55 protein-coding genes, 1 tRNA gene and 1 pseudogene (1 of these 57 running past the window's edge) are annotated in these 57,671 nt (G+C 37.2%); 25 read left to right on the forward strand and 32 right to left on the reverse strand.

Features of this window, described 5'->3' with window-relative positions; genetic code table 11:
* Positions 1 to 70: 70 nt before the first annotated feature.
* The 4 genes from J7R13_RS05545 to J7R13_RS05560 all read right to left on the reverse strand — a co-directional run bounded on the left by J7R13_RS05545 (position 71) and on the right by J7R13_RS05560 (position 2,216).
* Positions 71 to 397, reverse strand: coding sequence for a hypothetical protein (locus J7R13_RS05545; RefSeq protein WP_208437829.1), 327 nt, complete (start codon positions 395 to 397; stop codon positions 71 to 73).
* A gap of 182 nt (positions 398 to 579) precedes the next feature.
* Positions 580 to 966, reverse strand: a complete 387-nt coding sequence (locus J7R13_RS05550; RefSeq protein ID WP_208437830.1) for a hypothetical protein — start codon at positions 964 to 966, stop codon at positions 580 to 582.
* Complete coding sequence (locus J7R13_RS05555) at positions 950 to 2,080, reverse strand: YdaU family protein (RefSeq protein ID WP_208437831.1); 1,131 nt, start codon at positions 2,078 to 2,080, stop codon at positions 950 to 952. Before J7R13_RS05555 ends, J7R13_RS05550 begins: the two co-directional genes overlap by 17 nt.
* The gene (locus J7R13_RS05560; RefSeq protein ID WP_208437832.1) at positions 2,073 to 2,216 is read right to left on the reverse strand and encodes a hypothetical protein; all 144 of its coding nucleotides are present in this window, start codon (positions 2,214 to 2,216) and stop codon (positions 2,073 to 2,075) included. The genes J7R13_RS05555 and J7R13_RS05560 overlap by 8 nt, the downstream gene beginning before the upstream one ends.
* Positions 2,217 to 2,284: 68 nt before the next feature.
* Between J7R13_RS05560 and J7R13_RS05565 the strand changes: the two genes are divergently transcribed.
* On the forward strand, positions 2,285 to 2,881 hold the full coding sequence (locus J7R13_RS05565; protein ID WP_208431485.1) for a hypothetical protein: 597 nt from the start codon (positions 2,285 to 2,287) through the stop codon (positions 2,879 to 2,881).
* A gap of 90 nt (positions 2,882 to 2,971) precedes the next feature.
* Here J7R13_RS05565 and J7R13_RS05570 read toward each other — a convergent pair whose 3' ends face one another.
* Together J7R13_RS05570 and J7R13_RS05575 are read right to left on the reverse strand one after the other, a co-directional pair.
* A complete protein-coding gene (locus J7R13_RS05570) occupies positions 2,972 to 3,319 on the reverse strand; it encodes a hypothetical protein (RefSeq protein ID WP_246786288.1) in 348 nt (115 codons plus the stop codon).
* 124 nt (positions 3,320 to 3,443) lie between these two features.
* Positions 3,444 to 3,788 (reverse strand): hypothetical protein, encoded by a 345-nt coding sequence (locus tag J7R13_RS05575; RefSeq protein ID WP_246786289.1) that lies wholly within the window; start codon positions 3,786 to 3,788, stop codon positions 3,444 to 3,446.
* A 95-nt stretch (positions 3,789 to 3,883) separates the two neighbouring features.
* Here J7R13_RS05575 and J7R13_RS05580 point away from each other — a divergent pair, with 95 nt between their 5' ends.
* The 8 genes from J7R13_RS05580 to J7R13_RS05615 all read left to right on the forward strand — a co-directional run bounded on the left by J7R13_RS05580 (position 3,884) and on the right by J7R13_RS05615 (position 9,169).
* A complete protein-coding gene (locus J7R13_RS05580) occupies positions 3,884 to 4,198 on the forward strand; it encodes a helix-turn-helix domain-containing protein (protein ID WP_208437833.1) in 315 nt (104 codons plus the stop codon).
* A gap of 190 nt (positions 4,199 to 4,388) precedes the next feature.
* Positions 4,389 to 4,763, forward strand: a complete 375-nt coding sequence (locus tag J7R13_RS05585) for a hypothetical protein (RefSeq protein WP_208437834.1) — start codon at positions 4,389 to 4,391, stop codon at positions 4,761 to 4,763.
* 65 nt (positions 4,764 to 4,828) lie between these two features.
* Positions 4,829 to 5,578, forward strand: a complete 750-nt coding sequence (locus J7R13_RS05590) for an antA/AntB antirepressor family protein (protein ID WP_208437835.1) — start codon at positions 4,829 to 4,831, stop codon at positions 5,576 to 5,578.
* A gap of 103 nt (positions 5,579 to 5,681) precedes the next feature.
* Complete coding sequence (locus J7R13_RS05595; protein ID WP_208437836.1) at positions 5,682 to 6,476, forward strand: ERF family protein; 795 nt, start codon at positions 5,682 to 5,684, stop codon at positions 6,474 to 6,476.
* A gap of 1 nt (position 6,477) precedes the next feature.
* Positions 6,478 to 7,101, forward strand: a complete 624-nt coding sequence (locus J7R13_RS05600) for a lambda exonuclease family protein (protein ID WP_208437837.1) — start codon at positions 6,478 to 6,480, stop codon at positions 7,099 to 7,101.
* 110 nt (positions 7,102 to 7,211) lie between these two features.
* Positions 7,212 to 7,757 (forward strand): LbetaH domain-containing protein, encoded by a 546-nt coding sequence (locus tag J7R13_RS05605; RefSeq protein WP_208437838.1) that lies wholly within the window; start codon positions 7,212 to 7,214, stop codon positions 7,755 to 7,757.
* A gap of 123 nt (positions 7,758 to 7,880) precedes the next feature.
* Positions 7,881 to 8,129 (forward strand): hypothetical protein, encoded by a 249-nt coding sequence (locus tag J7R13_RS05610; RefSeq protein WP_015857131.1) that lies wholly within the window; start codon positions 7,881 to 7,883, stop codon positions 8,127 to 8,129.
* A gap of 2 nt (positions 8,130 to 8,131) precedes the next feature.
* The gene (locus tag J7R13_RS05615; RefSeq protein ID WP_208437839.1) at positions 8,132 to 9,169 is read left to right on the forward strand and encodes a tyrosine-type recombinase/integrase; all 1,038 of its coding nucleotides are present in this window, start codon (positions 8,132 to 8,134) and stop codon (positions 9,167 to 9,169) included.
* 56 nt (positions 9,170 to 9,225) lie between these two features.
* On the opposite strand, the gene J7R13_RS05620 is transcribed toward J7R13_RS05615, so the two are convergent.
* The 3 genes and pseudogenes from J7R13_RS05620 to J7R13_RS05630 all read right to left on the reverse strand — a co-directional run bounded on the left by J7R13_RS05620 (position 9,226) and on the right by J7R13_RS05630 (position 10,091).
* Positions 9,226 to 9,525 (reverse strand): HigA family addiction module antitoxin, encoded by a 300-nt coding sequence (locus J7R13_RS05620; RefSeq protein ID WP_208437840.1) that lies wholly within the window; start codon positions 9,523 to 9,525, stop codon positions 9,226 to 9,228.
* An 18-nt stretch (positions 9,526 to 9,543) separates the two neighbouring features.
* Positions 9,544 to 9,824, reverse strand: a pseudogene (locus J7R13_RS09885) (type II toxin-antitoxin system RelE/ParE family toxin).
* A 192-nt stretch (positions 9,825 to 10,016) separates the two neighbouring features.
* A tRNA-Gln gene (locus tag J7R13_RS05630) sits at positions 10,017 to 10,091 on the reverse strand.
* 976 nt (positions 10,092 to 11,067) lie between these two features.
* On the opposite strand from J7R13_RS05630, the gene J7R13_RS05635 reads away from it, so the two are divergent.
* Positions 11,068 to 11,670: a superoxide dismutase gene (locus tag J7R13_RS05635; protein ID WP_208437841.1), complete on the forward strand. Its 603-nt coding sequence runs from the start codon at positions 11,068 to 11,070 to the stop codon at positions 11,668 to 11,670.
* A 70-nt stretch (positions 11,671 to 11,740) separates the two neighbouring features.
* On the opposite strand, the gene J7R13_RS05640 is transcribed toward J7R13_RS05635, so the two are convergent.
* The gene (locus J7R13_RS05640; protein ID WP_208437842.1) at positions 11,741 to 13,837 is read right to left on the reverse strand and encodes a S9 family peptidase; all 2,097 of its coding nucleotides are present in this window, start codon (positions 13,835 to 13,837) and stop codon (positions 11,741 to 11,743) included.
* A gap of 888 nt (positions 13,838 to 14,725) precedes the next feature.
* Here J7R13_RS05640 and J7R13_RS05645 point away from each other — a divergent pair.
* A complete protein-coding gene (locus J7R13_RS05645) occupies positions 14,726 to 15,163 on the forward strand; it encodes a Ros/MucR family transcriptional regulator (protein ID WP_004860891.1) in 438 nt (145 codons plus the stop codon).
* 104 nt (positions 15,164 to 15,267) lie between these two features.
* Here J7R13_RS05645 and J7R13_RS05650 read toward each other — a convergent pair whose 3' ends face one another.
* Positions 15,268 to 15,678, reverse strand: coding sequence for a SufE family protein (locus J7R13_RS05650; protein ID WP_208437843.1), 411 nt, complete (start codon positions 15,676 to 15,678; stop codon positions 15,268 to 15,270).
* 105 nt (positions 15,679 to 15,783) lie between these two features.
* Positions 15,784 to 16,161 carry a DUF5330 domain-containing protein gene (locus tag J7R13_RS05655; protein ID WP_208437844.1) on the reverse strand — a complete coding sequence of 126 codons (378 nt, stop codon included), beginning with the start codon at positions 16,159 to 16,161 and terminating at the stop codon, positions 15,784 to 15,786.
* 950 nt (positions 16,162 to 17,111) lie between these two features.
* Here J7R13_RS05655 and J7R13_RS05660 point away from each other — a divergent pair.
* The gene (locus J7R13_RS05660) at positions 17,112 to 17,957 is read left to right on the forward strand and encodes a peptidoglycan-binding domain-containing protein (RefSeq protein WP_208437845.1); all 846 of its coding nucleotides are present in this window, start codon (positions 17,112 to 17,114) and stop codon (positions 17,955 to 17,957) included.
* 340 nt (positions 17,958 to 18,297) lie between these two features.
* On the opposite strand, the gene ppdK is transcribed toward J7R13_RS05660, so the two are convergent.
* The 3 genes from ppdK to J7R13_RS05675 all read right to left on the reverse strand — a co-directional run bounded on the left by ppdK (position 18,298) and on the right by J7R13_RS05675 (position 22,374).
* Positions 18,298 to 20,964, reverse strand: coding sequence for a pyruvate, phosphate dikinase (gene ppdK, locus J7R13_RS05665; protein WP_208437846.1), 2,667 nt, complete (start codon positions 20,962 to 20,964; stop codon positions 18,298 to 18,300).
* A gap of 176 nt (positions 20,965 to 21,140) precedes the next feature.
* Positions 21,141 to 21,797, reverse strand: coding sequence for a DsbA family protein (locus tag J7R13_RS05670; protein WP_208437925.1), 657 nt, complete (start codon positions 21,795 to 21,797; stop codon positions 21,141 to 21,143).
* A gap of 76 nt (positions 21,798 to 21,873) precedes the next feature.
* Positions 21,874 to 22,374 (reverse strand): DUF721 domain-containing protein, encoded by a 501-nt coding sequence (locus tag J7R13_RS05675; RefSeq protein WP_208437847.1) that lies wholly within the window; start codon positions 22,372 to 22,374, stop codon positions 21,874 to 21,876.
* 211 nt (positions 22,375 to 22,585) lie between these two features.
* Here J7R13_RS05675 and mutY point away from each other — a divergent pair, with 211 nt between their 5' ends.
* Positions 22,586 to 23,644 carry an A/G-specific adenine glycosylase gene (gene mutY, locus J7R13_RS05680; RefSeq protein WP_208437848.1) on the forward strand — a complete coding sequence of 353 codons (1,059 nt, stop codon included), beginning with the start codon at positions 22,586 to 22,588 and terminating at the stop codon, positions 23,642 to 23,644.
* 279 nt (positions 23,645 to 23,923) lie between these two features.
* Here mutY and J7R13_RS05685 read toward each other — a convergent pair whose 3' ends face one another.
* Complete coding sequence (locus J7R13_RS05685; protein ID WP_208437849.1) at positions 23,924 to 25,060, reverse strand: site-specific DNA-methyltransferase; 1,137 nt, start codon at positions 25,058 to 25,060, stop codon at positions 23,924 to 23,926.
* 350 nt (positions 25,061 to 25,410) lie between these two features.
* On the opposite strand from J7R13_RS05685, the gene J7R13_RS05690 reads away from it, so the two are divergent.
* The 7 genes from J7R13_RS05690 (at position 25,411) to J7R13_RS05720 (ending at position 35,774) form a co-directional block, all read left to right on the forward strand.
* Positions 25,411 to 26,106, forward strand: a complete 696-nt coding sequence (locus J7R13_RS05690) for an HAD family hydrolase (RefSeq protein WP_208437850.1) — start codon at positions 25,411 to 25,413, stop codon at positions 26,104 to 26,106.
* Positions 26,107 to 27,579: 1,473 nt separating this feature from the next.
* Positions 27,580 to 27,927, forward strand: coding sequence for a hypothetical protein (locus tag J7R13_RS05695; RefSeq protein WP_208437851.1), 348 nt, complete (start codon positions 27,580 to 27,582; stop codon positions 27,925 to 27,927).
* Positions 27,928 to 28,100: 173 nt separating this feature from the next.
* Complete coding sequence (locus tag J7R13_RS05700) at positions 28,101 to 28,460, forward strand: hypothetical protein (protein WP_208437852.1); 360 nt, start codon at positions 28,101 to 28,103, stop codon at positions 28,458 to 28,460.
* Between the two features lie 206 nt (positions 28,461 to 28,666).
* Entirely contained in the window at positions 28,667 to 29,038 is a 372-nt protein-coding gene (locus tag J7R13_RS05705) for a hypothetical protein (protein ID WP_208437853.1), read from the forward strand.
* A 639-nt stretch (positions 29,039 to 29,677) separates the two neighbouring features.
* Entirely contained in the window at positions 29,678 to 31,075 is a 1,398-nt protein-coding gene (gene thrC, locus J7R13_RS05710; protein ID WP_208437854.1) for a threonine synthase, read from the forward strand.
* 84 nt (positions 31,076 to 31,159) lie between these two features.
* Complete coding sequence (locus J7R13_RS05715) at positions 31,160 to 32,434, forward strand: M16 family metallopeptidase (protein ID WP_208437855.1); 1,275 nt, start codon at positions 31,160 to 31,162, stop codon at positions 32,432 to 32,434.
* A gap of 454 nt (positions 32,435 to 32,888) precedes the next feature.
* Positions 32,889 to 35,774, forward strand: a complete 2,886-nt coding sequence (locus J7R13_RS05720; RefSeq protein WP_208437856.1) for an EAL domain-containing protein — start codon at positions 32,889 to 32,891, stop codon at positions 35,772 to 35,774.
* Between the two features lie 44 nt (positions 35,775 to 35,818).
* Here J7R13_RS05720 and J7R13_RS05725 read toward each other — a convergent pair whose 3' ends face one another.
* Positions 35,819 to 36,403 (reverse strand): YqgE/AlgH family protein, encoded by a 585-nt coding sequence (locus J7R13_RS05725; RefSeq protein WP_208437857.1) that lies wholly within the window; start codon positions 36,401 to 36,403, stop codon positions 35,819 to 35,821.
* A gap of 71 nt (positions 36,404 to 36,474) precedes the next feature.
* On the opposite strand from J7R13_RS05725, the gene J7R13_RS05730 reads away from it, so the two are divergent.
* Positions 36,475 to 37,332 (forward strand): protein-disulfide reductase DsbD domain-containing protein, encoded by an 858-nt coding sequence (locus J7R13_RS05730; protein ID WP_208437858.1) that lies wholly within the window; start codon positions 36,475 to 36,477, stop codon positions 37,330 to 37,332.
* A 45-nt stretch (positions 37,333 to 37,377) separates the two neighbouring features.
* Here J7R13_RS05730 and rnhA read toward each other — a convergent pair whose 3' ends face one another.
* The 4 genes from rnhA to cyoE form a co-directional block, all read right to left on the reverse strand.
* Positions 37,378 to 37,845, reverse strand: a complete 468-nt coding sequence (gene rnhA, locus J7R13_RS05735; protein ID WP_208437859.1) for a ribonuclease HI — start codon at positions 37,843 to 37,845, stop codon at positions 37,378 to 37,380.
* A 5-nt stretch (positions 37,846 to 37,850) separates the two neighbouring features.
* A complete protein-coding gene (locus tag J7R13_RS05740) occupies positions 37,851 to 38,810 on the reverse strand; it encodes a homoserine kinase (protein WP_208437860.1) in 960 nt (319 codons plus the stop codon).
* Positions 38,810 to 39,865 (reverse strand): 4-hydroxy-3-methylbut-2-enyl diphosphate reductase, encoded by a 1,056-nt coding sequence (gene ispH, locus J7R13_RS05745; protein WP_208437861.1) that lies wholly within the window; start codon positions 39,863 to 39,865, stop codon positions 38,810 to 38,812. The genes J7R13_RS05740 and ispH overlap by 1 nt, the downstream gene beginning before the upstream one ends.
* A 188-nt stretch (positions 39,866 to 40,053) precedes the next feature.
* Positions 40,054 to 40,989, reverse strand: coding sequence for a heme o synthase (gene cyoE, locus J7R13_RS05750; protein WP_208437862.1), 936 nt, complete (start codon positions 40,987 to 40,989; stop codon positions 40,054 to 40,056).
* Positions 40,990 to 41,370: 381 nt separating this feature from the next.
* Here cyoE and J7R13_RS05755 point away from each other — a divergent pair, with 381 nt between their 5' ends.
* Together J7R13_RS05755 and tldD are read left to right on the forward strand one after the other, a co-directional pair.
* On the forward strand, positions 41,371 to 41,928 hold the full coding sequence (locus J7R13_RS05755) for an invasion associated locus B family protein (protein ID WP_208437863.1): 558 nt from the start codon (positions 41,371 to 41,373) through the stop codon (positions 41,926 to 41,928).
* A 106-nt stretch (positions 41,929 to 42,034) separates the two neighbouring features.
* Positions 42,035 to 43,453: a metalloprotease TldD gene (gene tldD / locus J7R13_RS05760; RefSeq protein ID WP_208437864.1), complete on the forward strand. Its 1,419-nt coding sequence runs from the start codon at positions 42,035 to 42,037 to the stop codon at positions 43,451 to 43,453.
* Positions 43,454 to 43,518: 65 nt separating this feature from the next.
* Here the strand turns inward: tldD and J7R13_RS05765 are convergent, their stop codons facing one another.
* The 8 genes from J7R13_RS05765 to J7R13_RS05800 form a co-directional block, all read right to left on the reverse strand.
* Complete coding sequence (locus J7R13_RS05765; protein ID WP_208437865.1) at positions 43,519 to 44,772, reverse strand: class I SAM-dependent RNA methyltransferase; 1,254 nt, start codon at positions 44,770 to 44,772, stop codon at positions 43,519 to 43,521.
* Positions 44,765 to 45,514, reverse strand: a complete 750-nt coding sequence (locus J7R13_RS05770) for a TlyA family RNA methyltransferase (RefSeq protein ID WP_208437866.1) — start codon at positions 45,512 to 45,514, stop codon at positions 44,765 to 44,767. Before J7R13_RS05770 ends, J7R13_RS05765 begins: the two co-directional genes overlap by 8 nt.
* A gap of 1 nt (position 45,515) precedes the next feature.
* On the reverse strand, positions 45,516 to 47,438 hold the full coding sequence (gene dxs / locus J7R13_RS05775; protein ID WP_208437867.1) for a 1-deoxy-D-xylulose-5-phosphate synthase: 1,923 nt from the start codon (positions 47,436 to 47,438) through the stop codon (positions 45,516 to 45,518).
* A gap of 231 nt (positions 47,439 to 47,669) precedes the next feature.
* A complete protein-coding gene (locus J7R13_RS05780; protein WP_004860815.1) occupies positions 47,670 to 47,924 on the reverse strand; it encodes an exodeoxyribonuclease VII small subunit in 255 nt (84 codons plus the stop codon).
* A 7-nt stretch (positions 47,925 to 47,931) separates the two neighbouring features.
* Entirely contained in the window at positions 47,932 to 49,038 is a 1,107-nt protein-coding gene (gene ribB, locus J7R13_RS05785; protein ID WP_208437868.1) for a 3,4-dihydroxy-2-butanone-4-phosphate synthase, read from the reverse strand.
* A 10-nt stretch (positions 49,039 to 49,048) separates the two neighbouring features.
* Positions 49,049 to 50,143 carry a chorismate synthase gene (gene aroC / locus J7R13_RS05790; RefSeq protein WP_208437869.1) on the reverse strand — a complete coding sequence of 365 codons (1,095 nt, stop codon included), beginning with the start codon at positions 50,141 to 50,143 and terminating at the stop codon, positions 49,049 to 49,051.
* A 116-nt stretch (positions 50,144 to 50,259) separates the two neighbouring features.
* Positions 50,260 to 51,078 carry an enoyl-ACP reductase FabI gene (gene fabI, locus J7R13_RS05795; protein ID WP_208437870.1) on the reverse strand — a complete coding sequence of 273 codons (819 nt, stop codon included), beginning with the start codon at positions 51,076 to 51,078 and terminating at the stop codon, positions 50,260 to 50,262.
* A gap of 121 nt (positions 51,079 to 51,199) precedes the next feature.
* Positions 51,200 to 52,102 (reverse strand): DnaJ C-terminal domain-containing protein, encoded by a 903-nt coding sequence (locus J7R13_RS05800; RefSeq protein ID WP_208437871.1) that lies wholly within the window; start codon positions 52,100 to 52,102, stop codon positions 51,200 to 51,202.
* 323 nt (positions 52,103 to 52,425) lie between these two features.
* Here J7R13_RS05800 and pdxH point away from each other — a divergent pair, with 323 nt between their 5' ends.
* Entirely contained in the window at positions 52,426 to 53,049 is a 624-nt protein-coding gene (pdxH, locus tag J7R13_RS05805; protein ID WP_078691751.1) for a pyridoxamine 5'-phosphate oxidase, read from the forward strand.
* A 605-nt stretch (positions 53,050 to 53,654) separates the two neighbouring features.
* On the opposite strand, the gene ubiA is transcribed toward pdxH, so the two are convergent.
* Entirely contained in the window at positions 53,655 to 54,659 is a 1,005-nt protein-coding gene (gene ubiA, locus J7R13_RS05810) for a 4-hydroxybenzoate octaprenyltransferase (RefSeq protein WP_208437872.1), read from the reverse strand.
* A gap of 91 nt (positions 54,660 to 54,750) precedes the next feature.
* On the opposite strand from ubiA, the gene purD reads away from it, so the two are divergent.
* Positions 54,751 to 56,025: a phosphoribosylamine--glycine ligase gene (gene purD / locus J7R13_RS05815; RefSeq protein WP_208437873.1), complete on the forward strand. Its 1,275-nt coding sequence runs from the start codon at positions 54,751 to 54,753 to the stop codon at positions 56,023 to 56,025.
* Positions 56,026 to 56,208: 183 nt separating this feature from the next.
* On the opposite strand, the gene J7R13_RS05820 is transcribed toward purD, so the two are convergent.
* Together J7R13_RS05820 and J7R13_RS05825 are read right to left on the reverse strand one after the other, a co-directional pair.
* Positions 56,209 to 56,742: a DUF6101 family protein gene (locus J7R13_RS05820; protein ID WP_208437874.1), complete on the reverse strand. Its 534-nt coding sequence runs from the start codon at positions 56,740 to 56,742 to the stop codon at positions 56,209 to 56,211.
* A 149-nt stretch (positions 56,743 to 56,891) separates the two neighbouring features.
* Positions 56,892 to 57,671: the 3' portion of an FAD-binding oxidoreductase gene (locus tag J7R13_RS05825; RefSeq protein ID WP_208437875.1), read on the reverse strand. The gene runs 630 nt beyond the window's last position; 780 of the gene's 1,410 nt are visible here — the last part of the coding sequence; its start codon lies beyond the right edge, outside the window; its stop codon occupies positions 56,892 to 56,894.

Below are 57,671 nucleotides of genomic sequence, written 5' to 3' on the forward strand. Positions count from 1 at the left end.
GCTTAACGCCATTTTACGTGACGCCATGCTTCGTTCAATGCGTTGACTTCTTTCCTGCTACAAAGAAGTATCAAGCAGCTTCTGATAGTTTTTTTATTTCTTTGTTTATTTCCTCTATGAGGGGCTCAATATTCAGAACGCTTTTAGGAACATTACCACCATAAACCCACGCCTTCACTTGCGCTTTGGTACTAAAATCGGCATTCTCAGGTGTTTTGTAATACTGACCACCATCAAACTTTTCACACTCTCTTGTGCCATCAGGATATTCGTAGAGGTTGTAAAAATACTCGGCTGCTCCGTCTCCCCAAGGGACATAACCAACAGCTGTTGCAACAAACTTTTTTTGCATTGGCTGTTTACGGTTTTTTAAGAACAGATCTTTTAATATTCTCATGCTTTTAGTCCATAATTTTACCAACTGGTTTATTTGACTCAAATTTGACCGTACAGAGCTGTTTTAATTCCTAACGTTAAGTTTATCATAAAATCTTTAAATCACTCTCTACGGTGCCATTTTATCGATTTAAACGCATGTCTAATCGTAAAATGATCAGCACTTTTCACTATTTTGCTGTTTTAAGCCGCTTTAGAATTGCTGCTGTTATGTTGCTCTTCACTAGGCTTGCCTATTCTCATGAATGAAATGCGCTTGCCTCCTAAAGCCAAATTACGGGTATTTTCAACTGCTATAAAAACTTTCTCAGCAACACCATAAAGCCTGCTTTCTAAATCGCGACAATACTGCGCCAGATCAGCACATGAGGGGACAAATGTTGTTGACATGCCTTTTGCTTCACCACGTATAAGATTTTTAACAGCTTGCAATAAAGACCAGAGTGAAATGCCATTAAGAGCAGCGATATAAGCCTTTGCACGCGCTTCTACATTCGAAACTTTTTGCATTGTCAAACCACCTTCAAGCACATCAAGAGCCTCTGCTATGTCTTCAACAGACGCTTTCAAGGTAAGTAAGTTTTGAACAGTCTGATAAGCTTCTAAAGCTTGTTTCTCTAGGGTTTTTGTCAATTGAATGCCATTTCTCAAGGTCCATGGGAACTCCAGAGTTACACATCGCTCTATCTGTTGCACGGTATCTTGTAGAGGCGTCACTAAGCTGTGTTGCACCGATAAGATTACGGATTGTCTCTCCGGTACCACCGCGAGTTCTTTGATCTTTTGAAAAGTTTCCATTGTTTCCACCATTGTTGTTCGTGTTTTTTGTTTTTTCTAAACCCTCGATAGCCTTGCGTACCCAGTTACGCCATGTTGCTTGCCAATCGATTTTGGTTGCATCCTTTCCGGATTTGGCAGTCCAGTAATCTCGGAATTTTGCCATCTCGACTTTCACACGCTCTGGAGGCAAGCCCTCTTCGATTGCAAAATCGTAATCGGGTTCAAAATCCGCAGGCAATCGACAACCGCGATTAGCTTGCGCTCGTTTTGCTTTTTGGGAAATGTTCTCTTGCTCGTGAATGGGAGGTTGGTTGTCTGATGAGGTTTCGATTTGCTCTGATGTGCTCTCAACAGCAGCAACCTCTGTTGGCTCGTCAACCTGTTCGTTTGTTTCTAAACTTTCAGAACCAATTTCTTTTTTTGCTAATACGATAGTATTAGTTTTTTTATATATATTCTTATTCTTATTCTTTATAGCTTGATTTTGCTTAGCATTTGCTTCATTTTGCTTGTCATTTGCTTCAGCAAAATTACTAACATGTTGTTTTGTATTATTTTTTGCTTGTGCACCTTTTTTACCAGCTTCACTACGAACTTGCGATATGTGCTCTTTTTTATCAGCAAAATCGTTCAGCTCTTCTTCAACGCGCGTATTCCACAATCCATTATCTGTCTCAACAAGTTTATTATTTCTCATGAGATATTCGACAATAGCTGCAAATTTTTTCTGCGAACAATGACAAACACGTGCAAGCGTTTGAAAATCTGTTTTAAGTGGTTCTTTTTTTTCATACATGTAAACGAGAAGGGTTATATAAACCCCCCGTTGTTCAGATGTCATTCCATTTGTACCACTTATCCAGTCATACAAATGGAATCTTATCCATGGCATACCATTAGACATGCGCATCCCCTTCTTTTATTAAATATAAAATTGCTAAAGCATCTGCTTCGTTGTCGTCTTTAGGAACGTGTCCTTTGGAACATATCGCCCAGTCTGTCTTGGTACCTAGATCAAGACAGAGAATCGTGTTAGTCATTTGCTATTCCATTAAAAATTATTTTTACAAAGCCGTTCAACGGTAATTATTTTCGAAATGGGGGGGAAATGCCTCAAGTAGTGTCTAAATTGTTTTCTATTTCTTCTGTTCTTATTAATTTCGCACATACAATTTTTTCAATTTACACTAAGTACAAAGAACAGGAAGAACGAAAACTAGGACCCAAATTAGAACTGAAATCTATTTCCCAACCAAGAGGTGATAGTGTTATTCCATCAAAGAAAGGAGGATTTTATATAATCACAGCATCGTTGGTTCATTTACAAGTAACTTTCTATAACCCTACAAAACAGATGATTAGACTGAATCATATATGGATAGATAAAAAGAGCCCCTTTCAATTTGTTCATGTCTCATATCCTAAATCCAACCTAGAATTGCAAAAACAAACAGAAGACATCTTCATTAAAACACAAGAAAACCACGTCAACTTGATAACCCCTAAACTCAACCCAATCCAAAATGAATGGTATGATCTATTTAGTATTGGGAGTAAAAGCGAACTAACATTTTTACTCATTTTTGCAATGCGCAATCCATCTGAAATACAGCCTATAAATATCATTGTAGAACATACTTCTCCAAATTATCCGACCAAAACACTCAAACCTAATTTTTATCTTGGTTCCTTTTGTGATGACTAATACTCTAATTTCACGGAACTAAAAGTAATCAAATTCACTTACTTTCTTTCTCTTATGAGCGGATAGTTTCTCTATCTTATCTCGTTGCATTCAATGTATAGACCGATTATATTTCTGAAAATTATCTATAAGATACTTTTTGAAACCATATGCGTCACTATATGCCCTGATGGACAATGAAGGTCCTAAAGTACTTTGAACTATCAAATTATCATTTGCATCAAGAGAAAAATTCCAATCAGAATCATGAAAAATAATTTTGCTGCCATCTGGAAAATCCATTTCTTTTATTGAATCTTTCAAAATGTGAAAAGTGTAATATGGTCTTTGCAACACCTTTGTAGAGCTTTGCATTTTTTTATGAGAGACATAAAAACAAAAAATCGTGATTACATTGACTATAAAAAACACAATCATCGCTGCCAAACCGTAATCCATTTCCATTCCATACCTCACTTATTTTCCTTCCTCTATCTATTGTTGTACCAGTGAAAAAATACAATTATATTCAAAACGATAACCGATATGGACAGTAATGATATTGCTAAACCGTAATCCATTTTTATTTCCTTTCTTCATATTGAAGCTGTTTTTGTTCGCACGACTTTTCACTCAAACTGAAACCATTGACAAAAGAAGGCGTTGAGAGTGTTGCTTTTTCTACCTCCAACAAATGTTGCAAACGCTCAGGATAGAAAAAATCCTCTGGACGTAAGTCAATGTTGTGCCGTTGAGCATAAGTGAGTAGTTGTGCCTGATAAGTTGAAGGAAACAACCCACCGGCACCGCCTTTTTTCTTGGAGTAGGTTATACGATAAACAGCGCCTTTACATTTATGTAAAATGCGTGCAACCTTTGTGACACCCCCTAAATATTTTATAAGCGTATATGCTGGCTCTTGTTTCATAATAGTATAATTTCATAAATTATGAATTTTATCAATAGTAAAAATTCAGAATTTATTGAATTGATTTTTCACTCAATCTGAAAGAATTTAATTATATGGAACGTGAACAGTTAAGATTATGGCTTAATGAGCAATTAGTAAAAAAAGGACACGGCAGCAAAAAAATGCTGGCTAAGCATTTAGGTGTGTTGCCTTCCACTCTTACCAGCATATTAAATAACTCAGGCACAAACCGCTCGATAAAGGCAGATGAATTAATAAAAATTATTAATTTTATTGGCGAGGTCCCACCTTTTTTAATCGAGGGGTCTGGACAATTTGTTAGTCTTTTTTATCAAGCAAAGCCTGAAGTTCAGCAAGCTGTTTTAACGATTCTTCAGAATTCTGGCCAATCAGACAAAAAACAATAGCAGCTATCACCTTTTTATCCCCATAATTCCAAAGTTTTTTTAGCGTTTCTTCATCCACTATTAGCCTCCATATGCAAAATATTTCATATTTTATGAAATTTATTATTGACATATTTCATTAAAAATGAAATATATATATTCCATAAACTACACACAAACAATTGCCAAGAGGCGTTAGGGAGGGGAAATTATGGAAAAGCCAATTCTTATTAATTCCAATGAAATTTTATTAGTTGTCTACGGTGATGATCAACACATTGGAGAGTCAGGTCCACTTGATGAAAGCCAAGTTCTAGGGATTGTTGATGAGGCAGATGATACCGTAAAAATCTTTCGTGTAAATCCTTCTGAGAAAAGTTGCGAAGACATCTCTGAAGAAATTGCAGAAGCATATATAAAAGAAAACTTCGAGTTTCTCGATGAGAACAGCAAAGTCCAGTCTTATGTATATGAAAGTGATGCCTATCATAGGCTTTTAGACGATATCGCAGAAGCAAAATATAACGATGAGGTCTACGGTACTTATGAAGAGCAGCATCGTTTGCGCCTTCGTGACGTGATTTAAATTCTAAGGGCGTTTTTAAAAAGCGCCCCCTTTAATTCATCAATCCCATCAATATGAGGTTCGTAATGGAAAAGCCTATTGCTATCCAACAAAATACAATCAAACACGAAACCGTTCAAACGGTCAACGCACGTGAGTTACATGAATTTTTGGAAGTTAATTCCAATTTTAGAGATTGGATTAAAAATCGTATTAAAGAATATAATTTCCAAGAAAATCAAGATTTTATAATTTTCGCTAAAATTTTAGCGAAATCCTTAAGAGGGCGCCCAAGCATGGAATACCACCTTACCTTAGACATGGCAAAAGAACTTTCCATGTTAGAGCGTAATGAAAAAGGTAAACAAGCCCGTCAATATTTCATTGAATGCGAGCGGCGTATAAAACAATTCCCTCAATTAAATCTTGCAAACGCCTTAGAAGACCCTCTCTTTGTGAAAAAACTGCTTTTAGAAAGTGTCACACAATTAGAGACCTTAAAAAGTGAAGTGAGTACTCTTAAACCAAAGGCAATGGCTCTTGAAAGCTTACAACGCCATGACGGACTCTTTGGTCTTACAGAAGCTGCTAAAATACTCGAGTTACAACCAAAACAGTTCATTCTCTTCTTACAGCAAAAAGGTTGGGTTTACAGACGAGCAGCAGGTGGAAATTTGCTCCCTTACCAAGACAAAATCCAAAAGAAACTTATGGATTGTCCAACCATCACACTTCAAACCGCAAGTGGAATAGAAAAAGTCATTCCTTGCGCAAAAATCACAGCAAAAGGAATTGGTGTGCTATCTCAAGAGCTTCAAAGGCAAAGCATGCATTAAAACGATATTAGCATTCCTTTTTAGACCCAAAAAATAATAACCCTTTCAAAACAAGCGTGATTCACGCCACGGGGGAATTGCGCTCAAATAGGAGGAAATCAAGATGAGTGAACAAAATAATAATCTAATAGAAATTGAAGAAACACATCATTTAGCCGTCAAGCAAACTGCTATGGAACGCATTTTAAACAGAGCCTTAGAAAATGACGTCGATATGGATCGTCTCGAGCGTCTCATTGCCTTACGAGAAAAAGAAATAGAACGACAAAACTACGAAAGATTTGCCAGTGATCTTTCGAATATGCAAATAGAATATCAAAAAATACAAAAAAACTCTACAAACACCCATACAAACAGCCAATATGCAACCCTTGACCAATACATTGATGCTGTAAAGAAGACTCTTGCAAAACACCGCTTTGCTTTGTTTTCTCGTATCAAAGAACAGAGTTCAGACAATATAATTATAGAAATGACTTTGACGCATCCATCTGGGAATAAAATCTCAACAGAAGGAAAGTTCCCTTATGACACTAAAGGATGCAAATCAAATATACAATCGGTTGGTTCTGCCATCACATACGCACGCAGATATCTGTTAGGTATGCTTCTTAATGTCGTGAGTGAAGATGATGATACGGATGGGAACACACCTATTAAAAAGGCTTTTCCACAACAGATCAATGAAATCAGAAGACTCATCGTACAAACCCAAGCAAAAGAAGACAAAATACTTGCTTATGTCAACGTCAAAAAGCTCGACGATATGTCTGAAGGACAAGCACAAACGGTGTTACATCTTTTGAAAGATAAACAAAACAAGCAAAAGGTAGAAACAGATTCTACTATACAAGATGCCGATATAGCAACGCCACACGAACAGGGAACGGCGGTGTGAGATGGAACAAAGAACAGCAGAATGGTTTCAAGCACGCTTGGGTAAAGTCACCGCTTCTAATGTTTACAACGTAATCAGTAAGACAGCTAAAGGATTGCCTACAAACAAATATGAAGACTACAAAATCAAACTCATTACAGAGCGCCTAATAGAAGGAATAAGCCAATCTTATACAACACCAGCTATGCAATGGGGTATTGAACATGAGGATGATGCCTTGAAAGAATATGCATTCATTTATGACACAGAGGTCACAAGGTGCGGGTTTATCCAACACCCAAAAATGAAAATGGCGGGTGCAAGTCCTGATGGGTTCATTGGTGATGACGGTTTAGTTGAAGTTAAATGTCCACAATCAACCACGCATTTGCGCTTCTTTATGGATGGCAAAATCAAACCTGAATATATCGCACAAATGCAATTCCAAATGGCATGTACAGGACGCAAATGGTGTCATTTCATGAGCTATAATCCAAACTTTGTAGGCAGATCTACTGGTTTGAGAATGAAAATCAAACGTGTCAACCGTGATGAGAAACACATTGAAGAGATTAATAAAGCGGTCGAAATCTTTTTAGGGGAAATAGAACAAGAGATGCAAAAGATTTTGGCAAAAGCCGCTTAAACCTATGGGGGTGCTCTCTCCTCCCAGCACCCCCGCCCTTTCCTAACAACTTTTAAGTAATGCATGATTCACGCTACGGGTGGATTGTGCGCAAATCAAGGAAATAAACCATGGAAAAGAAATATGAACTGACAGATGAAACAATCGAAGTTGGGCGCAAAACGCTCCGCCGCATTCGTGCATTGAGAGATTTGGGGGACGTCAAGCAAGGTGATCTTGGCGGCTATATCGAGAAAGAAGACAACCTATCGCATCATGGTAATTGCTGGATTGGGGGTTATGCCAAGGTTTATGATGATGCTAAGGTTTACGAAAATGCACAAGTTTACGGTTATGCACATGTTTACGACAATTCTCGTATTTATGGCAAAGCAGAAGTTTTCGATGAACCATGCATTTACGGTCATGCAGAAGTTTACGGTGATGCATATATTTGCGGTGAACCGCACGTTTTTGATAATGCAGAAGTTTATGGCAATGCACAAGTTTACGGTGAGGTATATATTTACGATAGGGCGCGTGTTTATGGCAATGCGCATGTTTACGGTGATGCGCGTGTTTACGGTCATGCAAAAATTTACGGTGAAGCATGTGTATGTTGGGACAACTGGATTGATGACGATAAAAGAATCTCAACTAGAGAAAAAACCAGATGAGAAAATACGAACGACTAGTCTTATAGTATCTCTATAAGCCGTTTCTAACTCCACAAACAACTTTTAAACACCAGCGTGATTCACGCCACGGGTGAATTACATCTAAAATGAAGGGGAATAAACATGCCACACCGCCCACCTACTATCACGCAACCAGCTATTGCTCGTGCTTTAAGAGAAGCTAAAAAACAAGGATGCGAATTAATAGAAATCAAACCTACAGGGGAATTATTGATTCATATCAATAAAACCATAACACCAACAACGACAGATAATACTTATAGCATTGATGATTTTCCACCGCTTGAAAATGAACAAGAAGACTACGAGACCAGCAAAAGCTGCCCCTCTGTCGACGGTATAAAGTTTTAGCCATGCCAAAACGCCGTCCACCGCATCTTGTTCGTGAACGTACACGCCATGGTAAAGTTATATGGTATGTACGTATTGGTCATGGACCACGGTTTCGGATTGAAGGAACCTATGGAACGCAAGAGTTTGTTGACAATTATACGCTGGCTATTAAACAAGCGCAAAATGGCTCCTCCAAAACAAAGAGGCGTACCAGACTCACAGAAGGGTCTTTCGATTGGTTGTTGCATCGGTATTTACAAAGCATGCAATGGCATAATCAATCAGAATCTACTAAAAAAGTTAAATATCGAATTCTGAATAATGTTTCTAAACATATCGGTGATCGTGCATATAAAAGCATAAACAAACAACACATTCTTGACGCAGTAGAAAGAAGACGAGAGACTCCCGCAGCAGCAAGACATTTTTTAACGGCTTTAAATGGTCTTTTCAATTGGGCAGTTGATAACGATCTTTTAAATAGAAATCCTGCTTTTAATATAAAGCCGCCAAAATCCTTTAACGCAGAAGGGTTCATACCATGGTTAGAAGAAGATATTGATAAATATTATTACCGTTGGTCACATGGTACACATGAACGTGTATGGATTGACGTTCTTCTTTATACAGGCTTGCGCCGTGGTGATGCCGTTCGTATCGGCTGGAAAGATGTCAAAGATAATATCATTTATCTCAAAACAGAAAAGAGCCAATTTAAAACAGATGTTTTTCTTCCTATTTTACCAGAACTAGAGGAAACCCTTAAAATTGGTCCCATAGGTAATGAAACATTTATTTGCGGTAAAGAAGGTAAAAAACTGACCAAAGAAAGTTTTGGTAATCTGTTTCGTAAAGCTTGTAATGCAGCAGGTATTAAAAAATCAGCGCACGGATTGCGAAAATTAGCAGCAACACGTGCAGCAAATGCAGGCGCGACAGTTTCGCAAATGAAAGCGCTTTTTGGCTGGACAGAAGATAACATGGCATCCCTTTATACCAAAACAGCTGATAGAAAACGCCTTGCAATAGAAGCAATCAAAAAACTTCAAAAAAGTTAGGGGCATGGTTGACAGTAAGAAAACAAACCAAAGCCCCGTAAAAATTATGAACGCAATCAAAGCGGTGTTTGAGGTGCATCAGAAACCAGAGGAGAAATAGGTGGTTGTGTCTGTTGCATTGCTTGCCATAAATTATAATTCGTTTGCATATCCAGCCAAAATTTTGCTTTACTAAAACCAGCTAATTCTAATTTCACTGCAAGTTCGGTACTCATAGAGGCATGTCCGTTAATCACTCTTGATAGAGAAGCTCTTGTCATATGGAGATGATCAGCTAACTTTTGTATTGTTATCCCCATTTCTTCTAAGAAAGCTACTTTTAGAACTTCGCCCGGATGTGCGGGGTTATGCATCATTTGTTTTCGTTCCTTTCATCAATGGTAATCTTGATAATCAACAAGCTCCACATCTGTTCCTATAAAGCGAAAAGTAACACGCCAATTTCCATTCACCCATATAGAATAGTATCCTGTAAGTTCACCTTTAAGAGGATGCATTTTAAAGGCAGGCGCTCTCAACATTTCAGGCATCGTAGCGCTTGTTAAAGCTGTCAAGATAACGCGTAATTTTTTACGTGATCTGGTCGAATAGCTTTTGTGGAACCTGTTGTATAAAATAACTTTAAGCCCTTATGTTTAAAACTCACAATTGCCATTACCGCCCCTTATCGTATATCGTCACTATACGATCAACAAAAATAAGAGTCAAGCACCCTGCTAGCAAATCCAGTTATCTAGATAATGAGTATAAGCTATAAAAAGTTAGGGATAAGTGGAAAATAAGTTAAAAGAATCAACGGAATCAAAATTCCCGAACTTTTATATAACCTATTGATTTAATTAAATATTGGCTGGGGTACCTGGATTCGAACCAGGGAATGCCGGTACCAAAAACCGGTGCCTTACCGCTTGGCTATACCCCAAAAGAAAAATATGCTCACAGCCGTTTTTGCACCTTATAACGATTCCTGTGAATGTGCGCAATATCTGAAAATCAAAGCTTTTACTTTTTTATCATAAATTTTTGAAATCTTGTTAATACTGCACTGATGCAAAATTTCTCACAGATAACTTGTACTTGTTCATAACGCTAACACAAACAACAGCTATTTAACTATCCGTTATTTTGCATTTTTCCGTATTTGGCTATTTTATTCATTCATTTAATGGTAGATAAATACAAATTTTGTTCTGTATCGATATATTTAATAGATTATCACGGGTTGCATTTTTTCTGATTTACTCAAACTCGAAACTCTTTACCTGAAACAGGCGAACAAAAGAGCTTTATGTGTTGATGATTTTTCATTCTTCAGTTTAAAAACAAGCTCTCTTCACTTATATACAGATTGGATAGATAATGCATATAATGAGCCTCTGGTGAAAAATCCCATTTTGATCAATATGTGCTAAACTTCCAATTATAATTGGACTTATAACATGTTTTTAAAGTCAAGGCAAAAATCCATAGTATCTGCAAAAAATAACCGCTAGAATTTCGTTGCAGATACTGTGATAAAAACTGGGAAACACTCATCTGCATAAGCCCGAAAAGACTTAGCAAAAATTGAAAGGATTTTGTGAGATATTTAAAGAAATATTTTAGGTAACAAAAACAAAGACTCACAGCTGTTTAAATTTACTTTTCATTCTTTAAAAAAGATAATTGTATTTTTTGTTAGTCTACATATGTAGAAAATTCTTCAAAAGCAGTAGTTATATAACCTAATGATATTTTAATTTCTTAAGCGCACACATCCCCAAAAAGCACCTTCACGAAGAGATAATCATAAAAATTTATTAATACAAATAGGTATTCAACATTTGCTTTTATATGCTGTAAATGGCAAATTAGGTTTGTGGAGTGAGCTTAACAATTAGAATCGAGGAGATTTTTAAATGGCTTTTGAATTGGCCCCGTTGCCTTATGATTATGATGCCCTTTCACCTTACATGTCACGTGAAACGCTTGAATATCATCATGATAAGCATCACCTCGCTTATCTTACCAATACCAATAATTTTGTAAAAGATTTAGGCTTAGAAAATGAAAACCTTGAAACTATTGTAAAAAAAAGTTTTGGAAGCAATATTGGTTTGTTTAATAACGCAGCACAATACTATAATCATAACCATTTCTGGCTTTGGATGAAAAAAGGTGGTGGTGGTCAAAAACTTCCTGAAAAATTAGCAAAAGCTATTGAAGCTGATCTAGGTGGTTATGATAAATTCCGTGCTGATTTTATTGCTACTGCCGTCGCACAATTTGGTTCTGGATGGGCATGGGTTGCTGTTAAAGATGGCAAACTTGAAATTATGAAAACGCCTAATGGTGAAAATCCTTTAGTGCACGATGCTCAGCCTATTTTGGGTGTCGATGTGTGGGAGCATTCCTATTACATTGATTATCGCAATGCACGCCCAAAATATCTCGAATCTTTTGTAGATCATTTAATTAATTGGGACTATGTTTTGAAACTTTATGAAGATTGTGGATTTTAAGCTTAGCTCTTTATTAAAGGCTCCACAATCTCATGAATGATTGGAGCCTTTCAAAAAAAATAAAGATGTTTTAATGAGGAGCTGTTTTTTTTGCTACTTTTAGGATGTACGCATAGATATATGCAGCTTCTTCTAACTTTGAAAAACGTCCGGCTGCACCTGCATGACCTGAGTCCATATTAATGCGCAATAAAATTACATTATCGTCTGTTTTTAGGTCTCGTAATTTTGCCACCCATTTCGCAGGCTCCCAGTAAGTTACACGAGGATCTGTTAATCCTGCGATCACAAGCAGAGGGGGATATTTTTGAGCTTTGACGTTATCATAGGGTGAATAAGAGGCGATAAGATTATAATCTTCTTCTGATTCAAGAGGATTCCCCCATTCCGGCCATTCTGGAGGCGTTAATGGTAATGAAGCATCTAACATGGTAGTTAAAACATCCACAAAAGGCACATTTGCTACGATTCCAGCAAAATCCTGCGGAGCTATATTGGCAATAACTCCCATCAACATCCCTCCTGCTGAGCCACCATGAGCAATGAGTCGGTCATGGGACGTGAATTTATTGTTTACAAGGTAGCGCCCACAAGCAATAAAATCCGTAAATGTATTGTATTTAAAGAGGTGTTTTCCTTTCTCATACCATTCAACTCCCTTTTCTTTCCCTCCACGAATATGAGCAATGGCATAAATAAAACCTCTGTTAACCAAAGAAAGTGCATTGCTATTAAAACTGGCTGGAATGGAGATTCCATAGGCGCCATAACCGTAAAGCAAACAAGGTGCACTACCATCAAGAACAGTAGTTTTGTGATAAAAAAGCGAAATAGGGATTTTCTCGCCATCGTCTGCACTAGCTGTAATACGTCGTGTTACATACTCATCTTTATTATGCCCAGAGGGAATTATTTGCGTTTTTAAAAGCATTCGTTTGCGACTTTTCATCTTATAGTCAAACACTTGATCAGGGGTTGTCATAGATGAATAGGAAAAGCGAATGGTTTGGCTGTTATATTCTGCAGCACCTTGTAGACCTAAAGAATAAGCATCTTCTGTAAAAGCAATGGAATGAATCTGTTTAGTGATACGCTCCATTACTTTTATACGAGGAAGCCCCTCAAAATGTTCGAGCCAGATAAGAAAATCTTGATATGCATCATGGGATAATATCAAACGTCCAAGCTGATGCGGTACAAGTTCAGACCAATTTTCTGATTGTGGAGATGTGTAAGGCGCTACCATAATCTTGAAATCTTTTGCGTTATCTAGATTGGTCAGAATATAAAAAACATCACCACCTTCTGTAAGTGAATACTCAATACCTTTTTGTCGTTTCCGTACACATTGAGGAACACTGAGAGGCACTGCAGCAGGGATCAACCAAATCTCTGACGTTTCATGATCATGAATATTGATATAAACTACATCATTAAGTTTAGAACCGCTTACGTGTAAAAAAAATCCTGGATTATCTTCACGAAAAATAAGCTTATCTTGCGATTGATCGGTGTTTAATCGGTGATAATAAAGTTCAGAAGGCCGGTGGTTTTCATCCATCTTAGTATAAAAAAAACCTTCAGAATTAGCATCCCACACAATCTGTCCGGACATATCAGTAATGGTGTCTATACAGTCAGATAATGTTTCCAAATTACGAATTTTAGCTTTGTAGAATTCTGATCCTTTGTCATCGTAGGTCCATACAACATGTGTATGATCAGGAGATTCTTGAACTGAACCAAAATTGAAATATTCTTTGCCTTCAGCCAAAGCATCACCATTAAGGTAAATGTTTTTTTCTCCGCCATTCCTTGGTGTACGAAAATAATGTGGTTGTTGACCTCCTGTAACATAAGAGAAACCGTAAGCAAAAGGGCCATGCTTTATAGGAACGGAACTATCATTCTCTTGGATGCGGCTTTTCATTTCGGCAAAAAGCAAATCTTGTAATGGCTTTGTATCAGCCATTTGATCAGCCTGATAAGCATTTTCCTTTTCAAGATGATGTCTAATGTTTTCGTTAAGACAGTTAGGATTCTTAAAAACCTCTTGCCAATTAGATGCACGTAGCCAATGATAAGGATCATCACGACAAATACCGTGATATATTTCTTTATGAATGGTTTTGGATGCTTTAGGTGGAATTACAAAAGAGCGAGTCATACACGATCCTATATAAAAGATATTAATGGTTTTGTTTATATGTTAGAATCACATCACTTATACAAGTCCGTCAATCTGGAATTTTCGCTCACTTAAAAAATATAGCTGCAATAGTTTCCACAATGACATCCTGCACTTTTATTTATCGCATATCATAGGTATTGCCTTCTATACGTGTAATGCTGCTTTTGTAAAATAGGCCAAGAAAATAAGGCGATTTTGTAGCAAAATTGAATTTTTCTTCAAACAGTAGAAATGGTCTTTGGATATATACAATAAAATTTATTTTATGAATATATATATAACATTGCTATTACGGAATGTAAATTAAAAGAATTTAATGTTCCATGATGATACGTTGTTATTTATTAATCAACAATATTATATGTATATTACATATAATATGATTTTTTATTCTATAAAATGCATTTTTTTTAATTTAAGAAATATCTATTATAATTTTTATATTTAATAATACGCTATCATGGTACAAAGTTAAAATGAATAATAAATTATGAAATAAAAATATTAATTTATATATAATATTTTTATATTTAATAGTTTTATTTATATATTCTATACAAAATAAATAACTTTATGCTATATTAGATTTTACATTTGTGATATATTTTATTTTGTGCATGATCTTTTATAGAATAAGACCATATTCCAACAGGTAATAAATTAGCTTTTCTTATTGAATATTATGACTAAAAAGAGGTGTTTATTTGATTTTTTTGTGTTTTTGCAATTTTATAGAATAATTGAATTGACAAAAAAGATTTTTGTACAATATGAAACCTACGTGCATGCGATCTCTTTGTATCATGAGTATATATGCCGTATCTCGATTTTAAATTACTCAATTTTAAATTAAAGGAAACAAGAATGGAACATCGTCCAGTCTTAGAGACTGAAAGCAATTTAGTTATTACATTGGTTGCTGATATTGTTGCTGCCTACGTGAGTAATAATTCTATCCGACCGACTGAAGTGCCAAGTTTAATTGCTGATGTTCATGCCGCTTTTCGTAAAGCGGGGAATGTAGAATTAACAGAAGTCGAAGTTGAAAAGCAAAGGCCAGCCGTTAACCCAAAACGTTCAATCTTTCCGGATTATCTCATCTGCCTTGAAGATGGGAAAAAGTTTAAATCTTTGAAGCGTCATCTCATGACGCATTATGGAATGTTGCCAGAAGAATATCGTGAAAAGTGGCAATTGGACAGTTCTTATCCTATGGTGGCACCTAATTATGCAAAAGCGCGCTCAGCTTTGGCAAAAGAAATGGGCCTTGGGCGCAAAAGCAAACGAAAGAAAACCAAGTAATTGCATTTTTCAAAAAAGTGAATACCTCTGGTACGTAAAAGTGCTTTTTAGTGGGTGTATTGTTTGTGAAGGTTTTGTACAGTTTTTGCTACGAGAAGTTAGTTTTATACATAACTCTCGTTACGAATCCGTTCGATCATTGATTTAAGGCCATTCGATCGTTGTGGTGTAAGATTCTCTTTTAAACCCAGTGTTTCAAAGAGTCCTTCAGCATCCGCATTGCGAATTTCAGAGGCTTTTTTGCCTGAATAGAAGGCAAGAAGAATATAGATAAGTCCACGCACAATATGGGCATCAGAATCACCTTGAAACGTTAACGTTGGATTTTCTGCATTATTACGTGAAGATAAGAGCCATACTTGGCTAACACATCCAGGCACTTTGTGAGAATCGTTTCGAGCACTTTCGGGAAAAGGCGGTAATTCGTGGCCAAGTTCAATCACATAACGATAACGGTCTTCCCAATTATCCAAAAGAGAAAAGTTTTCTATAATATCATTGATCGTTTCTGCCATAATCTCAGTCCTGTTTTGATGATTATGTTGAATGCTATTGGTTAAAAGATAAGCTCTTGTGCTTCTTAGCATAATACCAATGGCAAACATTAAAAAATTGTTATTTTAAGGTGATGTTGTATGTTTCTGTTTTTGTGTGGAATCCTGTATCCCTACGTTGGGAGTGACATCTGGAGGGGCTGCCATATTCTTGTTCTCTAATATTCGTCCCAAATATTCGTAAGCTGCTCTTGCACCATAACGTGCGCGTTCGCCAAGTGAACTTAAAAAGGATTTTCCAACTTTGCAAGCTTCTATATTACGGTCGCAGAATGCTCCTAGATCATTTAAAGCTTCCTTAAAAGCAATAATCATATCACTCGTTGTTGCCTCACTATTTGTTTGGGTAGAGGAATGATGATTACTCGGCTTTGCTACAAAAAATGAAATGATGACAAAAACAAAAAACAAAAATAATAATAATTTAATCAAAAAACGTATCATGGGCAGCCAATGTACCGCAGTTGTAAATGAAACAAGACAGTAATTTATACTCTTCTTCTTTATAAAAAATTTACAAAATGCGTATTTCATAAAACTGAATATTTATTTATCACATTTACATCCTACATGTTGAAGTTGTATAAAAACGATATACATTATTTTTCCATTAAAAAATTAATGTCAAAATTACACAGTAAAAAAATAAGAGCGTTGAATATACGTGAGTTTGCACTCTCATTACATATAATGAGAGTGGATCTGTTACGACAGAAAAAATATAGGTAATAAATATGGTAATGCGTGAGGATTAGAATATTGTACAATACATAGTGTAATTTTATATTTTGAAAGAAGCACAGTTATAAAAATATAAGGATTAAGCAGCTAGATTATTCTCTTGCAGATATTAAAAAAACACTTCTGTTAACATTTATGAAATTTATTGAATATTAATAGAGTGGATTTATACTGAAACATATATGATGTTGGTAAACAATTATGCTCACTACACCATTGTAAAGGAATGCAATCCTCTGTATATGTGAGGTATCTGGAAGAAATATACACTTCTCTTAACTATGCAGTGTGATAAGTAAATGTGTTTCAACTTGATTTCAAATACTACCAAATATATGTGCGAAAAAATGAGGAAATGACGTAGCATTTTCCGTTTAAATGATGATATGTGGTGATGTGACTTATAAATGTAAAATGGTCTCATATGATTGGAAGTTCTTTTTATACATACCCAAAATGCTATAGAATATAAAACTAAGAAAACTGCACGAGAGCTATTGCTTATCTATCGGCTCATACGTGTATATGACAAACTTATTTACTTTAACGATTTTTAAGGAGAGAGCGATAATATAGATGCATCTCCCTCTCACTGGAAGCGAGTATCGTTTCTGTTTAGGAAACAATCGCAATTGGAATAAAAAATAAAAATAATGATAAAAAAACCAAAGACACGCAGAACAAAAGCCGTGCAAAAACGTAAACACTATAGTAGTCTTGTTGTAACATTTTTTCTTATAAGTAGTTGTTTTCTTTTTTGGATAGCAAAAATACTTTATTATTATACACGAAAAAATACTTTATTTTTCGTAGGATCTTTTCTTTTTATAATTAGTTTTGGATTTGTTTCATTTAATGCTTTATTTTCACAAATGATAATTCATAAAAATATCTTTACTAAAATGAAGTTCACATCTGCTCTACATATAGAGCAAAATTCTCCCTTGTCCGAAAAAGAAGCAAAACTTCGCGCAGTTTCTCGAGCTACTTCTATACCTTTTTCAAACAATTTACGTAAAAACTCATCTTCGTATTCTCCATCAGAACATATACTAAAAATGCAAAAAAAGCTCGCAAAATTAGGACTTTATGATGGTCCTTTAGATGGAGTAGAAGGACCTAAAATGCGTCATGCCATAGCAATATGGAAAAAAAAAGCTACTCGAGAGATGCAAAACGATATTTCACCTAACCCCACAACCGATGAAATTGCGTTATTAATTAAGCAAAGCGAAATGGAAATAGCAAATGAGACAACAAAAACAAGCGCTATGCCACGCTCAAAAGAAACTGTTTTAGAACCTCCTGTTACAGATATTATACGAGTGCAAAAAGCTTTACGTATTTTTGGTAACAGAGAAGTTATTGTCACAGGTGTAGAAGATCAAAAGACAAGAGAGTCCTTAAAACAGTTTCAAAAAATGTTTGATCTTCCTATAACAGGTAAGATTGATCATACAATCTTGATGAAGATGCGTGAAGTTGGTTTATTGAATTAAAGGAAAGCATCTACCTTATAAAGCAAACACTGAAAATATGGCTATAATATACTCTACTGCTTTATGCTTTATGCTTTTTCTTATCAAGACATCAAAGGCACCCTTTCTTTTCTTTCATACCACAACTCACAGCATGTCTTGGAAACTTCTTTTTTACAAAAAATGAAGAGAGCCTTATATAGCTAAGATTCTCTTACTCCCCTTATCATAAATCAAAAAAAGCATTCGCCTGCATACAACAAGAGGAGTAAGCGTGTGAATAAAAATATTTAAGAAAGGAGTAAATATGCCTCTTATGAATCGTCTAAATGTAAGAATAGCTGCCATACAAGGAAAACTTCTATGTTTTTTTTGCAATAGCTGACTGTGCTGCTGCTAAACGCGCAATTGGCACCCGAAAAGGAGAACATGAAACATAATCTAGATCATTTTCTTCACATAAAGCAATAGAGGCAGGATCACCTCCGTGTTCACCACAAATTCCCAGTTTAATGTTTCTACGCTGTGAACGACCACGCTGTGCAGCAATAGAAATAAGCTCCCCTACTCCATTGCGGTCAATGGATACGAAAGGATCTTGTTCTAAAAGTCCTTTTTGAAAATATGTTGCCAAAAAAGGAGCAGCATCATCACGTGAAATTCCAAAAGTTGTTTGCGTTAAATCGTTTGTTCCAAATGAAAAAAATTCAGCAGTTTCTGCAATTTCATCTGCTCGAAGAGCTGCCCTTGGAAGCTCAATCATAGTCCCAACCATGTACTGAATATTGCTTCCCTTTTTCTTTATTACTTCATCAGCTACCTGATCAATACGAGCTTTTACAAAATCAAGTTCAGATTTTAGCGCAACAAGCGGCACCATAATTTCAAGCATAACAGGAGATCCAGATTTTTGAGCAGCGTCTGCTGCTGCTTCAAAAATGGCCCGCGCCTGCATCTCCGCAATTTCGGGATAAGTAATAGCCAAACGGCATCCTCGTAATCCAAGCATAGGGTTAAATTCGTGCAACTGCTGCGCGCGTTCAGCAAGCACTTCAGTAGAAACTCCCATAGCCGTTGCAACATCAAGAATTTCCGTATCCGTTTTTGGCAAAAATTCATGGAGGGGCGGATCTAATAAGCGAATAGTAACAGGCAAACCACGCATAATTTCAAACAATTCAGCAAAATCTGAGCGCTGCATTGGCAAAAGTTTATCCAGTGCTTTACGACGACCACTTTCATCATTACTTAGAATCATTTCACGCATGGCAACAATACGTTCACCAGAAAAAAACATATGTTCTGTACGGCAAAGTCCAATCCCTTCAGCCCCAAAGGAACGTCCCATACGCGCATCAGATGGCGTTTCAGCATTGGCACGAACTTTTATCCGCCGCATCCCATCAGCCCACTCCATCAATTTTGCAAAGTCTCCACAAAGCTCAGGTTGTAACATTGCAACCTTCCCTCTGAAAATTTCTCCACTTCCACCATCAATTGTAATGACATCCCCCTTTTTAAAACTTTGCGCCGAGGCAATCATTGTGTTCGTTTTATAATCAATCCGCACACTACCTGCACCAGAAATACACGGTTTTCCCATACCACGCGCCACAACAGCGGCATGACTTGTCATACCACCGCGCGTTGTTAAAATTCCTTCTGCAGCATGCATACCATGGATATCTTCTGGACTTGTTTCTACGCGTACCAAAATAACTTTGCGACCTTCTGCTGATGCACTTTCTGCCTCTTCCGAAGTAAAAACAATCTCACCAGTTGCCGCCCCTGGAGAAGCAGGTAAACCACGTGCAACAACAAAACGTGTTGCTTTGGGATCAAGTGTTGGATGTAAAAGTTGGTCAAGCGATTTTGCATCAATCCGCATCACCGCCTCTTCACGGTTTATCAATCCCTCCTCAACCATTTCAATTGCCATTTTTAAAGCCGCACGAGCCGTTCGTTTTCCTGAACGTGTCTGCAACATCCACAATTTACCTTTTTCAATCGTAAATTCGAGGTCTTGCATATCTCGATAATGCTTTTCAAGCTTTTGCGCAATCTCACACAACTTCAAAAAAGCTTCTGGCATAATCTCTTCTAAAGATGGCTTATTTGAACCCGCAATAACACGTGCATTTTCCGTGATGTTTTGGGGAGTTCGAATGCCTGCCACAACATCTTCACCCTGTGCATCCACTAAAAACTCACCGTAAAGTTCTTTTTGCCCTGTCGATGGATTTCGTGTAAAAGCAACACCCGTTGCTGAATCTTCACCCATATTACCAAAAACCATCGCTTGCACATTAACTGCCGTTCCCCAACTTTCAGGAATATTATGTAAACGCCGATAAGTAATCGCACGGGCTGTCATCCAACTGGAAAAAACTGCTCCAATCGCTCCCCACAACTGTTGTTCAGGATCTTGCGGAAAAGACTTCCCTAGCTTTTCTTCAACATATGCTTTATAAGAAATAATAACATCTTTCCAATTATCCGCTGTCATCTCTGTATCGACGGCATAGCCATAGCGTGCTTTTGACTCATCAAGAATCTCTTCAAAATAGGAATGGTCCAATCCCAAAACAACATTAGAATACATTTGGATAAAACGGCGATAACTGTCATAAGCAAAACGTTCATTATTAGCTTGTAAAGCTATTGCTTTTACAGTCTCATCATTCATACCAAGGTTAAGTACTGTATCCATCATCCCTGGCATAGAAGCCCTAGCTCCTGAGCGAACAGAGAGTAAAAGAGGCCTTGTTTCATTACCAAATTCACGCCCTGTTTGTTCACCAACACGCTTAAGTGCTTGCTTAATAACTTCTCGTAATTCTTCTGGATATGATTTATCATGTGCATAATAAAAATTACAAACTTCCGTTGTAAGGGTAAATCCGGGAGGTACAGGCAAGCCAAGATTGCTCATTTCCGCCAAATTTGCCCCTTTGCCACCAAGAAGATTGCGCTTGCTTGCATTTCCCTCCGCACTGCCATCGCCAAAACTATAAACCCATTTTATCATTGCACAAGTCCTCTCATATCAGCATCAAAACATCATTTGATCTAAGCTCATCATCAAAAGCAATGTTTCAATTCAAATTAGCTAAACCAAAGAAAATATTGCTTCATAAATGCACAAAAATAACCCTCTGAAAAGGAAATGATCATAAATATCAAATCCTGTCTTCTGTAAAAAAATTAGTTTTTAAGGAAACTATCAATCACCGAAAAGAAAGATTCTACCGTCATGGCACCTTCATACTTATTACCATTGATAAAGAAAGTAGGTGTCGCTTCAACGCCAAGCTCTTTACCACGTTCAAAAGATGCATTTACTTCATCTAAAAGGGTCTGATTCTTCAGGCAACCAGTAAAACTTTCATCTGTAAAACCCGCCATTAAGCCAATTTTCTTCAATGGTGTTACAGCATCTTGCGCCCAAGCCCACTCTTGCTGTTTTTGAAATAAAGTTTCTATCAACGGAAAATAACGATCTTTTGGCGCACAGCGTGCCAACATAAAACCTGCTGTTGCCCTAGGATCAAAAGCATATTCCCTGAAAATAAGCTTTACCTTTCCTGTTTTGATATATTTTTTCCGAATTTGAGGCAGTACTTCATTATAAAAATGTGCACAATGAATACACGTCAACGAAGCATACTCAACAATTGTTACCGGTGCATTTTCTTCTCCCTCAAATCTATCCTCTACCTTTCCCGATTGAAGGACCTCTGCCATATCAACAGTTGAAACTTGTTTAGTGCCACTAGCAACAACGACAGTTGCACTGATTTGCACAGTTGCCATTAAGAGAAAAATGATCATGAAAGCAAAAAAAGAACGATACTTTATCATAAATAATACTTTTCTGTTGTTATTAAACGAATGAGAATTTAACATCTTCTCATATTCTGATATATAAAATATCCCACTATTTATTATCTTTTTCTGCAAAAATGCAACAGCCAAGTTTATAAAGTGATTGACGTAAATTTTCATTTTTAACTTCCTCAAGCATTTTTTTTAGACGTTTTTTATCGTTTTCATTTGGAATTAATATCACCGGCAAGTGGCTTGCTGGACCAGATATACATCTTTGTTCAATCTTGATGCGATCAATAGCAATATACCCAAAAAAGACATTAATTCTATGGAGCAATTCATCTGTTTCATGCATCAATTTTAGGGCAGTAAACCCTTCACATGCTACAATAAGCGTTGCAGGTTGGAACACTTCATCTTGAACCGCACGATATTTCCAAATAATTTTGATTGGCACTGTATGTTCACCAATATCATAACCTGCAATCCGTGACCAATGCTCTATCAGTGCGACATTAAGCCCTGTCCGTTTACGCAAAACTGGATCGAGCATTTTTGATACCATCTCAGAAAGAGAATAAAAATGGCGCTTTTTAAATTGTTTGCTCATTTTTCTAGATCATCATTTACTCATCTACTAAATTATAGCAATTGCTTTTATTTAAAAACTATTCCCCCAAACACCTTTATCAAATACCAACAAAACCTAATTCTCGTCTAACTAAAATTTTTTATAGTAAAGAGGCAAAAATAAAATATGAATTGTAAAACAAATATTTTTTTCTTTTGCATTTTATATCTTCCTATGGTTGAAAATAAACATGCATGAAATTTCTTCGCACCTCCTTTCTTGGTACGATCAGAAGCACCGACTTTTACCATGGCGTATTACCCCAGAAGAACAAACACAAGGCATCCGCCCTGATCCCTATCGCGTTTGGCTTTCTGAAATCATGCTTCAACAAACAACTGTCGAAGCTGTAAAACCTTATTTTCAAAAATTTCTCAAACTTTGGCCTGACCTCTTCTCTTTAGCAAAAGCTTCACAAGATGATATCATGAAAGCATGGGCTGGACTTGGTTATTATTCACGTGCACGTAATCTTAAAAATTGTGCTAGACAACTCGTGGAAAACTACGGAGGACAATTTCCACAGTCTGTAAAAGCATTGCGGACTCTCTCGGGTATTGGAGACTACACCGCTGCAGCTATTGCCGCAATTGCTTTTAACCATCCTGTAGCAGTTGTTGATAGTAACGTTGAACGCGTAGTAACCCGCTTATTTGCTATCGCTTCGGCATTGCCAAAAGCAAAAGCTGAAATCAAAGAAAAAACACTAGAAATAACCGCTTTAAATCGCCCTGGCGACTTTGCTCAAGCAATGATGGATCTTGGAGCAATCATTTGTACACCACGTAAACCATCTTGTTACCTTTGCCCTCTTCAAAGTTCGTGCAAAGCAGCAAAGATGCAAATAGCGGAGGCTTTTCCAGTCAAAGCACCTAAAAAAGAACGCCCTTCAAAAACTGCTGTTGCTTTTGTTGTACTTAATGAAAATAAGCAAATTTATTTAGAAAAACGGATGGGTCAAAAACTTCTCGGTGGAATGACTCAAATTCCTAACAATATTGGGATAGACAACGAAAACGGACTCCAAAATGCACCATTTAGAGCCAATTGGCAATTTAAAGGACAAATTACGCATATTTTTACCCACTTTTCTCTGAAACTCGACGTTTATTACACCAATAGTATTCACAAAATGAACCATGAAAATGGCTGGTGGTGCGATATCCAGAATCTCGCTAAAGAAGCACTTCCTACAGTTATGAAAAAAGCCATTTCCGTAGCTATTCCTAATTCTTTTAGATTCAAATAACCCTCATCAATGAATTTTTTATTTAATATGCAAAATTTCACGTTTTGTTTTTCATAAAACATATTGATTCATAATAATCATTCACTGTTTTTAACTGAAATGAAAACCTCGAATACAATGAGATTTTCTCATTTTCGTTCCTGTTATGATCAATCATACGGAATTTGTATGCGGACGAAAATGTTAAAAGAAAATAGGTGCTCTTCTTTATCAATCGTCTGAGTACAAAAACGCGACAGTGAAAGCTAATCCATATAATGATGCTGTCAGCTTAGTACTTCACAGAACACCAGTTTTTAACATCTGTGAACGTATTATCATTCTTAAAGCATCTATGGATTTCAATTGTCCCTTTTCCTCATAATACCAAAAAGTCCAACCGTTACAGCTTTGTGAATCTTGAGCTTTTCGCCCCATTGCATGAATAGAGCCCGCTTCACCACCATGCATGATCGTACCATCCGCCCTTACAATAGCAGATACTTGCTTTTTGCGATCATAAAGAACTTCTCCTGGATGGAGTAAACCTGCTTCAAGCAAACTGTTGAATGCTACACGCGGTTCTGCTTTTTTTCTATCCAAAATTGCCAATTCTGGTTTATCTAAGGGTTTAATCGCAGCAATCCTCTCACATGCCGCATCAATGTAGTCTTGCTCGCGTTCAATACCCACAAAATCACGCCCTAAAAGTTTGGCAACAGCACCCGTCGTTCCTGAACCAAAAAACGGGTCAAGAATGACATCACCAGGTTTACTAGAAGCCATAATAATACGTGCTAATAATGCTTGTGGTTTTTGTGTTGGATGTAATTTACGACCTGCCTCATCTTTTAAACGTTCAGCTCCAGTGCAGAGAGGGAAAAGCCAATCCGAACGCATTTGTAGATCTTCATTTGCTGCCTTTAAAGCATCATAGTTAAATGTGTATTTTTTATCCTTTTGATCTCGAACAGCCCAAATAAGTGTCTCGTGCGCATTTTGAAAGCGACGTCCTCTAAAATTAGGCATGGGATTATTTTTGCGCCAAATGATATCATTAAGCATCCAAAAACCTAAATCTTGTAATGCCGTGCCAACCCGAAAAATATTATGATAGGATCCGATAACCCAAAGCGTCCCATTGGGTTTTAACACACGACGACAGGCAAGCAGCCATGCACGTGTAAAAGCGTCATAAGCAGCAAAGCTCTCAAACTGGTCCCACTCATCATCAACCGCATCAACAAGCGAATGATCTGGACGATATAAAGCACCATCCAATTGCAAATTATAAGGAGGATCGGCAAAAATCATATCCACTGAATGTTTTGGAAGTTTTTCTAGTACTGCAACACAATCTCCTTTGAAAATTTTATTGCGCCATAGAGTCTGTGAAGGAGTACGAATGAAATCTTTTTGAAGCTGAATAACTGTCATGGAAAACCCAACGAAAAGAACTGGAATTTGTCCTATAATTAACCAAAATCGTTTATAGGCCCGCGTTACTAGTCTATATTTACAAAATAGAGTAAACGTATCGTTAAATTCTTACGAAATTGATATTCATTTTTATTCTTTCAAGAAAAATAAAGGAATTTCATACTGACAAATCCTTATTTTTCTTTCCTTCAACACACTGTTCCCATATCATTCATTTCGTCGAACGGATAAGAATCACTTTCAAAGCGTATTTTTATGAAATAAAATCGCCTCAATAGCATTTTCATGAAAGTTTTCAGGCCATAAATAACAAGCTATAAATAATATGTTATGTAAAGGAATATCTCATGCCTCAGATAGATCTCATTATTTTTGATTGTGATGGAGTACTGGTAGACTCTGAATATCTCGCAGCAAAAATTGGATCTCAATTACTGAAACAAACAGGATACGAAACAACACCTGAAGAATTAAGTAAGCGTTATGCAGGACTTATTTTTCGCGATATTCTTAAACAAGTTGAACAAGAAACAGGAAAGCCAATTTCTGCTCATCTTATCGATCAAATGTCAAATATTTTTCGGACACAAATAAAAACTGAATTACGTGCTATTAATGGGATAAGAGAAGCTGTAGAAAATGTTAAATCTCGCTATCCTTACTGTATCTGTTCTAATGCAAAAAGCATAGATATAAAAGAAATGCTTACTGTCGTTAATCTCTATGATCTTTTTGAAGATAAAATATTTTCTGCACCTGAAGTTGGGACGAAAAAAACTAAACCTGCTCCTGATGTTTTTCTTTTTGCTGCACAACAATTACATGCCAAGCCCCAAAATACTATTGTCATAGAAGATTCACTTCATGGTGTACATGCTGCAATAGCAGCGGGTATGCGCACCATTGGTTTTACTGGAGGATCGCATAGTTACCTTGGCCACTCTAATGCACTTGCAGATGCTGGTGCTGAAACAACTATCGCCAAACATGCTTATTTAGGAGAAGTTTTAGAAGCAATGGCAGCATGGCAAGACGTATCATAAAAAGTTCCTTGAATATATGTAAGCTCATAAACCCTCTCAAGTAATATTTTGCTTAAGACCCTTTTAACTTAATGGGTATTTTGTGTATTTAATTTGCACATAACTAGTTGGTCTTATATACCTTTTAAGTGCAGTTTACACAGATAAGAACTGGAGAATAAGATTTTTAAATGCACCTTTACAAAGTATAATCTCTTTTGCAGAATTTTTCTATTCATGTTTCGAATTTTGCTACATGGTATTAGGAAGAAACACTCCAAAGTTCTAACAAACATACCAACAATTTCATTATAAAACGAATCAGAAGATTTGATTGTAAACATCTTCTGATAGATATTGATTTTTTTTTAAATGCTTGCTCTCTCTTCATCTAAAGATTAAAGTCCGATATTCTTTTCTTCAATTCCAACAAGTAATACTTTTTTCCAATCTTTACAGAAGATAAAAATGCTATTATCACGATTAAATTCTCAAACATATCTAACAAGTGATCTTTGGAAAAATTAATTAAGTTTAAGATACTACTAAATGGTATAGCCATCAGAACAGAATTTCTTTGAATGAGCAAAAATATTCGTTTTAATCCTATAAAAATTTTCCGCTTTTGATAACTTACTTTTTAAGTATGTGAAGATATTTTTAGTACTTCCATTAAAACGAAAAAAATCGATAACAAAAAATGGAAATGAATATTACTTATTTTATAAATCATACCTACAAAAGTTAAGATATAACTAGATTGGCTGCATATGCTAAACAGTGTGCGGTTCTTTAGACATAATTAAGAAACCTTCATCCTCATCCGATTTGAGCTCTGTTTCATTATGAAATAATTTACATTCCTTAGTATTCATAACATATTCTAAAATTGATATAATTTGTCATGAACCATAATATACCTTTTGACCATAACAATACAAATAAATACAACTATCGGATAACGATTTAATACCATCCAACAGAACATACACCCCAATAATAATCACTCTTATGAAGAAATAATACAGTTACATATTATTTTAATGCTTTAAATTATCACACAATAAAAAATGAGCTCTTTTGTATTTATTAGCTCATATAATAAAAATATTATCATTAGTAGCTATCATTATCGTTTAATAAGAATTTTCTATCTATGTAATATTCTACATATTTATATATAATTTATGTTAAAATATTTAAAAAATATAGTTTATATGTGGATTATAAATATCCATCAATTTTTCTGAAAGATTATAGCCCTCTTACGAATTTGTCTTAAAACTCTTAAGAAACAATTTTTATAAATACTACTATCATTTTTAATCATAAATTTTAAGTAAGTACAATTATATTTTCATTATGTGTTTTTATTGTTGACTAAAAATACATAATAACGTATATTGTTTAAAATATGGTGAGTTTTTGGCACAATTTGTATATTTATAATGTTTGTTTATTTTATTTAAGTAAATAATATTGGAGGTGAAAATTATGGTCAAAGTATTTAAAAATTATATCTTGAGTGCTGTTATGGCGATAACTTTTTCTTTTTCGCAAGTTGTAAGTGTTAATGCGAACTACTTGATAAGTAACTCTCAAAAAGAGAAAATTTCTGTTTCCGTAATAGAAAGTGAAAAGGAAAAAGCAATCAATATGGCTGCTTTCCACGTTCCAACTGTCAGTTATGGAGAAAAAAATGGAGCTCCTGTTGAAGGAAAAGTTGAAAACGTAGTTGAAACTGTGACGGTAGCAATGGGGCTATTGGTTGTTGGATATGCACTCAATATCATAGGATCTATAATAGGATGGGTAAAAGACATAGTAGTAATTTTCAAATAAATTCGCTCAATGTGCAGTTTTAAAAACAGCTTCATTATGTATTGTTAATTATTGCAAAAATTACATAATGAAGCTGCTATCTCTTACCATAAACAGCAAAGTCCGTGGAGAACATTCAAACCTCTACATTTACTCGCTTATACTGAAATAGTAAAATATTGGAGGTAAAAGTTATGATCAAAATATTTAAAAACTATGTATTAAGTGTTTTTATTGCGCTAGCTTTTTCTTTTTCACAAATTGTGAGTATTAATGCAAACTGTTTGAAAAATGATTCTCAGAAAGGAGGGGTATTTGTAACAGAACAGAGAGGCAAAAACGCAACCAATATAGCTACTCTCTATACCACAAGTTTAAATTATGGAGTGGAAAATGAAGCTTTTATTGAAGGAAAATTTGAGAAAGTAATTGAACGCATTACAATAGGAAACTTTGGTATTGGAATGATTATTGGATATGCATCAACTACAGTAGGCATGCTATTAGGATGGATGATAAGTAAAATAGCAATGCTTATCAAATCATCTCTTTAAAATTGAAACTTCACAAGAGATCGGATCTTTTAGTGTAAAATATAAGCAATGAATACACTATATGTTCATTAATCATCACTGAAAAATAAAGTGTATTCCCACACTAAAAAAGTGAGTGCTTTAAATGCTCTTATCTTTCTCTCTATGTGTTCACTGATGCGTTCATGCCTTCCAAGATAAACATGGAAAGTGTTTGAGGTAAAATTATGGTCAAAATATTTAAAAATTACATATTAAATATTCTTATATTAGTTGCTTTTTTTCTTTCACAAATTGTAAGTGTTAATGCAAATCCTTTGAGAAAAAACCATCAGCCAGAGAATATTTTTATTTCTGTAATGGAACAAGGAAAAAAGCAAGCAATCAATATGGTTACCCTCTATGTGCCAAGTTTCATTTATGAAACAAAAAATGAAGCTGTTCTTGAAGAAAAATTTGAGAAAATAGTATTTAAGCCTATTACGCTAGGATTTTTTACTACAGTAGGGGCTTTAAGTTTTGGATTTTTGACCGGCTCTATTATGTCCATATTGAGTGCGATAATCGGATGGGGAATAGGTAAAATTAAAGCCACATAACTTAAAATTATTCGGTTACTTTTTTGTTTTTTAAAAGTAGTATTTAAATTGCAGTCTGTCTCACATAATTGAGGTAGACTGTTTTTTGTGCTTTCTATGTATAAACTTACTTATTAACAATAATATTGCTTAATACAAATATAGTACCTTTTAACACAAAAAATGATATTTGGACGAAACAAAAATGACTTTAGATGCACAACTTCCGCACAGAATGTCATGAAATTACCTTATAAATTCTCCAACATGATTCATGTTGTATTATTTGAGAGAGATTAAGTTTTATATGAGTTGATGATAAAAAGTAAGAATAAAAAATAACTAAGAACAATTGAGCTTTCACAAGAAACTTGACAGACACTATCCTGAATATTGATTTAATATTCAGGTAGATTTTTTGGTGAACAAAAAATGTGAAATGCGCGAACGAATAATAGAAAAAGATCCTTCGACTATGACAAACTGTTCATGAATATTGTTCCTTTATATTTCAATACCCGAAAGAGCAAATTGTATCTTTTTTCACTATTTACAAGCATATGTAAATAAATTTCTATTTATTTAATAAATTAAATATTATTAAAAACATGGATAAGTAGCTTCACCAACTTGCAGAAAATAAACAAAGGAAAAAACTTTATGAAATATATCAGCACGAGAGGTGAAGCACCTGTTTTAGGCTTTACCGAAACGATCATGACTGGGCTAGCTAGTGATGGTGGTCTTTATCTTCCAGAAAAATTTCCTCAATTATCGCCCGATGCATTACGAGCGCTCCGCGGACAATCTTATACTACAATTGCTAAAACAATTCTTTGGCCTTTTGTGAATAACGAAATCGAATATAAATCTTTTGAGAATATGATTGCCGAATCTTATGCCACCTTTCGTCATCCAGTAACCTGTCCATTATTGCAAACTGGAACAGATGAATTTATTCTTGAGCTTTTTCATGGTCCTACTTTGGCATTCAAAGATGTCGCAATGCAGTTTCTTTCTAGACTGATGGATTACGTTCTCACTAAAAAAAATAGACGCGCAACAGTTATTGCTGCCACATCAGGAGATACCGGAGGAGCTGCAATACAAGCCTTCGCTGAAAGAGAACACTCAGACATTTTTATTTTGTTTCCTAAAGGGCGTGTATCAGCCGTTCAGCAGCGACAAATGACTACCAACCACAGTACAAATGTTCATGCTATAGCCATTGAAGGAAATTTTGATGATTGCCAAGCACTCGTCAAAGCAATGTTTAACGACCATAATTTTCGACAAAAAAAAGCACTTTCGGGAGTTAATTCTATAAACTGGGCACGTATTATGGCGCAAATTGTTTATTATTTTTCATCTGCTCTTTCCTTAGGTGCTCCTGATAGGACTGTTTCATTTACTGTTCCTACTGGAAATTTCGGTGATATTTTTGCAGGTTATGTTGCTGCCCGTATGGGTTTACCCATTGCCCAACTAGTCATTGCAACGAATGATAATGACATCCTTGTACGTACATTAGCCAACGGTATTTATGAAACACATCCCATAACCCATACAACATCACCCTCTATGGATATTCAAGTCTCTTCTAATTTTGAACGCTTACTGTTTGAAAGCAGTGATCGTAATTCAATGCGGATTCGCAATACGATGGAAAACTTGGAAAAATTAGGATATTTTAATCTTGGTGAAAAGCAGCTCAAAAATATTCGTTCTCTGTTTTCTGCTGGGAAAAGTAACGTAGCTGAAACGGCACAAATGATTGACCGTGTTTATAAAGAAAGCGGCTATCTCGCTGATCCACATACAGCTGTTGCACTTAAAGTAGCGCGCGAAAACAAGCAACCACATATTCCAATGATCGTCCTTTCTACCGCTCATCCTGCTAAATTTCCTGATGCTATCAAAAATGCCTGTGGATTTAACCCTCCATGGCCATCCTGTCTCAACGGTTTAATGGAACGCGAAGAACATTTTATAGATCTTGCTAATGATGAAAAAATAGTCAAAGATTATATTTCTTTAAAATCGCGTGCATCTTATTGAACTTAGCTGCATTAATTCAAATCAACAATATTCCAATATCCTTAAAATAAGGTATTTGGCTTGTTTAATGGAGTCGTAAACAACATGGGTGTAGATATCAGTCGCCTTAGTAATGGTTTGACTATCGCCACACATACAATGCAACAAATTGACAGTGTAGCACTCGGAATATGGGTTAAAGTTGGTTCACGCAATGAAACCGTCACACAACATGGCATCGCCCATCTCCTTGAACATATGGCCTTCAAAGGAACAGAAAACCGTACAGCCTTTCAAATTGCAACAGATATTGAAGATGTTGGAGGTGAAATTAATGCTACAACTAGTACTGAAACAACTGCCTACTTTGCGCGCGTACTTAAAAATGATGTCCCACTTGCTATTGACATTCTAGCCGATATTTTGATGTATTCAACATTTGACGAAGAGGAATTAGAACGAGAAAAAAAAGTCATTCTTCAGGAAATTAGTGCCGCCCATGATGTTCCTGATGATATTGTTTTTGATCACTTTACTGAAACAGCCTTTCGTCATCAGTCACTTGGTCGCTCTATTTTAGGAACCCAAAAAACACTGCAATCCTTTACATCCGCTGACCTTCATAGTTTTATGAATAAACAATACAGTGCAGATCGTATGATCGTAGTTGCGGCAGGAGCTGTACAGCACGAAAAATTTCTGCAAGAAGTTGAAAACCGTCTTAGCACCTTTCGTCCCCATTCAACAGCGCCCCTTACCAACCTTGCAAATTATGTCGGCGGCGATTTTCGTGAATATCGTGATCTCATGGATACACAAGTTGTTCTCGGGTTTGAAGGGCGCGCTTATCACGCTCGTGACTTTTACACTGCCCAAATTCTTTCCATTATTCTTGGCGGAGGCATGTCATCGCGTCTCTTTCAAGAAGCAAGAGAAAAGCGTGGATTATGTTATTCTATTTACGCTTTTCATTGGGGGTTTTCAGATACTGGGCTCTTTGGCGTTCATGCCGCTACTGCACAAAAAGGACTAAAAGAACTGCTTCCCGTGATTCTTGATGAACTTTCTAAGGCAAGCAAAAATATTCATGCCAATGAACTTCAACGCGCACAAGCGCAATATCGAGCTAACCTTACTATGTCACAGGAAAATCCATCTAGTCACGCGCATCTTATTGCCCGCCAAATGCTTCTTTATGGTCGACCAATTCCAATATCTGAAACAATTGAACGCTTAGATCTCATTACTCCTGCAAGATTAACTGATTTAGCGCATCACCTTTTTAGCAATTCTACTCCAACATTAGCCGCTGTTGGACCCGTTGGTCCTCTCATAAATTTTGAGGATTTAACATCACTTCTTTCCTACAAAATAAAGTAAGATCAAATAAAGTCTCCCCAAAATGCTTTTATGCATATTGGATATATAAAAACTGCTTTTAAAAGCAGCAACATAATAACCATGCACAGGTTTTTATGATAAAATTTATCTCAAAAGTACTTCTCACCAAATAAGTTTGGGAAATATTTATCAAACAGCTGTACAAAACTACCCAACTCCCACTTCATGTGATAAAGTGTCTTACAAGCGAAGGTATATCTATGAAATCTGAAAACTCATGGTTTAATTTTGCCCTACGAAAATATAAAATTCTATCAGCTTCAAACTTCATTGGTGCAAATAGATGTTTCGTTTATTTTTGTATAAAATCATACAATTTTTCAAAAGAAAATAATAACTGCTTGTTATGCAGGCCAAATTATAAAAGGTAGACGTTTTTTCTCAAAAATCTAAATTAAAATTAAACATCATAAAATATTGAGAGTGGGACATTGTGAAGAGTTTGCGTAAAATCATTGACATCATTTTCATCGTAGTCATTAGTTCTTTTGTCCACCTTACGTCAGCACAGGCAATTGAGCCTGTTAAAATTTCTTCTCAAGATGCTGCTCTTGATCTCTCAAAAGCAGTTGAAATTCACCATACAAACAGCTCTATCTTTCAAACAAGTACAGCACCAGGACAAGATGGCATTGTATGGCGCATTGAGGTGCAGGCAAAAAGTGAAAAGTTTTCCGGAAACTGGGCAGTATTTTCTCTTGCAAACCCAACAGATGAACAAATTGATCGTCTTATTGTTGCACCCCATTATCGCATGGCTCATTCAGGCTTTCTTTGGCCAGACCTTGGATCAGCGCGGATTCAATCCATAACTCCAAGCGAAGGTTTTTCTCTCGATCGCCAAGCAAGTGCGAACTCTGATATTTTTCGTATTACACTTAACCCTGGCACTGTCGTTACGTTCGTAGCTGAACTTAACTCTGCAAATCTACCACAAATTTATTTATGGCAACCTGAAGCCTATAAGGATGCAATCAATTCTTATACGCTTTATCATGGTATTCTGCTTGGTATATCAGGTCTTTTAGCACTCTTATTAACTGTTCTCTTCGTCGTCCGTGGAACAGGTCTCTTTCCTGCAACAGCCGCCATCGCTTGGGCAGTGCTCTTTTATATAGGCATTGACTTTAACTTTTTAAATAAATTCTTTGCAGTGACGTTAACAACGCAACCGATCTGGCGTGCCAGTACAGAAGTAGCACTTGCTGCTACCCTCTTCATCTTCCTTTTTACTTATCTATGCCTTAACCGTTGGCACTATCACTTCAGTTATGGTGCAATTGTCTGGACCATCGCTTTTTGTGGTTTGGGAGCATTTGCTATTTATGACCCAACCAGAGCAGCTGGAATCGCTCGTATATCATTTGGCCTCACCGCTGTGCTTGGTATAATTTTAATCAGCTATTTTTCATTCCGAAACTATGACCGCGCAATCATGCTTATACCGACATGGTTGCTCATTAGCTTTTGGTGTGTTGGAGCTTATGCCTGCATAGCAGGGTATTTAAACAATGATATTATCCAACCAGCATTAGCAGGAGGATTAGTGCTCATTGTTCTTCTTATCAGCTTTACTGTCATGCAACAAACTTTTTCCAATGACGCTTTCCATGAAGGAATATTTTCTGATCTTGAACAACAAGTACTTGCAGCAAAGGGAGCTGGAAATATTATTTGGGACTGGAATGTTGAACGTGACCGCATTGTTGTACACCCAAACATGGCAACCCTCTTTGGTACTGAAACCCACAAACTCAATGGACCTATGAGCAACTGGATTTCAGCCTTGCACTATGAGGATCGTGAACGCTTTCAAGCCATATTGGACATCATTCTTAAAAAGAAAAAAGGACGTATCGATCAAATTTTTCGACTCTCTTCTGGTGGTGGTTATTATCATTGGTTTTCCCTTCGCGCGCGTCCAGCTATGCAAAAAGATGGGAAAATTACACGTGTCATTGGAACCATTGTAAATATTACCAACCATAAAAAGTCCGAAGAACGCTTATTGCATGATGCAATTCACGACAGCTTAACGGGCCTTCCTAACCAACAAATCTTCTTTGACAGGCTACAAAATTATACCTCTTTGGCTAAAGCAAATATCAAAATTAAACCAACTGTCTTTATGATTGACTTTGATAATTTCCGTCAAATTAATCGTAAATTAGGCATAGCTGTTGGTGATACTGTACTACTTATCATTGCACGCCGTTTGAGCCGTCTTATTAACTTTCAAGATACCTTATCACGTCTTTCCGCAGACCGTTTTGCAATCATTTTACTCAGTGAGACTGAACCACAAAAAATTGCAGCATTTGCAGATCACCTGCACAAAACAATCTCAGCACCTATTTCACTTACAGAAAAAAAAATAACACTTTCAACTTCAATTGGACTGGTTACATGGAGTGAAAGTAGATCGACCGCTAAAGATATTTTAAATGATAGCGAACTGGCGATGATCCGTGCAAAACAAATGGGTGGCAATCATATTGAACCTTTTCGCCCAAATTTTCGTACGTTAGGCATTGAGCATAACACTATGGGGAAAGACATTCATGCTGCCATAAAGCGTAATGAAATAAAAATTCTCTACCATCCTATCCTTAATTTATCAGATGGGCATATTATTGGTTTTGAAACAATTGTAGAATGGCATCATCCAAGTTATGGAAATTTAAATGTCTCTGACTTTATCAAGATCGTAGAAAATGAAAAAATCGTTATGGATTTGGCAGAATTTATCATCGATAATGCTGTTATTGATCTTACAAATGTACAAGAAAAATTTTCCAAACAATCTTTCTTTATTTCAATTAATTTACCAAGCACAGAAATGGTTCATTCTCGCTTTATCAGTCAATTGCGCTCTGCTCTGCTTCGCTACCCACTCAACAAAGGGGGCTTAATGATAGAAATCTCCGAGTTTGTCTTAAGAAAAAACCCTGAACAATCAGCGCACTTTCTTGAACAAATTAAAGCTCTTGGAATGAATCTTGCTTTAGATAATTTTGGAACAGGTTATTCGTCACTTACTTATCTCGTACGTTATCCATTCGACATGGTTAAATTGGATCGTTCACTTATCTCAATAGACTCTCGCAAGAAAAAGCTTGTTCTCAAATCCATAATTAATATGGCAACTGATCTTAATTTGCAAATTATCGCAGAAGGTGTTGAAAATGAAAAAGAAGCACTCTTCTTACGCCAAGAAGGCTGTAAATATGTTCAAAGCACGCTTGTTACTAAGCCAATTGCCATTGAAGAATTAATCACTCTCGTTCAGAATCATTTCCCTTATACAATCAAAGCATAATGTATAGGGCATTGTATAAAATCAAAAACTCGGAAAATGAAACTCTACGCGTGCCCCATTTCAGAAACGAGATAGGTCGGGTTGATCCCCATGCGGATCAAACTTTCATCGTATTTGCAATTTAAATTACTTTCAAAAAGAAAACTAGGCGATGTGGAGCTAATCAGCCAACCATTTGTAGAAATTTCTGCCTCGAGCTGTCCAGCTTTCCATCCAGCATAACCTAATGCTATCAATGCATGTTGTGGACCTTGCTCACAACTGATTGCCTTTAATATATCAATCGTTGCAGTAAAACAGATCTTATCTGCAATAGAAACAGTTTCTTCACAAGCATAATCATCAGAATGCAGTACAAAACCACGTGAAGAATCAACAGGTCCACCATAGCGTACTGGAAATTTTTTTATTGGTTCAGAAAGACCTTTTTTTTGACCACTGTTTATGACTCCAAGATGCAGCAAAAGCTCTGGAAAATCAATATGGTGCAACTTATTAAGAATAATCCCCATAGCACCAGCATCAGAATGCGCGCAAACATAAATAACAGAACGAATAAAGCGTTTGTCATTCATCCCTGGCATTGCTATGAGCAACTGTCCACCCAAAAAGCCATTACACTGCTTCATCAATCTGTTATTCTCCATAATTTACATAATAAAATTTAACTCAGTTCGTACAAAAGGAAAATAAAGCTCCAATGAAAAAAATTCAAACACTTATAAACTTACGAAATAACGCGACTTTCTTTTATAAAAAACTTTTAGTTACTTTAAGCTTAACATTCATATTTTTAGAATTTATTAACATCCCTGTTAGTGCTCAAACGAAACAAAACGCATATCTTTTTCCAACATCTTGGTATGAATCAGATGGTGGTTGTATCAGATTAGCTGTTACCGAACCCTCTCTTTCTGGAATAAGAAACGGCATTATTGAAATTCTTCTTAAACCAGGATGGAAAACCTATTGGCGTAATCCAGGGAATTCAGGTTTTGCACCATTTTTTAACTTCAACCAACAAGTTTCTTATGAAATCTTTTATCCCACACCACAGCTTTATGAAACAGAAAATGACTGGTCATTAGGCTATAAAGATAAAGTAGTATTGCCTTTTAATATTTCCGGTTCAAGCAAAAATTTAAGTGGCACTTTAACTCTTGGATTATGTAATAAAATCTGTCTTCCGTTTACTGTTAACTTTGATTTTTCTCTATCCGTTCAAAAAAACAAATACCTCCCTTTATCCTTGTTAAAGAAGGCTCAAGATGCCTTACCCCGTACAACGCATCCTGAATTTCAAATAAGCGCTAAAAAAGAGAGAGACACCCTCTTCATCAAAATACAAAATAACAACAAAATTATACCTTCTTCTCTCTTTTTAGATGGAGGAGAAATGCAAATTGGACCAGCAAAAAAAGTGAGCGAAAATGCAGAATACACATCCTTCAGTGCTTCCATCTACTTCACACCAAAGGAAACAAATCAAAAAGTTTTTTATACAGTTGCCTTTAAAAATTATGCCTTAAGTGGAACATTCATACTCCATACGCAATAAAACTCTCTTGATACTCCGTGATAAAAGCAAAATATCCCAAAATGACTATGCTGGAAAATATCCATTTTCGCGATATTTGGTAATTGCTTTCCGAGCAAGTGCATCTGCACGCTCATTATCTGGATGTCCCGCATGCCCTTTTACCCAATGCCATCTGATAGTATGATGAGAACAAGCATCTTCAAGAGCTTGCCATAACTCCATATTTTTCACAGGACTATTTGACGCCGTACGCCAATGATTTTTCTTCCAACCTTCAAGCCACATAGAGATACCATTGCGGACATACACAGAGTCCGTATAAAGTTCGACAGAACAGGGTTCTTTAAGCGCCTTCAGTGCATGAATCGCCGCTACTAATTCCATTTGATTGTTAGTTGTGTGCTCTTGTCCACCATAAAGTTCACGTTCATGACCATTCCAGCGTAAAACTGCTCCCCATCCTCCAACTCCAGGATTACCAGAGCATGCACCATCTGTATAAATTTCAACGACTTTTTGTTGATTTAACATAAAATTCAAAAACCCAATTCACTGAGTGAACCTATATTACTGAAAAAACAAAGCTTGTGCCAATATTCACGTGGATCTTTTTTAACCACAAAACTATCCGGCGGTGTATTAAACCAATCATAAAGTCGCGTGAGAAGAAAACGTAAAGAGGCACCACGCACTAATAAAATAATCGCCTTTAATTCTAAGGAGAGCAATGGCCTTATCTTTTGATAGTTTTCCAATAACTTACGTGCTTTGGCGAGACTATAGGAATAATCTTGTTCAAAACACCAAGCATTCAAGCAGATAGCTAAATCATAAGCTAAGAAATCATTACAAGCAAAATAAAAGTCTATAATACCAGAAAGACGATGATTCAAAAAAAACACGTTATCATTAAATAAATCAGCATGAATAATGCCTGTTGGCAAATTTGACGGCCAATTTTCTTGCAAAAAAGCTAATTCCATATCAATTTTTTGCCCAAACTCTTTTAACAACGCATCTTTGCTCATTTGGCAATGTTTCCACAATAACTTCCAGCCCATAACAGAAAGGCTATTTTTACGGCTGAGTGTAAAATCCCGTCCTGCTAAATGCAACTGCGCTAAACTCGTTCCCACTTCGCCACAGTGGTATATATTGGGCTGACGAATCCACATCCCTTCCAGAAACGTAATAATAGCAGCAGGACGCCCTGCTAGTTCACCAATCGTTGTCCCATCACTTTGTACTACTGGTTGAGGACAAGGAATTCCACGCTGGCTTAAATGCTGCATCAAGCTACAAAAAAAGGGCAAATCATCTTTTGAAATACGTTTTTCATAAAGTGTTAGAACAAACCTCCCTTTTGTCGTATACAGCATGAAATTAGAATTTTCTATTCCCTCCTCTATGCCTTGATAGGACAAAAGCGAACCTATCGAATAACGTTTCAAAAATATCTTCAAATCATTTGGATGGATATTTGTATAAACTGCCATTATTTTGCTTTCGTTATAGACATGCGTGTATTCTGATGTTCATTTTTCAACGTCTTAACTCGACCATTAACAAAAGCCATATCTTGAGGTGTTAAAGTAACGTCACGTAATTCGCGACTTACCAAAAATGTTTCCGTTTCCACCACTGTTTCAGCCAATTCTATTATAACATCATAACGCTCGCGAAAAGCTGATATAATTTCATCAATAATAATTTCAGGAGCAGAAGCCCCTGCTGACAGACTTACAACAGAAAGAGCTCCCAGACGATCAAAATCAATTTCATCAGCACGCTGAACTAAAATAGCCCGTTGCGCACCAAACCTTTCAGCAACTTCTACCAAACGTCGCGAATTAGAGGAATTGGGCGCCCCAACAATCAAAAACAAATCGCTTCCCAACGCTGCTGCCTTAACAGCATCTTGCCTGTTCGTGGTAGCATAGCAAATTGATTCAGCAGCTGGAGCTTCTAACGTAGGAAAACGCCGTTGTAGCACATCGAGAACCTCCGCCGTATCTTCAACAGAAAGAGTCGTTTGTGTAACAAATCCTAATTTATCTGGATCATTTGGTTGATAATGTAAAGCATCTTCAATCGTTTCAATTAATGTCACAGCTCCTTTTTCAAGCTGTCCCATTGTTCCTATCACCTCAGGATGACCAGAATGACCAATCAATATAACATGACGTCCATGACGTTGATGCCGTATCGCTTGTTTATGAACTTTAGAGACCAACGGACATGTTGCATCGAGATAAAACAAATTATAGAGGCGCGCTTCTTCTGGTACAGACTTCGGTACACCGTGGGCAGAAAATACAACAGGTTGACTGCGGTGTTTTTCTGGAATCTCATCAAGTTCTTCAACAAAAATGGCTCCGCGTTGCTGTAATCCCTCAACGACATAGCGGTTGTGCACAATTTCATGACGAACATAGACTGGAGCTCCATATTTTTTTAATGCAAGAAGGACAATCTGAATAGCACGATCAACCCCCGCACAAAATCCACGCGGACCGCAAAGACGCATTGTTAAAGGAGGAAGTGTAGTCATAAATCATCCTTAATATCTTTCATTTTGAGCATCTGATCAAAAAAACTATCTTTATCACTACATAAACAATATAAAAAGAAAGAATTGGCAATACCACCCTCTTCCATAACAGTACACCATATAGTGTATTCTTAAAGCATTTTCCTGTAGCAAAACGTCTTTTAAGTTTGCATTTTTATTTCACTGTACTAGCGGATAAGAAAATACCGTACAAGGGATTCAATCAAAAGCACTCCAAAGAGAGCAGCCAAATAAAATAACGAAAAGAAAAATGTCTTCTTTGCCATCAAAATAGTTGTGCTACGCGTATCAGCTTTCCACAAACGATAAGAAAAATGCATAAAAATAATGCCCAAAACTGTTGAAAAAATACCATAAAGAATTCCCCCAAAACCGATAATATAAGGTCCTGCTGCACATATTGCCATAAGCACAGTATAAAATAAAATCTGTTTTTTTGCTGAATTTTCGCCCCGTACATTAGGCATCATGGGAATGCCCGCTGCATCATAATCAAGAGAAGAAAATAAAGAAAGAGACCAAAAATGCGGAGGAGTCCACATAAAAATGATTAAAAATAACAAAAAGCTCTCAATACTCACTGTCCCCGTTGCCGCAGCCCATCCAATCATTGGTGGAAAAGCCCCAGATGCACCGCCAATAACAATATTTTGTGGCGTTCTACGCTTTAACCAAATTGTATAGATAACGACATAAAAAAAGATCGTAAATGCAAGAAAAATTGCTGAAAACCAATTAATGAAGCTCCCCATAATTAATACAGAAAGTATAGAAAGAATCATGCCAAAAATAAATGCCTTGCTAGGGCTGATTTTCCCAGTAGGAATGGGGCGATTTTTGGTACGTTCCATAACTGCATCAATGTCAGCATCATACCACATATTAAGTGCTCCCGCACCACCACCGCCTACAGCAATACACAATATTGCTAAAAAACCATAAAATGGATTCATAGAAACAGGTGACATCACAAGTCCAACCAAAGCCGTAAATACAACAAGTGACATAACCCGTGGTTTTAATAACGTGATATAATCACCAATGCTGGATTTTGGTGGAGTTGATTTATCACTTGCAGCCGAAAATTCTCTTAAAACAGACATTCCACTCAAAAACCTTTTCCATTTCTATCATCCACAAACAAATATTGTCTGGCATATGGGAATGATCAATTAATATCATAGTGTTTTGAGAACATATAGGATATCTTTCTTATACGTATCCCCTAAAAACAGATGGAAATACTTGCAACAAAAATACATTTTTTCAATGTACATTATTTATTATATTTACAAACATACCATAAAAATAATCATATCAAACATCATAAAGCAAGGCTAATAGCCTTTTCTGCTATGACATTTTTTCTACTTTTTTATTTCATGCATATGGATTAATATGTTTGGGCGGAGAATGGTTTTGTGTTATAATTTCGGCTTGAGAATTTGTTTTTATGTAGAGCTATGCATAATGATGCAGTGTTGATGTGGTTAGGCCTTTCTGTGATACTTTATAAATTGCTAAAAAAAACTTTGTTTGTTTGTGTTGTTATTTTCACACTCTATAGTGCTTCTATCAATCATGCACTTGCACAAACACCTCATGAGCAAAATGTTCCTGCTCCACAAAACTACGGCGCATGGACAAAAGTTTGTTCTCTGCCTCCAGGTACGCCTAATATGCAATGTGAAGTTGTACAAAATGTACATACACAAAATCGCCATGACATTACTCTCCGTGTTACGTTTTATAAACTCCCTAAAAATCAAGGAGCTTTGATGCGTGTTTTTGTTCCAATTCGTGTTGAATTGCGCCCTGGGGTTGGCCTTAAAATTGATGATAAAAATATGGGAAGAGTAGAATATCGCCGTTGTCTTGGTGATAATTGTGTTGCTGAAGCTGTCCTTAAGGAAGACATACTACAACTCTTTTTTAAAGGTAAAATGGCAACTTACTTTATTTTTACAACTCCCGAGCAAGCAGTTGGAGGACTCATTGATCTCAATGGTCTTAGTGATGCCTATGCAACTTTACCAACATAATAGAATTTACGCACATTAAATGATTAAAATCTCGTAGCACATTTCACAGCTTCTTAAACAAGACAAATGGGGATTTTCCAAGTTCCCATAAAATAAGGTAACAACTATGAAATCGCTGATTGACCATTTTGATATTGCCTCGTCTAAAGTGCAATCACTTGTAAAAGAAACACTTCATCACGCTGATGATGGTGAACTTTACCTAGAATATACAGAAAGCGAAACGCTTTTATTTGATAATGGGCAGCTTAAAAACGGCTCATTTCATCAGGACATGGGGTTTGGTCTGCGTGTTGTTGCTGGAGAAGCTACTGGATATGCACACTCTAGTGAATTATCAGTTGCTGCACTCAAACGTGCTAGTGACGCAGCAAAGGCTGTTACTTATAATAATCATGCAGGTCCTTATAACGCAGCACCTCAAAAAACAAACAAAAGGCTTTATCAACCACATAACCCCCTTGATGCTCCATCATTTGAGGAAAAAAGTGCACTTTTGCAAAAAATTGATGCCTATTTACGGGCAAAAAATAATAAATTGCATCAAGTTACTGTTTCTCTTTCTGGTTCACTACAGCATATCGAAGTTTTACGTGCAGATGAGCATCTGGTTCGTGATGTTCGCCCTCTTGTACGACTTTCTATATCTGTGGTTGCTGCTCAGGGTAATCGGCGTGAAAATGGCTTCTATGGATGTGGTGGGCGGCAAGCATTTGACCAATTCATTCATGAAGAAAATTGGAAAATGGCTGCTGATGAAGCCTTACGTATGGCTCTCATAAACTTAGAAGCAGAAGCAGCGCCAGCAGGGACATTTGATGTTGTTTTAGCCAATGGATGGCCTGGTGTTATGCTTCATGAAGCAGTAGGACATGGTTTGGAAGGGGATTTTAACCGCAAAAAAACTTCTGCTTTTGCCGGACTTTTGGGCCAACAAATTGCCGCAAAAGGTGTTACAGTTGTTGATGATGGTACAATTCCCCAGTGCCGTGGTTCACTCACAATCGACGATGAAGGCACCCCTTCAGGATATAATGTCCTTATTGAAGATGGAAAGCTTGTTGGTTACATGCAAGACAGACTCAATGCTCGACTTATGGGGGTTAATCCAACCGGAAACGGACGGCGTGAATCCTATGCATATGCACCAATGCCAAGAATGACGAATACGATCATGTTAGGGGGGGACAAAACACCTGAAGAAATTCTATCCTCACTCAAAAGTGGTATCTATGCTGTTTCATTTGGTGGTGGACAAGTTGATATCACCTCTGGAAAATTCGTCTTTGAATGTACTGAAGCTTACAGAGTGGAAAATGGCAAAATTGTAGCCCCAATCAAAGGTGCGACACTCATCGGAAATGGGCCGGATGCTATGAAACGTATTACAATGATTGGGAATGATAGCAAACTTGATAATGGTATCGGTATGTGCGGAAAAGCCGGACAAAACGTTCCTGTTGGCGTTGGACAGCCTCACTTGCGAATCAATAATATGACAATTGGAGGAACAGCTTTTTCATAAAATATACCAAATGAACTTGATTTTAAAATTTCTCAAAGAAATTCAGAAAAGCTTTTCAATTTAGACTAAAGCTTCCAACCTCTCTTTACTTTGCGCTTGCTCAAAACAGCAACAATTTCAACATGTGGTGACCATAAAAATTGATCAATCGGTATGATTTGTTCTACTGTATAACCACCATCAACAAGAAGAGATAAATCACGAGCAAATGTAATAGGATTGCACGAAATAGCTATAACACGTGGTATTGTTGCCTTAGCCAATTCACGTGCTTGCTCTTCTGCTCCAGCGCGTGGAGGATCAAAAACAACACTCTCAAAACACTCAAGTTCGTTCACAGAAAGTGGGCAGCGAAAAAGATCGCGTTTTTCACAGGTTACTGTTTTTAAACCAGTCGCAAAACGTGCTGCTGAATCTAAATTTGCCAACGCTACTTCATCATTTTCCACCGCATGAACATTCATTTTCTTAGCCATACGCAATGTGAAGGTTCCAACCCCTGAAAACAAATCGGCAGCATTCTTTGCTTTTTTAAGATGAGTCAAAATAATATTGCTTATAGTATTTTCTGCTTCCAAAGTTGCTTGAAGAAACCCGCCAGCCGGAAATTCAACACACACATCTCCAAAGTAAATCAATGGTTTTTCTTGTTCAACCAAGACTTCTCCTTCGACAGACAAACGCGTAATCCCAGACAAAAGGGCTGCACGCACCATTTTCTGGCGAATAGACTCATGGCGTATGACACAACCACTTAAAGCAACATCAAACCCATTTTCAACGTGTGTTATCGTGATGTGAAACCGTTTTACATGATTGCTTAGAAAAGCACATAGCATCCTCATATCACCCAGCTTAGATATGAGCTCTGGACGACTCACGGGACATTCTTTAAGAGCCACAATATCATGAGAAAAATGACGATTAAAACCGACTCTCTGACCTTGTGGTGTCATAGATGCTGTTAAAGTAATTCGCCGGCGACTATAGGGTTTACACTCGATTAAAGGTGAAATGGCAACATCAAGCCCATATTCTTTGAGCGCATCAACAACCAACTGTCGTTTCCATACGCGATAAACATCGGTACGCCAATGCTGAAGTGCACACCCTCCACATTCCCCAAAATGCTGGCAAAGGGCATCAATGCGTTCTGGTGATTTTTCCTTTAATGCTATGAGTGTAGCGTATTTTCCATGAACAGCGATTTCAGCAAATTCTCTTGGTAAAGTAAAAGGAACATAAACAAACCCATGAGGTGTATTGGAAACACCATGACCGTTCGTTCCAATATGGTCGATTATGACATTGTCATTCACTCTTTTTTTCCCCGAATAATAAATATTCTAGATTACCATCTCCACCAGCAATGGGTGAGGGCAGCAAACCTTTTGCACTCCATCCACTTTGCATATTCAGCCAATTAAAAAGTTCTTCAGCAGTTTGTTTAGCCATTGATGGATCTTTCAATATCCCCCCCTTACCAAGATGCTTACGGCCAACCTCAAATTGAGGTTTTACCAATAAAACAGCTTGAGCTCCCTTTTGGGCCAAAGATAAAACAGGAGGTAATGCAAGCTTGAGAGAAATAAAACTAACATCCGATACTATGAGATTAATTTCTCGACCGCCTAAATGTTCTTGTTTCAAATCTCTCACATTCAAACCTTCTAATAAGGTTATAGCACTCTTGCCTGATAAACGCACATCGAATTGATTATGACCAACATCAACAGCAATAATATGAGCCACCCCACGTTCTAAAAGAACTTGCGTAAAACCTCCTGTTGATGCACCAATATCAATAGCAGTCACTTTATCGGTGACAATCGGAAATGCATCAAGTGCACTGATCAATTTTAACGCTGCACGCGAGACATAATTCTGTGCCGGATCGCAAACTACAATTTCTGCATCGTTAGAAATAATTTGCCCAGCTTTAATAATTATTTCGCCGTTAACCTTAACTGTTTGGCGCATGATGGCATCACGTGCTCGTGAGCGCGTCGTAAAAAAGTTTTTTTCAACTAAGAGAACATCAAGCCTTTTTCTGACAGACATCTCATACTCGACTTTTCTGCACTGTCCGAATTTTGCGTCCCAAAGCAGTAAAAACCGTGTTGATAATACCAACAGCATCAAGTCCTATACGTGAAAGAACTTTCTCTGGTGAACCATGATTTAAATATTCGTCAGGAAGTTTTAATGTACGAACTTTCAAACCATGCTCTAAGAGCCCTTCTTGTGCCAAAAACTGCAATAAGTGCGCTCCAAATCCACCCATTGCGCCTTCTTCAATTGTCACTAATACTTCATGTTCACGTGCCAAACGACGCATCAAATCCTTATCCAAAGGTTTTGCAAACCGCGCATCCGCAACCGTCGTAGACAACCCTTCTTCTTCCAACATACCAGCAGCCATCAACACTTCCGACATCCGCGTTCCAAAACAAACCAAAGCTATCCTGCTTCCTTCACGCAAAATACGCCCTTTTCCAATCTCTAATAACTCACCACGCTCAGGTAAATCGATGCCAACACCTTCACCACGCGGATAACGAAAAGAAAGTGGCCCCTGATCATAAGCTGCAGCAGTACGTACCATATGCATCAATTCAACTTCATCAGAAGGCGCCATAACAACAAATTCAGGAAGAGTGGACAAAAAAACAATATCAAAACTGCCAGCATGTGTCGCACCGTCTGCCCCTACAAAACCTGCTCGATCAATCGCAAAACGCACCGGTAATTTTTGAATCGATACATCGTGGATAATCTGATCATAAGCGCGCTGTAAAAAAGTAGAATAAATCGCGACAAAAGGCTTATACCCTTCACAAGCAATACCAGCCGCAAAGGTTACGGCATGCTGCTCAGCAATACCAACATCAAACATTCTTTCAGGAAATTTTTCAGCGAAAGCATCGAGGCCCGTTCCAGTAGGCATTGCCGCCGTTATACCTATAATCTTATCATCATGACTGGCTTCCTCTATTAAAGCCTTAGAAAACACCTTGGTATAGGAAAGAGAATTACTTTTTGTTTTAGTCTGTTTGCCTGTAACAATATCAAAACTATTAACACCATGATATTTATCCGATGCTGCTTCTGCAGGTGCATAACCCTTACCCTTACGGGTTACTACATGTACCAAAACAGGACCATAGGGATATTCACGAACATTTTTCAAAACAGGCAATAGATGCTCTAAATTATGGCCATCTATTGGTCCAACATAGTAAAAGCCAAGTTCATCAAATAAAGTTCCTCCGACCAAAAAACCACGGGCAAACTCCTCTGAACGACGCGCCTTCTCCCCAAAAAACTTTGGCAATTTTTTGCTGAGCACTTTTACCCGTTCACGCAAGCTGCGGTAAGCGGGACGAGAAACCAACCGTGCAAGATGAGCACTCATGGCACCCGTAGGAGGCGCAATAGACATATCATTATCATTAAGGATAACAATCAAGCGTGCATCCAAAGCACCAGCATTATTCATCGCTTCATAAGCCATGCCAGCAGACATAGCACCATCACCAATTACAGAAATAATATTCCGTCTTGTCTCCATCTTCAAAGCACTTGCCACCGACATCCCAAGGCCAGCTGAAATAGAAGTAGAAGAATGACCAGCTCCAAATGGATCATACACACTTTCTGAACGCTTCGTAAAACCTGATAATCCACCCTCTTGACGCAATGTGCGAATTTTATCTCTACGCCCCGTCAAAATTTTATGGGGATAGGCTTGGTGACCAACATCCCAAATAATCCTATCTTCAGGTGTATTAAAGACATAATGCAACGCAACAGTGAGCTCAATAACACCGAGCCCTGCACCCAGATGACCACCTGTTACAGAAACCGCATCAATTGTTTCTACCCGCAACTCATTAGCTAATTGTACCAAATCAGACTCAGGTAATGCCCGCAAATCTTGTGGTACACAAATATAGTCAAGCAATGGCGTTAATGGCCTAGACAAAAGAAACTCCTTATATCTATTTTATCAAGAGAGCGAGATGAAGTTACACACCTTTCCTTACTTTATTCATAGTGTGTTCTATTTTTTACTGAAATAGTTTATCTGTTTGAAATTATCTACAGATTTTCCCGTTTCTAGCCCATTTCATAAAAAAGAAACTCCTCAAACCTGTTCTTTGTAAATGAAGTTTTACCCCTTATAACCCAACAAATACAGAAAAATTACTGAATCTCATTCAGAATCTAGAGGCTCTACACCTTCCGGAATACCTTTATCTGAAAGCTGAATCTTCTCAACTTTTGCCTCAGCCACTTTCAAGAGTTTCTCACAATGTTTTTTAAGAGCTTCACCACGCTCATAAATATCAATTGATTGTTCTAAAGGAACATCCCCACGTTCCAAATTTTCAACTATAACCTCAAGCTGCTTGAGTGCTTCCTCAAAACTTAATGCAGTAACATCTCCCTTTTGTATCTCTTTTTTCATATAAACCTCATAAGATATCTGTTCTAGATATGCGAATTCCAAACCCCTCTAAACCAACATAATGACGTTCTTTAGAAGCATAAACAATAACGGAACTAATCCCTAAATGTTTTAGAATTTGCGCTCCTAAACCAATTTGGCGCCATTCTTCTTCGCGTTCAATCGCCTGCACATGGTCCTCTAAACCTCTCATTGCCATTGCCTGACTGTCAATAAATGATTGCACACCAATGGATCCTTCACGCAAATAAACAAACACACCACGTTTCTCTTCTTTCACCATACGCCGCATGATAACTGCAATCTCTGAAGATTGACCAAAAACATCGTTTATAATGTTTTCGCGATGCAAACGCACAGGAATATCTTCACCATCACGAACATCACCAAAAACGATTGCAATATGCTGAACATTTTCCCAAGGAAGTTGATAACTTTGAAGAACAGCTGTCCCTGCCAATGTTTCAATAGGCATTTCTCCAACATGCCTAATCAACATCTCTTTACGTTGGCGGTAGGCAATAAGATCAGCAACCGTAATCATATGCAATTTGTGATCTTGCGCAAATTTTGTAACCTCATCTCCATGTTTAACACTGCCATCGTCATTAACCAATTCACCGATCACGCCAACTTGTGGCAAACTAGCTAATTTACATAAATCAACTGCGGCCTCCGTGTGGCCTGAACGCATAAGGACCCCTCCTTCATGCGCAATCAAAGGAAAAATATGTCCTGGACGAATAAAATCGCTCGCACCAGCATTTGAGTTCGCAAGATTACGGACCGCTAATGCGCGATCGTGTGCTGAAATACCTGTCGTTATTCCATGTTTAAAATCAACAGTAACAGTAAATTGGGTACGGTGCGCTGAATTATTATCTGGTACCATAGGCGCAAGATTAAACCGTTGTGCTTCTTCTTTTGGCATAGGTGCACAAACAATCCCCGTTGTGTGACGAATGATAAATGCCATCTTTTCTTCTGTACAATGAACAGCTGCAACTGTTAAATCACCTTCGTTTTCGCGACCATAATCATCTGTAACCACAACAATTTCACCGCGTTCAAAAGCCCTAATGGCAGAAACAATTTTTTTCTGATCATACGTCATTACGTTCCTTTCAACCACAACCAACCTGACCCCGATGCCTTAAATAATGATCAGCAATCGCACAAGCAACCATCGCTTCCCCAACAGGAACAGCACGAACCCCCACACACGGATCATGACGCCCTTTCGTTATAACATCTACATTATTACCATCAATATCAATTGAACACCGAGGCGTTAAAATTGATGACGTAGGCTTCACAGCAAAACGTGCAACAATTGGCTGTCCAGTCGATATTCCACCTAGAATGCCGCCAGCATGATTAGATAAAAAAAGTGGTTTCCCATCACTTCCCATACGCATTTCATCTGCATTTTCTTCTCCTCTCAGGCGAGCTACTGCAAAACCATCCCCTATTTCAACACCCTTCACCGCATTAATTGACATGAGTAATGATGCAATATCTTGGTCAAGCTTTGCGTAAATAGGTGCCCCTAACCCCGCTGGAACATTTTCTGCAATAATCTCAATAAGAGCACCAACAGATGAACCAGCTTTCCGTAATTTATCGATATAATCACTAAAAACATGCACTATTTCTGCATCAGGTGTAAAAAAAGGATTGTTATCAACTTCTAACCAATCCCAACGATCGCGATTAATATTATGAGGACCAATTGCTACCACTGCTCCCCGTATTATCAAACCAGGAACAATTTTACGAGCAACAGCACCTGCCGCAACACGTGCTGCCGTCTCACGCGCTGAAGCCCGTCCACCACCCCGAAAATCACGGATACCATATTTAATATCGTAAGTATAATCTGCATGACCAGGACGATACTGATGGGCAATTGAGCCATAATCCTTAGAACGCTGATCTGTATTTCGAATCAAGAGGGAAATTGGCGTACCCGTTGTCACCAATGTCATCCCATCGTCCTGAACAATAGTCCCTGACAGTACTTCTACTTGGTCCAGTTCTCGCCGCTGCGTTGTATATTGGGATTGTCCTGGTCTACGTTTATCAAGATAGGCTTGAATTTCTGAAAGAGTAAAAGTAATTCCCGGAGGACAACCATCGATAACACATCCAAGAGCAGCGCCATGACTTTCACCCCATGTCGTTACACGAAACAAATGACCAAATGTATTATGCGACATAAAAAATGACCCGCTTCTCCGTCAAATATAAGCAACTACAGCCTTTTTCAAAGAATATCATGGCCGTTAAATTCGGTTAAATCACCGTTGTCAAAGAAGGTTTTATAAACCAAACTTTATTCTTTAACGACAGAAATGTCTGGTGCATCGACAGCTTTCATACCTATGATATTATAACCTGAATCCACATGATGCACTTCACCCGTAACAGAACGAGACAAATCTGAAAGAAAGTAAAGCGCAGAATCACCTACCTCTTCAATTGTCACCGTACGACGTAAAGGAGCATTATATTCATTCCATTTCAAGATATAACGAAAATCACCAATGCCCGAAGCAGCTAACGTTTTGATTGGTCCAGCAGATAGAGCATTAACACGAATATGCTGAGGACCTAAATCCACTGCTAGATATTTTACGCTCGCTTCAAGAGCTGCTTTTGCTACTCCCATTACATTATAATTAGGAACAACCTTTTCTGCACCATAATAGCTCAGTGTTAAAATTGAACCACCGTCCGACATTAATTTCTCTGCACGCTTCACCAAAGCTGTTAAGGAATAAACGGAAATATTCATGGTCATCATAAAATTCGATTCGCTAATATCAATATAACGACCACTTAATTCATCTTTATCAGAAAAACCAATAGCATGAACTAAAAAATCGAGTTTGCCCCATTTCCTCTCTATTACTTTAAAGACCGCATCAATAGATGCACTATCAGAGACATCACAATGCCCACAAACTAATCCTTTTACTTCCTCAGCCAAAGGCTCAACACGTTTCCTCATTGCTTCTCCCTGATAGGTAAAAGCAAGCTCTGCTCCTGCTGCACTCGCCGCTTTAGCTATTCCCCAAGCGATTGAGCGATTATTGGCCAATCCTAAAATTAAACCACGCTTACCGTACAATAAACCATTACCCTTAGACATCAGCACTGTCCCATTGTTACTTAAAATTAATATTATTTATCTGCCTATGGCATAGGTCAACTTTTTCTTCAAGCAATTGGTTTAAAATCAAAAAAAACTATGCTTGTATATAATTCAAAAATTAACCTTGTCGCATCTGCAGAAACTGTTCTAATGCTGCATCTCCACCTTCCGGCAACATAACACGAACATGCACATAAAGATCATCTCTTTTGCCGTTTTTTAAACGAAGTCCTTTTCCTTTCAACCGTAAAACACGATCAGAGCTTGACCAAGCTGGAATAGTTAAAACCACGCGCCCTTCCAAAGTCTCAACTTCTTCTTTTGCTCCCAAAACAGCATGTGTAAGGGGGACTGGTAAGTCAAGATGGAGTGCCCTTCCTTCAACCCGTAAACGAGGATGTTTTTGAATATGTATAGTTACCAACGCATCTCCTGCTTGTCCATAAGCCACCTCTTCTCCTTGGCCTTTTAAGCGAATAATTTGACCATCTTCAACATAATCTGGAAGTTTAATTTTTAACTTTTTCCCATTAGGAAAAACAGCTTCCACCTTTTCTGCACCAACCATCTGCTCCAATGTGACAGAAAGATTGGCACGAACATGCGCCCCTTGTTGAGGTCTACTATATTGAGCAGAATTCGAAAAACCTCCTCCTCTTCCAAATAGATCGCGAAAAATATCACTCGCATCAAAACCTGCACCACCTGAAGAACCAAAATCAAAACCTTTCGCTCCTCCTGAAAAAGGATTATGACTATTTCTAAAGTTTTCACCAGTGCCATAGGCTTGGTAAAGTGGTTTTCCCTCCATATCAATTTCACCACGGTCAAATTGTGCTTTTTTGTCTTTATCACCTATAATTTCATAGGCTTGATTAATTTCAGAAAACTTTTCTTTAGCCTTTGCATCATCCATATTGTGATCTGGATGATATTTCTTCGCTAATCTTCTGAATGCCGACTTAATCTCTTGTGGTTTCGCGGTACGTGCCACACCCAGAATCGTGTACGGATCACGCATATTGCCCTCTTTTCAATTTTTGTGTTTTCAAAATATCAACTAATATGTTTTTCAATATCCCTCACAGCTTCACCAGTCTCTTCTAAAGAATGATTTTTTCTCTCTTTATATGTCTACAAAGAAACCAAAATACCAGATAAAATAAATATTTTATTTAATATAGTGCATTGTATTCTACGCTAAAAACAAAAATGATTAAGGAACCATACATAGTATATAACAGCATTGGCTTTTTGAAATAAGAGAAAAACAGCGCTTTATTCCTTAATGACAAAGTAAGTTAAAGAGTTTCTCATTCATACTCACTGACATTTGGAGATCCTATGAGCAATAAAATACAAACAGACGATGATTTTATGCAAATGCAAAAACCTTTTGCACTTTTTGCAAAGTGGCTTGAAGAAGCAACAGTGAGCGAAATCAATGATCCTAATGCTATGGCATTAGCAACAGTTGATGAAACGGGTTTGCCTAATGTTCGTATGGTTCTTCTCAAAGATTACAGTTCCCAAGGCTTCGTCTTCTACACCAACTATGAAAGCCAAAAAGGACAAGAAATTTTAAAATCAATGAAAGCATCCTTGGGTTTTCATTGGAAATCGCTTCGTCGTCAGGTCAGAATTCGAGGAGTTGTTGAAAAAGTTAGCACTCAAGAAGCAGATGCGTATTTCCAATCACGGCCACGTGGTAGCCGAATTGGTGCATGGGCATCCAAACAATCTCAACCATTAGAAAACCGTTTTGTTCTCGAAAAAGCAATTGCCCAATATACTACGCGTTATGCAATAGGAAACATCCCGCGTCCACCTTATTGGTCCGGATTTCGCGTTAAACCCCTTTCTATCGAATTCTGGCGTGATCGACCGTTTCGTTTACATGACCGCTTGCTTTTTACACGCGATTCTGTTGAACATGATGATTGGCAAAAGCAAAAACTTTACCCTTAATTTAATGATTATGAAGACTTTTTTTCGGCGATTAGAAAACTCTTTGCTAAAACAAATGAAGGAGTAGATCACTCAATTCAGTTTAAATGAAATGATTATACCTTCACTGTGAAATTCTGTTTATAATAATCTTTTGCCTACTGCATATTTTGAAAAAAATTAAAGTTATAAAGACTTATCTAAACGACAAGGTTGTATTCAGCAGACCCCTAGTGAAGTGATCTGCAATTTTTAAACGAAATATAAAAGAATAAAATAATCTTGTGGCTTTCAATCCTGATGACGTAATTGGAAAAGTACAATTTGCATTAAGAAAAAAGTAGTTGATTCCGGCATCATCACGCAAATCTATTTTTAGTTTATCCTAGATAAGCTGGTAAAATTCGACACAATTACAATTTTGCATAGAAAAGAGATCTAAGAATAACATAAAAAACTTAAATATGTAATGCAAAAAACTTATGAAAGTAAAGTTGAAAAATAAAAAATTTTAAAAACAATAAAAGCATCCTTAAGTTTTTATTTCCTTTACTTTCAGCATCACACAAGACGTATACATTTCAGCATAACACAACACATGATTTTATTTATTGGCGCATTTTTTATTAAACTGTAGGATAAACCATCATCCATATACCACCGCATACCAAACCAGCAAAAACCACGAAACCAATAAATGAGTTCGATTTGAAAAGCTTTAAGCATTGTGAACTATCATCTATATCAATAACTTTAATTTGAATAAACATATGGATACTTGCCACAAAAATTCCCAAAAAACTAACAATGGGGACATTTGCCAAATAAAATGCTAAGCTGACAAGTATCACAAAGCCACTATATAAAAATACTAAAGCTCGCTTGGTGCCCTTACCAAAGAGAAGTGCTGTAGAACGTACACCAACCGTAGCATCATCCTCTTTATCTTGATGCGCGTAAATTGTATCATACCCTATCGTCCACAATATGGATCCTCCATAAAGTAAGATTGGCGCCCAATTCAGACTTCCATACACCACTGCCCAACCCATTAATGCCCCCCAATTAAATGCGACACCTAAGAAAAACTGCGGCCAATATGTTATGCGTTTCATAAAAGGATAAAGGGTAACCGCTATCAATGATGAAATACCTAGAAAAAAACTGTATCTATTAAATTGCGATAAAACGCCCAAACCAACCAAACATTGCACCAATATAAAAAATTTTGCTTGAAGCCGACTCACATGGCCTGTTGGCAATGGGCGAGAACGCGTTCTTTCCACCTGAGAATCAATTTTATGGTCAATAAGATCGTTCCAAGTACACCCAGCACCTCGCATAGCTATAGAACCTAGAAAAAAAAGAAAGAGATACCAAAACCAATGAAAGAGCATTGATAAAAGAGGCAATCGGTGCATTTCATAAGAGAGAAAGGCCATTGTCGTTGACCAGAAACAAGGCCACATCAACAATTGCCATCCGATAGGTCGATCCCAACGTGCCAATTGAGCATAAAACCACAAAGAAGAAGGAAGAAAATGGTAGACCCACTGTTTGGAGGATGCATCCATAACCCGCCCCTGATGCTCACAGGATTGAATATGTGCAATATTTTTACTTTTTTTCATCAAATAATTTTACCTTTGATCTTGCGATAGAGATATTTCATTCTTATGACAAGAGCAATTATTTAATCATCTTCTATGATAGGAGCAAGCAATGAACATCCTTCTTATTGGCTCAGGCGGACGAGAACACGCTTTAGCATGGAAAATAGCAGCTTCACCACTGCTAACAAAATTATATTGTGCTCCTGGAAATCCTGCAACAATGGAACTTGGGGAAAATATCGATTTAAACATTGATGATCATCCTACCATCATTGAATTTTGTAAAACACATTTTATTGACCTCGTAGTTGTTGGGCCTGAAGCACCACTCGTTGCTGGTATAACAGACTCCCTTAACAAAGCTAATATTTGTGTATTTGGACCGACTCAAAAAGCTGCTCAATTAGAAGGTTCAAAAGCTTTCACAAAGGATTTATGCTACAAGAATAACATTCCTACAGGAACTTACCAATGCTTTAATGATAGTATAAAAGCTAAAGCTTACATTCGTCAACAAGGTGTTCCTATTGTCATTAAAGCCGATGGCCTAGCTGCCGGTAAAGGTGTTATTGTTGCAACAACTGTAGAAGAAGCATTTAATGCGGTTGATGCTTGCTTTAAAAGTACATTTGGCAATACAGAAGAAAAAATTGTTGTAGAATCTTTTCTTGAGGGTGAAGAAGCAAGCTTCTTCTGTCTTTGTGATGGTAAAACTGCCCTTCCCTTTGGATCCGCTCAAGACCATAAACGTGTAGGTGATGGAGATACTGGAGCCAATACCGGTGGCATGGGAGCTTATTCACCAGCCCCCATCATGACCGAGGAAATGGTTAGTCGTACCCTCAAAGAAATTGTTGAACCAACTCTACACAGTATGAACGAAATGGGAGCTCCCTTTAAAGGTGTTCTCTTCGTTGGGTTGATGATAACGCAAAAAGGACCTGAATTAATTGAATTTAACGTACGATTCGGCGATCCTGAATGTCAGGTTTTAATGATGCGTCTCAAAGATGATATTCTTCCACTTCTTCTTTCCGCGGCTCAAGGAAATCTTGCACAAAAAAAACTTCAATGGTCTGAAAAAGCTGCTTTGACTGTTGTTATGGCTGCAAAGGGTTACCCTGACTCTCCCCAAAAAGGTACTGTTATCCGCAATCTCGATAAGGTAAATGCTCTCCCTGATGTAAAAATTTTTCAAGCCGGCACAGCACTACGCAATGGAGAACTCATTGCTAATGGGGGACGCGTTTTAAACATAACAGCAACAGGAAAAACCGTTATGCACGCGCAAAAACGCGCCTATGAAGCTGTTGATTGTATTGATTGGCCCGAAGGTTTTGTCCGTCGTGATATTGGATGGAGAGCCGTAGCGCGAAAAAGCTAAACCCTTTGAATATTCCTTTTTATGATTTAATCCTTTCGCGTAATTTCGGAAAAAATAGCGAATTTTCCTTTGGAAAATAAAATATTACAAATAATTTATTCACGCCCACCATAAAACAGATAAAATACAAAATAGAGAAAAATAAACGCATATAGCAGCACAAGAGCAAAAAAAGAGTGCACATCAAGACTTCTGTAACACAACCTGATTAGCAATCACCAATCGTAAACCCAACGGATTGTTATAACGAATTGAAAAGCATTTTTGTTTAGAATGCAATGTTGTACAAAAAAATCGACGTAAATCAAAACGATCTTTGACAACCATGATGCGATTATCTTCATTGATCATAAGCATAGGAAGATCATAAGTATCTGACCATAATCGCCAATCCAGAAGAACATTATTTAAATCCCTAGAAACTAAAAGCGGGATGCACGCTTCTTCATCTGCATGAAACAGCTCTAATGCAACGGCTTTCTCTCCTGAATGCGTTTTTACAGTACGTGCTACAATTCCTTTGAAATGATAAGACGGTACTAAATGTGATAAGCTTGAAGGAGTATCCATTTTAAAAAAAACACCGCACTCACTTAACGAACAAATTATTTGATTGCCTGTTTTCGATGAAAAATACGCCGTTGTTTGCGGCAAATGGCACGGATCTAACCGAAATTCAAGCACCGCTTTTGCCTGATTAAAGCATTGATTAGCCATATACAGTGTCCCAATTTATCTGAACAATACACACCCTTTAACAGCTTTTCTCCATTTGATTATTAAAAGATTGAATAAAAAACAACTGATTTCTTTTTTGGTTATTGAAATCTAAACGAAAACACATGACAAAATTCATCTTTCTTGAATTATAATATTTTTCCAGGATTCATAATTCCTAAAGGGTCGAGCATTTTCTTAATCCCTTGCATAATATCCAACGCAACAGGTGATTTGAAAGCGCGAAGTTCCTCACGCTTAAGTTGGCCAATTCCATGCTCAGCAGAAAATGCACCTTGATAATGCATCACTAAACTATGAATCCGATGATTTATTTGTGACCATAATTGTAAAAATGCTGCAGTATCAGCCCCAATAGGCTGCGTAATATTGTAATGAAGGTTTCCATCACCCATGTGCCCAAAACAAACCACCCACGCTCCTGGAGCAATATCTTCAACAATACGTGCTGCCTCAGCGATAAAATCAGGAATAGAAGTAAGAGGCACCGCAATATCGTGCTTAATAGACCCTCCCGCTAACTTCTGTGCAGATGGTATACTTTCACGCAATTGCCAAAAAAAATCTTGCTGCTTTAATGATTGTGCAACAACAGCCTCTTCTATCACAGCATTCTTTAAAGATTCTTCTAAAATAACACTTAGCACTGATAACGCCTCTTCATCGCTCTGCAATGATGAAATATTAATCAATACATACCATTCATGCTTATGCTCAAGGGGTGACCTCTCACACATCTTGTAGTCTAAAGCCATTTGCAAGCTGCGTTTTCCCATAAGCTCAAAACCAGTCAACATCGTCCCTCCATGACATTGAGCAAAAGATAAAAACTCAAGAGCCTTCGCTGGACTACATAAACCGACCAAAGAAACTGCTTTTCCTTTAGGCTTTGGAAAAAGCTTTAAAAC

Origin of the sequence: Bartonella taylorii 8TBB (genome assembly GCF_902825155.1) — a bacterium.
Lineage (GTDB): Bacteria > Pseudomonadota > Alphaproteobacteria > Rhizobiales > Rhizobiaceae > Bartonella > Bartonella taylorii_A.

Coding starts and splice junctions, on each gene's coding strand:
- J7R13_RS05545 (WP_208437829.1), bottom strand. CDS start 397: ATGAGAATATTAAAAGATCTGTTCTTAAAAAACCGTAAACAGCCAATG.
- J7R13_RS05555 (WP_208437831.1), bottom strand. CDS start 2,080: ATGTCTAATGGTATGCCATGGATAAGATTCCATTTGTATGACTGGATA.
- J7R13_RS05560 (WP_208437832.1), bottom strand. CDS start 2,216: ATGACTAACACGATTCTCTGTCTTGATCTAGGTACCAAGACAGACTGG.
- J7R13_RS05565 (WP_208431485.1), top strand. CDS start 2,285: ATGCCTCAAGTAGTGTCTAAATTGTTTTCTATTTCTTCTGTTCTTATT.
- J7R13_RS05570 (WP_246786288.1), bottom strand. CDS start 3,319: ATGGATTACGGTTTGGCAGCGATGATTGTGTTTTTTATAGTCAATGTA.
- J7R13_RS05575 (WP_246786289.1), bottom strand. CDS start 3,788: ATGAAACAAGAGCCAGCATATACGCTTATAAAATATTTAGGGGGTGTC.
- J7R13_RS05580 (WP_208437833.1), top strand. CDS start 3,884: ATGGAACGTGAACAGTTAAGATTATGGCTTAATGAGCAATTAGTAAAA.
- J7R13_RS05585 (WP_208437834.1), top strand. CDS start 4,389: ATGGAAAAGCCAATTCTTATTAATTCCAATGAAATTTTATTAGTTGTC.
- J7R13_RS05590 (WP_208437835.1), top strand. CDS start 4,829: ATGGAAAAGCCTATTGCTATCCAACAAAATACAATCAAACACGAAACC.
- J7R13_RS05595 (WP_208437836.1), top strand. CDS start 5,682: ATGAGTGAACAAAATAATAATCTAATAGAAATTGAAGAAACACATCAT.
- J7R13_RS05600 (WP_208437837.1), top strand. CDS start 6,478: ATGGAACAAAGAACAGCAGAATGGTTTCAAGCACGCTTGGGTAAAGTC.
- J7R13_RS05605 (WP_208437838.1), top strand. CDS start 7,212: ATGGAAAAGAAATATGAACTGACAGATGAAACAATCGAAGTTGGGCGC.
- J7R13_RS05610 (WP_015857131.1), top strand. CDS start 7,881: ATGCCACACCGCCCACCTACTATCACGCAACCAGCTATTGCTCGTGCT.
- J7R13_RS05615 (WP_208437839.1), top strand. CDS start 8,132: ATGCCAAAACGCCGTCCACCGCATCTTGTTCGTGAACGTACACGCCAT.
- J7R13_RS05620 (WP_208437840.1), bottom strand. CDS start 9,525: ATGATGCATAACCCCGCACATCCGGGCGAAGTTCTAAAAGTAGCTTTC.
- J7R13_RS05635 (WP_208437841.1), top strand. CDS start 11,068: ATGGCTTTTGAATTGGCCCCGTTGCCTTATGATTATGATGCCCTTTCA.
- J7R13_RS05640 (WP_208437842.1), bottom strand. CDS start 13,837: ATGACTCGCTCTTTTGTAATTCCACCTAAAGCATCCAAAACCATTCAT.
- J7R13_RS05645 (WP_004860891.1), top strand. CDS start 14,726: ATGGAACATCGTCCAGTCTTAGAGACTGAAAGCAATTTAGTTATTACA.
- J7R13_RS05650 (WP_208437843.1), bottom strand. CDS start 15,678: ATGGCAGAAACGATCAATGATATTATAGAAAACTTTTCTCTTTTGGAT.
- J7R13_RS05655 (WP_208437844.1), bottom strand. CDS start 16,161: ATGATACGTTTTTTGATTAAATTATTATTATTTTTGTTTTTTGTTTTT.
- J7R13_RS05660 (WP_208437845.1), top strand. CDS start 17,112: ATGATAAAAAAACCAAAGACACGCAGAACAAAAGCCGTGCAAAAACGT.
- ppdK (WP_208437846.1), bottom strand. CDS start 20,964: ATGATAAAATGGGTTTATAGTTTTGGCGATGGCAGTGCGGAGGGAAAT.
- J7R13_RS05670 (WP_208437925.1), bottom strand. CDS start 21,797: ATGATAAAGTATCGTTCTTTTTTTGCTTTCATGATCATTTTTCTCTTA.
- J7R13_RS05675 (WP_208437847.1), bottom strand. CDS start 22,374: ATGAGCAAACAATTTAAAAAGCGCCATTTTTATTCTCTTTCTGAGATG.
- mutY (WP_208437848.1), top strand. CDS start 22,586: ATGCATGAAATTTCTTCGCACCTCCTTTCTTGGTACGATCAGAAGCAC.
- J7R13_RS05685 (WP_208437849.1), bottom strand. CDS start 25,060: ATGACAGTTATTCAGCTTCAAAAAGATTTCATTCGTACTCCTTCACAG.
- J7R13_RS05690 (WP_208437850.1), top strand. CDS start 25,411: ATGCCTCAGATAGATCTCATTATTTTTGATTGTGATGGAGTACTGGTA.
- J7R13_RS05695 (WP_208437851.1), top strand. CDS start 27,580: ATGGTCAAAGTATTTAAAAATTATATCTTGAGTGCTGTTATGGCGATA.
- J7R13_RS05700 (WP_208437852.1), top strand. CDS start 28,101: ATGATCAAAATATTTAAAAACTATGTATTAAGTGTTTTTATTGCGCTA.
- J7R13_RS05705 (WP_208437853.1), top strand. CDS start 28,667: ATGGTCAAAATATTTAAAAATTACATATTAAATATTCTTATATTAGTT.
- thrC (WP_208437854.1), top strand. CDS start 29,678: ATGAAATATATCAGCACGAGAGGTGAAGCACCTGTTTTAGGCTTTACC.
- J7R13_RS05715 (WP_208437855.1), top strand. CDS start 31,160: ATGGGTGTAGATATCAGTCGCCTTAGTAATGGTTTGACTATCGCCACA.
- J7R13_RS05725 (WP_208437857.1), bottom strand. CDS start 36,403: ATGAAGCAGTGTAATGGCTTTTTGGGTGGACAGTTGCTCATAGCAATG.
- J7R13_RS05730 (WP_208437858.1), top strand. CDS start 36,475: ATGAAAAAAATTCAAACACTTATAAACTTACGAAATAACGCGACTTTC.
- rnhA (WP_208437859.1), bottom strand. CDS start 37,845: ATGTTAAATCAACAAAAAGTCGTTGAAATTTATACAGATGGTGCATGC.
- J7R13_RS05740 (WP_208437860.1), bottom strand. CDS start 38,810: ATGGCAGTTTATACAAATATCCATCCAAATGATTTGAAGATATTTTTG.
- ispH (WP_208437861.1), bottom strand. CDS start 39,865: ATGACTACACTTCCTCCTTTAACAATGCGTCTTTGCGGTCCGCGTGGA.
- cyoE (WP_208437862.1), bottom strand. CDS start 40,989: ATGTCTGTTTTAAGAGAATTTTCGGCTGCAAGTGATAAATCAACTCCA.
- J7R13_RS05755 (WP_208437863.1), top strand. CDS start 41,371: ATGTGGTTAGGCCTTTCTGTGATACTTTATAAATTGCTAAAAAAAACT.
- tldD (WP_208437864.1), top strand. CDS start 42,035: ATGAAATCGCTGATTGACCATTTTGATATTGCCTCGTCTAAAGTGCAA.
- J7R13_RS05770 (WP_208437866.1), bottom strand. CDS start 45,514: ATGTCTGTCAGAAAAAGGCTTGATGTTCTCTTAGTTGAAAAAAACTTT.
- J7R13_RS05780 (WP_004860815.1), bottom strand. CDS start 47,924: ATGAAAAAAGAGATACAAAAGGGAGATGTTACTGCATTAAGTTTTGAG.
- ribB (WP_208437868.1), bottom strand. CDS start 49,038: ATGACGTATGATCAGAAAAAAATTGTTTCTGCCATTAGGGCTTTTGAA.
- aroC (WP_208437869.1), bottom strand. CDS start 50,143: ATGTCGCATAATACATTTGGTCATTTGTTTCGTGTAACGACATGGGGT.
- fabI (WP_208437870.1), bottom strand. CDS start 51,078: ATGTCTAAGGGTAATGGTTTATTGTACGGTAAGCGTGGTTTAATTTTA.
- J7R13_RS05800 (WP_208437871.1), bottom strand. CDS start 52,102: ATGCGTGATCCGTACACGATTCTGGGTGTGGCACGTACCGCGAAACCA.
- pdxH (WP_078691751.1), top strand. CDS start 52,426: ATGAGCAATAAAATACAAACAGACGATGATTTTATGCAAATGCAAAAA.
- ubiA (WP_208437872.1), bottom strand. CDS start 54,659: ATGAAAAAAAGTAAAAATATTGCACATATTCAATCCTGTGAGCATCAG.
- purD (WP_208437873.1), top strand. CDS start 54,751: ATGAACATCCTTCTTATTGGCTCAGGCGGACGAGAACACGCTTTAGCA.
- J7R13_RS05820 (WP_208437874.1), bottom strand. CDS start 56,742: ATGGCTAATCAATGCTTTAATCAGGCAAAAGCGGTGCTTGAATTTCGG.